This is a genomic window from Corynebacterium sp. HMSC075D04 (genome assembly GCF_001815635.1).
Taxonomy (GTDB): Bacteria; Actinomycetota; Actinomycetes; order Mycobacteriales; family Mycobacteriaceae; genus Corynebacterium; species Corynebacterium coyleae.
Genome location: NZ_KV821290.1, coordinates 55,205 through 96,206 on the forward strand (window position 1 = coordinate 55,205; position 41,002 = coordinate 96,206).

Sequence of the window (41,002 nt, forward strand, 5' to 3'; positions counted from 1 at the left end):
CGTTCACGTTCGGCCATTACGCGATCCTTCCGTTGATGGTGATGTTTGCCGTGATCATTAGAACTTCAGACCACCTTCACGAGCAGCTTCAGCCAGGGCCGCAACGCGGCCGTGGTACTTGTAGCCACCACGGTCGAAGACGATCTGCTCGATGCCTGCTGCCTTGGCACGCTCAGCGACGAGCTGGCCAACCTTTGCGGCCTTCTCCTTCTTGTCGCCCTCCAGGTTGCGCACGTCTGCCTCGATGGACGACGCAGAAACCAGGGTGTGGCCTGCGAGGTCGTCGATGACCTGGACGTGGATGTGGCGAGACGAGCGGTGCACAACGAGACGCGGGGTCTCCGGGGTGCCACGCAGGGTCTTGCGGATGCGGTAGTGGCGACGTGCGCGGGCCTCGCGGCGGCGGGACGAGATGTCCTTGCCCACCGGGGTGCGCTTGGTGTTCTCTGCAGTATTGCTCATGATTACTTACCCGTCTTTCCGACCTTGCGGCGGACCTGCTCGCCGGCGTAGCGGATGCCCTTACCCTTGTACGGGTCATCCTTACGCAGACGGCGGATGTTTGCCGCAATCTGGCCAACCTGCTGCTTGTCAGTGCCTTCGATGGCGAACTTGGTGTTGCCATCGACGGAGAACGTGACGCCTTCCGGCGCCTCAATCAGGATCGGGTGCGAGTAGCCGAGGGAGAACTCAAGGTCCTTGCCCTTCTGCTGCACGCGGTAACCGACGCCGAAGATCTCCATGTTGATCTTGTAGCCCTCAGTCACGCCGATGATCAGGTTGTTGATCAGCGAGCGGGTCAGGCCGTGCAGCGAACGGCTGTCACGGTGATCGTCCGGACGGGACACCACGACTTCGTTGTCTTCGACGGAAGCGGTGATCGGCTCCGGCATCTCGAGGTCCATGGTGGCCTTCGGGCCCTTGACCTCAACACGCTGGCCGTCGATCTTCACCTCGACGTTGTTCGGGATTGCGATGGGTGCATTACCTACACGCGACATAGTCTTTTCAACCTCCCCTTACCAGACGTAAGCGAGGACTTCCCCGCCTACACCCTTCTCTTGAGCCTGGCGGTCGGTCAGCAGGCCGTGGGACGTGGAGATGATTGCCACGCCCAGGCCACCGAGCACCTGAGGCAGGTCGTTGGACTTGGCGTACACGCGCAGGCCCGGCTTGGACACGCGGCGCAGACCAGCGATGGAAGCCTCGCGGGTCGGGCCGTACTTGAGGTTGAGCGTCAGCGATTTGCCAACCTTCTCGTCCTCAACTTTGTAATCTTCGATGTAGCCTTCCTGCTTCAAGATCTCAGCAATAGCTGCCTTGAGCTTGGAGGACGGCATAGACACGGTGTCGTGCTGCGCAGTTGTTGCGTTGCGCACGCGCGACAGCATGTCCGCAATCGGATCTGTCATGGTCATTGTGGTGACCGTTTCCTTTCTCGTTGCGGTTCCCTAAACCCACCTGACCCTTTTCAAGGTCGCGTTTTCCGCATGGTCTATCGGGGGCTACTCAACGCTGCCCACACTCAGTAGCGTGGGCCGCTCGCCGCCTCCCTTGCACGCGGTCCGCATCTTGGCGAGGGGCCTGCAACAAAGTTGGATGTTCAAATGTTTCTCTCGGCTTGGCACGCCGAAATCTCGGCGCACAAGTCCGATCGACCAAGTTACCTGCTTGTTCACTCAGAACCAAATTGCTTAACGACGACACCTAGCCCCCGACAGCATCTCCCGACACCGAATTCATCAGAACGGCAGCGCCGCCCTGGACTTCACCCGTGTTTGGCCGAGGTCTGAATTCTCTCCCGCGGCGTGTCCGCTGAGGTACGCACCTGGGTCGAACGAGCGGTTGGTTTGGTGCGCGGAGAGCACAAAGCCCTGCTCTTCGGCAAATTTGGAGCGGGCTTGCTCGGCCTTTGCGGCGTCGTCGACAAGCACAAGCGCATATTCGCTATCCACACGTGCTGCGCCCTCTTCTGCTTTCATCAGACGTTTGCCGATGCTTGTCGCGAACCCCTGCATAAACGACCGACGCATCACGACCACCGATTCACCGAAGTTTGTGGCGCGGATCTTTTGTGATTCTGCAAGCATCACCGGCAACAACAGCGCGTAGAGCATGTCCACCCGGTCGAGGTGCCGCTGTAAACCAAAAAGGTCTGCGTCCTTGACGCGCGTGGAGTTATACACCCGCTGCGTAAACCCCGTACAGTGCAACGACCTCGCGATGGAGTGCAGCAGCGTTGCCTGCATATCGGTGTAGGCGCCACGGAACGTGTAGGCGCGGTGGCCTACGTTGTCGCCAGCATCGGGACTTGCAAGATCGCGCTCGTCGTAGCCGTACTGTGCCATCAGCTCGAATGCTCGGGCATAGAACGCGTCACCCTCCGGTGTCCCTTCCCTGTCGTTGGCTTGATTGAGTAGTTTTTGTACTCGTTGTTTGATCTTTTCCTCGGTACGCATCTGACGCACCCACCCCTTCCCCATTGCTGTTTGGATGTGTGCCTGTAGTTATAACGAACTCGCACGACATGTCCGTTTCAGCTTGTGGAATTTGCAATTTCCGCCCTGTGGATAACTTCTCTTTGCGCAGGTTGTAGCGCTGCGACGACACCCCTCCGTCCCGCTTGCACCCTAAGCGCTAGCATCGTTGCAATGAGCAGGACCAAGCGCAGTTTCGCCGTCACAAAGATTTCCGCTAGCGGCACCCGCGACACGCGCGCGGGCCAAGTGGAAGTGGAAGAACCACTCGAGGTGCGCGCCGGTGGCCGAGAGGTCGCTCAGTTGTTTCGCACCCCGGGCCACGACATCGAACTCGCCCACGGTGTGCTCCTGACGCAGGGCCTCATTACCACCCCTAAAGACGTCATTACCGCTCGCTATTGCGAAGGTGCCATCGGCGGCGAAAACACCTACAACCTGCTCGATATCGAGCTTTCCTACCCTGCTGCACCGCAGTTCATCGACCCAATCCCATCCCAGTCCTGTGGTATTTCTGCCGAGCAGCGCGTACGGGAGTTGGCGGTCCGCCTGAACGTGCGCAGCGAGTTCGCCCCTATTGATCAGGATGCGATCTTCGCCTTCCCAGAACGTCTCAACCAGGCGCGTCGTCGCGACCTACCCACCGCGCTCGCTGGCGAGACCGCGCGTCAAGACATCGACGCTGTCAACGCGGTACAGAAGATCGCTGGGCGTTTGCTTCTCGACGACACCCTGCCCGCCCACAACCTCACCCTCGCAGTGGATACGCGCGTGACGTTTGAAATGATGCGTGCTGCAGCAGCGGCCGGCTTCGGCATTGTCGCCACCACACGCGACGTCACGTCGATGGCGGTGGAATTGGCCCGCGAAACAAATACAGCGCTCGTCGGCGCAATTACCGACGAGCGCTTCAGCGTGTACTCGGGCGCTTAGCCAATGAACATGCCAGCAGCCTTCGCGGCAGTGGCCCACAGACCGTAGATAAGCAGTCCAGCGATGATTGCCGCCAGAATGATTGCGACAATCTTGTGGATCTGGCCCGCGGAAGCCCCACGTGCCTGACCGGCACCAGCGCCCTCAAGCGCGGAGGCGCGATCTGCCTCGATCTTCGCCTGAACGGTGTCTTGGTCTTCGAACCACTTCGACGCCACCGGGCATACAAGGATGTTGGCGATCAGGCCAACTGCAAGCAGGCAGCACATGACGTATAGCGACAGGCGGTAAAGGTCCGGGCCTTCGCCGCCGTTGGCGGCCTGGCGCTCCACGACCATGTTGATGATCAGCGGGCCAGCTACACCTGCTGCCGACCATGCGGTAAGCAGGCGGCCGTGGATAGCGCCGACCTGGTAGACACCGAATAGGTCGCGCAGGTAGGCCGGGATACTGGCAAAGCCACCCCCGTAGAAGGACAGCAACACCAGTGCGCAGATCACAAACAGCGCGATGTTGGCGTGGCCGAACCTGGCGAAGATGAAGTAGAAAGCCAACCCGATACCCAGGTACACCATGTAGATGTTCTTGCGGCCAATGACGTCAGAAACCGACGACCAGACGAAACGGCCAGCCATGTTCGCCAGCGACAGCAAGCCAACAAAGCCTGCGGCGGCCGCCGCGGTCAGTGCCGGGAAGTAGTCCTGAATCATCGGTGCCGCATTCTCCAGCACGCCGATACCCGCGGTGATGTTGCAGAACAGGATCACCCACAGGCACCAGAACTGCGGGGTTCGAATGGCGTTGTTGGCGCTAACATTTGCACCGACGATGGCAACCTTGGAAGGTTTGCGCCCCTGCTTCGCTTCGCCCGACGGGGTCCAATCCGGGTGCGGCATGCGGATGCAGTACGCGCCCATAGCGATGACGACGAGATACACGACGCCAAGGGTGACAAAGGTGGGTTGGATGCCCGCGGCGCGGTTGGCGATGTCCGCACCGCCGCCGTAGAACTCCATGAGGCGGTTCGACGCCGGCGAGGCAATCAGTGCGCCGCCGCCGAAGCCCATGATCGCAAGGCCCGTAGCCAGACCGGGGCGATCCGGGAACCACTTCATCAGCGTGGACACCGGCGAGATGTATCCGATGCCCAAACCGATGCCGCCGATAAAGCCGTAGCCGAAGTACACCAGCCACAAGTTTCCGGTGGTGACACCCAGGGTGGCAACGAGGAAGCCTGTCACCCACAGCACGCCGGAAACTGCCATGGACGCGCGTGGGCCGACTCGCTCGACCCAGGAACCGAACAGCGCGGACGAGATGCCGAGCATGCCGATTGCCAACGAGAAGATCCAGCCCACAGCAACTTCGCCGACACCGAAGTGCTCCATCATTGGCTTCTTGAACACGGAGAACCCGTAGACCTGGCCGATAGAGAGGTGGATGGCGAGTGCCGCAGGGACAATTAGCCAGCGATTGAATTCCTTAGGCGCGATAATTGCGCTTCGGGAGAAGTAACTCATGGGGGTTCCCCTATTATGGATGCCAAACAATGTATTTAATACAGCGGACATCATAACCACCTATAGCCAGCTTCACGCAAGCTTTCTTTCATGCTTTTCCAATACGACAAAACCCCTGCGACCGCGGTATAGAAACCGGGTGCAGGGGTGTCGTCGTCAAGCGAACGCTTATGCGCGCTTCATCTTGCCGTCCTTGTCAGCGAACGGGAAGCCGAGGTGCGTCAGCAGTGCGCGACCCTCGTCGTCGCTACCAGCGGTGGTCACGAGCGTGATGTCCATGCCGCGAACGCGATCGATCTTGTCGATGTCGATTTCGTAGAACATGGTCTGCTCGGACAGGCCGAAGGTGTAGTTACCGTTGCCGTCGAACTGCTTGTCGTTCAGGCCACGGAAGTCGCGAATACGCGGGAGAGCAACCGTCAGCATACGGTCGAGGAACTCCCACATACGGTCGCCGCGCAGGGTGACCTTTGCGCCGATCGGCATGCCCTCACGGAGCTTGAAGTTAGCGATGGACTTCTTCGCGCGACGCAGCTGCGGCTTCTGGCCGGTGATCGCGGTGAGGTCCTCGAGTGCGCCGTTGATCACCTTGGAGTCGCGGGCAGCGTCGCCCACACCCATGTTCACAACAATCTTGGTCAGGCCCGGGATCTGCATGACGTTGTCGTAGTTGAACTGCTCGTTCAGCTTGGTGCGGATCTCGTCCTGGTAGCGGGACTTCAGGCGCGGGGTGTAGTTCTGAATGTTCTCAGCCATTAGATGTCCTTCCCGTTCGACTTAGCCACGCGGACCTTCTTGCCGTTCTCGTCGAAGCGGTAGCCCACGCGGGTCGGCTTGCCGTCGGAGTCCAGGATCATCACGTTGGACACGTGGATCGGAGCTTCCTGGCTGACGATGCCGCCGGACTCGGCGCCGCGCTCGTTGTAGGAGTTTGCGACGTGCTTCTTGATGCGGTTAACACCCTCGACGAGGACCTTGTCGCGCTGCGGGTACGCCTCAATGACGCGACCCTGAGCACCCTTATCCTTGCCGGCGATGACCTGCACCATATCGCCCTTCTTGATCTTCATACTTAGATCACCTCCGGTGCGAGAGACACAATCTTCATGAAGCGCTTGTCGCGGAGCTCACGAGCAACCGGGCCGAAGATGCGGGTACCGCGCGGCTCGGTGTCGTTCTTGATGACGACAGCAGCGTTCTCGTCGAACGAGATGTAGGAGCCGTCCGGACGACGGGTCTCCTTCTTCGCACGGACGATGACAGCCTTAACAACCTCGCCTTCCTTGACGTTGCCGCCCGGAGCAGCTTCCTTCACGGTGGCGACGATCGTGTCGCCGATGCCGGCGAAGCGTCGAACGGAACCGCCGAGAACGCGGATGCACAGCAGTTCGCGTGCACCCGTGTTGTCGGCGACCTTCAGACGCGATTCCTTCTGAATCACAGTTGGTCTCCTGACCTGGGTCAATGTGCGCCAGATTTCCGTCCTGAACGCACGTGGTCAATGTTCTTGCGGCCTATTGCTTATCGACGAACCTCGTGCGCTCGTCCCTCGCACACGAGGAGAGCGCAGTCTGGTCGAAGGGTCTCGGACGCTCCACTCGGAAACGCGTGTCACGCCCGACCAGCAGTAGACAACTGGAGTATTTAACCATGAGCAGCGCCGATCCCCCAAATTGCCGCTAAATCGTGTCGCCTGAAGAAACAAAAATCGCCCCACCCCGAAACTTAGGGGTGAGACGATGAGTGTGCCGCAGCGTTAGCGCAATGTTAAGCGACGCTGGCAGCAACAGCGCCGAGGCCGAGCACACCAGTGAGCGACAGGATGGTGATGATCCAGCCCACGGAAGACAGGGCAGCTGGAACCAGCAGCAGGTTCGGGGCCAGCGGGCCACCGAGAGCGCGCATCTCATTGATGACCTGGTTGAGCGGCTCCGGGTAGGTAGCAGCCTCAGCGACAGGAGCACCAGCACCGATTGCAACAGATGCCGCAAGAGCAACAGCGGCGAGACGACGGAACTTCATGTTCGTTTCCTTTCAGGAGAGGTGTGTACGTGTCGCGGCTTACTTAGCAGCAGTGACGATGGACTGAATGATCGAGATGACAACGTTCAGCGAAGAAAGCGCTGCCGGCAGCAGAATGATGTTCTGGGCTTCCCAGCCACCGACCTTGTAAATCTCGTACAGAACACGGTTCAGCGGTTCCGGAGCAGGCTGAGCGGTAGCAGCCGGAGCAGCAACAGCAACGGTGGTTGCGACGGCCGCCGCAGCAACAAGACGACGAAGCTTCATGTGAGTCTCCAATTTTCTTAATGAACGGTAGGCATCGGCCGCAGCTTGAACGACCTTGCCCACCGAACATTACCGTGACGTTTTACAGTTTTTGGCAGAATTCTCATTTTCTTTCACGATTTCCCAAAGCTTTCCAATCGCCGAATAGATATTACCACATTTCCTTTTAAGGTAGTACCTCTTGTACATTGGAGGGCGTGAGTTTCTACGAAGCTGCCCCCGAGGCAATCAAGAATAAGGTCGATCTGTTCTCGACAGAACCTGCCCGATTTGCCACGCGCTCCGTGCTCGCGGGCGTGTACCTGGGCATCATGACGGCATTCGCCGCATCCACGGCACAACTACTCGACGGCTACGCCCCCGGCTGGGGCAAATACGCCTTCGGCGCCATCTTCGCGTCAACGCTGTACATCATCATCGTCTTGCAAGGCGAACTCGCCACAGGTGACATGATGTTCATGACCTATGGCGCCATCCATAGGCTCAACACCATCACCCGCGGGTTCCTCCTCGTCTTCTTTGTCACCGTGTTCAACCTCATTGGTGCAGTGGCGATTTCATGGCTGATTTCCCGGACCACCATGGGCCAGATGGTCGAGGTGGACGGATTCCTCCACGATTTGCTCGTCGCCAAGCTGCAAAAATCCAGTTCCACCCTGTTCGTTGAAGCGATCCTGGCAAACGTCGTGGTCAACATCGCCTTCATGCTGGCCACCCAGGCCGGCAAGGACTTCAGCGCGAAGCTGTGGGGTGTCATCCTGATCATCCCGTCGTTTGCCACCATGAGCTACGAGCACTCCATCGCGAACTTCATCCTCACCAGCCTGGGCGGGTTTACGCTCGGCCCTGAAACCATCGAAGGCTTCACCAATTGGAACGTCATCCGCAACTGGGTGGTCGTCTGGCTGGGCAACTTCGTCGGCGGCGGGTTCATCATGGGCGGCCTCTACGGATGGCTGAACCTGACCAAGACCGGTTACAAGGACTAACCAACAAGGACTAACTCCCCTCACCTTGGGCGTCTCTGCCAAAATGAGACGGGTGAGTACCCAGACACCTGACGTCCTCGAAGCTGTTCGCAGTGTTCGCGAAGCCCTCGCGGACACTGCCTTACCTATTGATGCAGCCCCAGAGGCCCGCGCAATTGTCAACCAGCTCGACGACTATGTCCTGCCCCGCCTCGCCAACCTGGACGCGCCGCTGCTCGCCGTGATCGGCGGCTCCACCGGCTCTGGTAAGTCCACGCTTGTCAATGCATTGCTGCGCGAGCGGGTTTCCAACCCAGGCGTTATCCGCCCCACCACCCGGCAACCTGTGCTTGTGGCAAACCCCGCGGATGCTGATTGGTTTAACTCCCCACAGGTTCTCCCCGGCCTGACTCGTTCGCACGGTGAGGGCAACGAGCAGTCGACGACACTTCGAGTCGTGGATACGCAAAGCGTGCCCGAGGGCCTTGCGCTTCTCGACGCCCCCGATTTCGACTCCATCGACGACAAAAACCGCGCCCTGGCAAGTCAGCTCCTTGCGGCTGCGGATCTGTGGGTGTTCGTCACCACCCCGGCGCGCTACGCCGATCAACTTGTGTGGAACTTCCTCCACGACGCCGCTGGCCGCGGCATTGAGGTTGTGGTGGTCCTCAACCGCCTGGACGAAAAGGCTGCCGAAACCGTGCCGGACGATCTGCGCCGCATGATGAATGAGGCTGGCTTGCACGACGCAACAGTCTTTACTGTGCCGTTCGTCGCGGACCTTGGCGCGGAGAAGTCTGGAGAGTCCGGGGAGTTTCTCGCCGAAGACCTTGTCGCTTCACTGCGCGATTACCTGACCACGCTCGCCGAGGACACCGTCGCCCGGCGCGACGTGGCTGGCAAGACTGTGGCCGGCGCGGTTCAGACTGCGCTTGATCGAGTGGATACCTTGGTCGGCCGCCGTGAGCGTCAGGAGGCGTTTGCCAACCAGCTCGACGCATCGATCCACGAGTTTTACACCACCGCCAACCGTCAGGTCATCGACGCGACTTCCGACGGACAGTTGCTGCGCTCCGAGGTCATGGACCGCTGGCAGGACGTCATCGGTACCTCTGACGTGTTCCGTGGCTTCGAGCGCTGGTTCAGCAGCGCAATAGATAAGGTGGGCAGTTTCTTCACCGGTCAGCCCGCTCCCCTGCGTGAGGTGGAGACCGAGATCGAGTCCGGTCTGCACGCAGTCATCGTCGATGCTGCTGAATCCGCAGCATCGCGCGCCTGGGCGCATACCGGTGCGGTCGCGCCTGAGCTGCGCACCGACGCCGACCCGGCGCTCGCACGCGCCAGCGCCGACATTTCCGAACAGGCGGCGAAACTGGTGCGAGACTGGCAGCAAGAACTCGTCGGACACATCCAGGACACTGCTGGCGATAAGCGTCAGCGCGCCCGTCTCATGTCCTTTGGGCTCAACGTGGTCACCGTGGCACTCATGCTTACAGTGTTCGCCTCCACCGCAGGTTTGACTGGCGGCGAGGTGGCCATCGCGGGCGGTTCTGCGGTACTTGGCCAGAAACTTTTGGAGACCATCTTCGGCGAAGACACGGTGCGCCGCATGGTCACTCAGGCCCGCAACGACCTCAACGAGCGCCTTGGCGAACTCTTTGCTGCCGAGCGCGACCGCTACCACGTGTTCACCGACCCGTTGCTCGAAGGCGCAACGGCCGAGCAGATCCGCGATGCCTCCCAGCAGGCTCGCCGGGCGGTGGATGCGAAGCTGCTGGGGGTCGTCGACAAGCAAGTGCCCGCGCGTATCGACGACACCCCCAACGACGACCTGAACAACAGCGCCCTGCGTGGCCTGTTTGACCAGCTTCGCGGCAACTTCCGAAAGGGGTCCGACAATGGCGCTGTTTAGCAAAAAGATTGGGCTGAGCAAACGGCTGAGCGCGCTCGAGGACGCTGCCGAAATTGGTGCACCGTACCTGTCCGGCGAGCAACGCGAACGCCTAGAACGCGTGGCCAAGGCTGGCGCCGAGCGTCGCGCCCTGTCCGCTGAGCACACCGTCGTGGGCTTTTTCGGCGCGACCGGCTCCGGCAAGACGTCGCTGTTCAACGCCGTTGTCGGCGAGGACCTGGGCAAGGCAGCGGCGCGCCGCCCAACCACGTCCTCTCCCCTGGCCGCGATCTGGCAGCCGGAAGGCTCTGAGGAACTCCTGGACTGGCTCGGCGTGGAAGACCGCCGCGAGCGCCAAGGCGAGTTTGCCAAAAATGCTGGCCCGCTGATCCTGCTGGATCTTCCCGACTTCGACTCGGTAGAGGCCTCCAACCGCGTCATCGCCGAACGCCTCGCCGGCCAGGTCGACGTGCTCGTGTGGGTGTCCGACCCCGAGAAGTACGCCGACAGTGTCATCCATGACCAGTTCATCCGCCCGCACGCGAACCACTCCGCGGTCACACTGGCAGTGCTGAACAAAGCCGACCTTTTGGCGGAGCGCGACGTGGACACCGTAGCTGGCTCCTACGTGGGCCTGCTTCTCGACGACGGCCTGACCAACGTCCATGTCATCCCCACCTCCACCCTGACCGGCGCTGGTATCGAAGACCTGCGCGGCGCGATCGCGCGCGTGGCAAAGGCCCACAATGCGCAGACTGCCCGCATCGAGGCCGACATCGCCTCCGTTGCCGCCCCATACGCTGGAACGAAGGGTGCCGGTGGTGTGGACAAGCACGCCAAGCGTGACCTCGACACCGCACTGACCGAGGCCGCGGGTGCAGAACGCATCGCGGGCATCACCGCTGCCGCCTACCGCAAACGCCTGCGCCAACGCACCGGCTGGCTGCTGACCTCCTGGATCACCCGCTTCAAACCCGACCCGCTTCGTCGCTTAGGGCTGCGCGAGGATCCCGACGAACTGGGCGTGCACCGCACCTCCATGCCGGAACTCGACGCCGCCTCCAAAGCCGTAGCCAACTCGGGTCTTCGCGATTACGCCACCGCCGTTGGCGAAGGGCTGCCACACGAGTGGGCTGCGGCCGTGGCGGACCGGTCCGAGGAGATCTCCACCGGCCTTCCCGCCGAACTGGACCGCGCTGTGGCCCGTGCGAAACTGCCCGCGGAGCCGTCCAAGGGCTGGGCAGTGCTGACCATCTTCCAGTGGTTTGCGCTGCTCGCCGCCCTGATCGGCGTGCTGTGGTACCTGCTGGTCGCCTTCGTGCCGGGCGTGCTCACACCGCTGCTCGGCACCGATCTGGTACCGGATGTAGAAGGCTGGCCGATTCCTACCCTGCTGATCATGGCTGGCTTACTCACCGGTGTAATCATCGGATTGATATCCGCGGCCTTCGGCGGCGTGCTGGGCTCTGGGGTGAAGCGACGCACCCGCAACGCCATCCAAAAAGAGGTGGCCGCAGCCTCCGAAACTGCTGTGTCCCAGCCGCTGTTGGCCATCCGCGAGGACTATTCCCGTTTTGCCGAGCGCATCGCCCTCGCCGCTGGGTAGTTCCGGGTAGCGTCAGTGCCTATGGCACGCATCCCAAGAGTTCTCTCCATTGCCGGCACCGACCCCACAGGCGGTGCCGGCATTCAAGCTGATCTGAAGTCCATCGCCGCCGCAGGTGGCTACGGCATGTGCGTGGTCACCGCGCTGGTCGCCCAGAACACACAAGGTGTGCGCGAGATCCACACCCCACCCCAGTCGTTCTTGCGCGCGCAGTTGGATTCCGTGTTCGACGACGTCACAGTCGACGCCGTGAAGATCGGCATGCTTGGCGACACCGTCACCACCCGCACCGTCTCCGAATTCCTCGCCCAGCACTCCGTCCCCGTCGTTGTTGTCGATCCCGTCATGGTCGCCACCTCCGGCGATCGCCTCCTCACCGAGGATGCCGAAGACGCCCTGCGCACCCTCGTTCGTGAGCACGCCACCGTGGTCACCCCGAACATCCCCGAGCTCGCAGTGCTTTGCGACGACACCCCCGCCACCACATTCGACGAAGCGGTTTCCCAGGGTCGTCGATACGCAGCAGATGCGAACGTGTCCGTCCTGGTCAAAGGCGGGCACCTCACCGGCGACCACGCCTCCAACGCGCTGATCACCCCCGACGGCGACACCCACATCGCGGACGTACCCCGCGTGCGCACAAAAAACACCCACGGCACCGGCTGTTCCCTCTCCGCAGCCCTTGCAACCCGGCTTGTTCTCGACGACGCCCCCGCCGCCGTCGAGTGGGCTTCCGCCTGGCTCCACGAAGCCATCGCCCACGCCGACGACCTCGAGGTGGGCCAGGGTCACGGGCCGGTGCACCACTTCCACCAGCTCTACCGCCTCGCCGAACCGCTAGAATCACCTGCATGACTGACCCGCGCAACGAAGATCAGAAGGTCGCCGCCGTGAATGCCTCGATGATCATGGCGGGCCAACCCATGTCCGCAGAGGACGAGGCGCTTCTGCGACGACAGCTGCGAGGAGATATCTCGGCCGACGAGGCCGTGCTACAGGTGCTCGAAAGGGAAGGCCTGGGAAACACGCCTCGTGCACGTGAACTGCGGCAACGTATCACCGGAGCTGTCTAAACGCCATGGCACGACGAAGCAACGAGGCCCCGGAAAACCTATTCGGGCTAACAGACCCGGTTGTGCTGGACCGCATCGCTGGCAACCTCGCGCTTCAACGACTCGGCGAGCTCGAAAACGGCCCACTGCTGACCGAATTCACACGTGAATCCCTACAGTCCACACACCACTACCTCATGCAGGACATTTACCCCTGGGCGGGCCAGATCCGCACCGAGGAAGTCGGTGCGATGGGCATGGCGATGTGTCGAGCGCGATACGTTGAGGCTGAACTCGACCGAGTGATGGGTCGGATCGCGAAACTGCCGGTCTCCTGCGATGACAAGTCTGCTGCGGTAAACACCGTCGCGGACCATTGGAGCGAATTGACAATCGTGCACCCGTTCCGGGACGGTAATTCGCGGACCCAACGCTTCTTCTTCGATCAAATGCTGCGTGCTTCCGGTTGGGCAGTCGACTGGACACGCATCGACGCCGCAGAAGCCCACGCCGCCCGCTACGTCGGCGCAGCGACGGCTGACCCCTCATTTCTGGCAGAGGTCCTCACCCCGGGAGTATTCGCGCCTGATGCGTTGCCTGACAACACGGGTACGCTCAGCGCGACACAGGGGCAGCGGGCTGGTGCTGCGGAGATCTTCCACCAGATGATGGCGTACCGCAGCGCCAATCCCGGGGCGCCCTGGCGCGGTCGGTAACTTCTACTCCACCGTGACAGACTTGGCCAGATTACGCGGCTGGTCCACGTTCAGGCCACGTGCTTCTGCGACGGCGCAGGCGAAGATCTGCAACGGGATCGTCGCCAAGAGCGGCTGCAGCAGACCCGGAGACTCCGGGATGCGGATGATGTGGTTGGCAAACTGCTCCACATCCGTGTCGCCCTCTTCCGCGATCACGATGGTCACGGCACCACGGGCGCGCACCTCTTGGATGTTGGAGACGACCTTGGCGTGCAGGTTGTGGCGCGACTTCTTCGACGGCACGATGACGAACACCGGCTGGCCTTCTTCGACCAGCGCGATCGGGCCGTGCTTCAACTCGCCTGCAGCGAAGCCCTCGGAGTGCAAATAAGCAACCTCCTTGAGCTTCAGCGCGCCCTCGAGGGCGACCGGGAAGCCGACGTGGCGGCCAAGGAAGAGCACGGACTTTGCATCCGCCATATCCTGGCCCAACTGCTTGACCTGGTTTTCGTTGTCCAGCACGCGCTGGATCTTCTCCGGCATCAGCTCCAGCTCGCCGATGATCTGACGGATCTCATCGGCGTACTTGTTGCCACGCACCTGCGCCAGGTACAGCGCCAGCAGGTACGCCGCGACAATCTGGGAGATGAACGCCTTCGTCGACGCCACAGCGATCTCCGGGCCTGCGTAGGTGTACAGCGACGCATCCGCCTCACGCGGGATCGAGGAGCCCACGGTGTTGCAGATAGCGACGACCTTCGCGCCCTGCTCACGTGCGTGACGGACAGCCATCAGCGTGTCCATGGTCTCTCCGGACTGGGAAACGGCAACGACGAGAGTCTGCTCGTTGACAATCGGGTCGCGGTAGCGGAACTCGTGGGCGAGCTCCACTTCCGTCGGGATACGGCACCAGTGTTCGATGGCGTAACGCGCCACCTGGCCCGCGTACGACGCAGTACCGCAAGCGACGATGATGATTTTGTTGATGGAGCGCAGCACGGATTCGTCGATACGCAACTCGTCCAACATCAACTTGCCATCTTCGTCGAAGCGACCGTAAAGCGTGTCGCGGACGGCACCCGGCTGATCATGGATCTCCTTCTCCATGAAGGAGTTGTAGCCACCCTTCTCCGCAGCGGTGACATCCCACTCAACCTTGAACGGCTTCGCCTCGGCGGGGGTGCCGTCGAAGTCAATCACGTCGTAGCCATCAGCCGTCAACGTCACAATCTGGCCGTTGTCCATCTCCACCGCGTCACGGGTGAACTCAATGAAGCCAGCGACGTCGGAGCTCAGGAAGTTCTCGCCCTCGCCTACACCGATCACCAGCGGGGAGTTCCAACGCGCCGCAACAATGCGGTCTGGATGGTCCGGGTGGATGGCGAGCAGGGTGAACGCGCCCTCCAGACGGTTCGCTGCCAACTGCATCGCACGGGTCAGATCCCCGTCCGCTTCCGTGTTGTAGATATCCAGCAGCAGCGTGCCAGCAACCTCAGTATCGGTTTCAGACTTGAAGGTGTAGCCCTTCTCTGCGAGCTCAGCCTTCAAATGCGAAAAGTTCTCGATGATGCCGTTGTGCACCACTGCCATACGGCCATCTCCCACCACATGCGGGTGAGCATTCGCATCCGTCGGACCGCCGTGGGTCGCCCACCGGGTATGCCCGATGCCCAGGTTCGATGCTGCGATGGGGTTGTTAGCAATCTCCGCTTCGAGATCCGCTACCTTGCCGGCCTTCTTCCGGCATTCGATCGACTGGTCGTTCACCACCGCAACACCTGCGGAGTCGTACCCGCGGTATTCGAGGCGGCGAAGACCATCGATGATTACGTCTTTCGCGTCACGCGTTGTCGCGTTTGCGCCTACATATCCAACGATTCCACACATGCGGGAAATCGTACCCTTGTGTAAGGGCGCAGAAAAAGTTGAAAACGCAAAAACCGCCCCGGGTTGGTAGCCAACCCGGGGCGGTGGAGTCGTCGAGAAGCGACTAGCTTTTAGCGAGCCTTCTCGATGATGTCGACGAGACGGAAGTGCTTGTCCTTCGACAGCGGACGCGTCTCCTCGATGTGGACGAGATCGCCAACACCAGCGGTGTTGTTCTCGTCGTGAGCCTTGACGCGCTTCGTGGTACGCACGATCTTGCCGTAGAGGGCGTGGGACTTGCGGTCCTCAACCTCGACGACGATCGTCTTGTCCATCTTGTCGGACACGACGTAGCCACGGCGGCGCTTCTGCACGGCCTTGTCCTTGGTGTTCTCAGTCACGTTTGCCTCACTCATGGTTATGCCTCAGCTCCCGTGGACTCCGGGACGACGGACAGACCAAGCTCACGCTCGCGCAGCACCGTGTAGATGCGAGCGATGTCGCGCTTCACGGTGGAGATGCGGCGGTTGTTGGTCAGCTGGCCGGTTGCAAGCTGGAAGCGCAGGTTGAACAGCTCTTCCTTCGCCTCGTTGAGGCGGCCCTTCAGCTCGTCGTCGTTGAGCTCGCGGAACTCAGATGCGGGGGTACCGTTAGCCATTAGAACTGGTCCTCCTTCTTGATGACGCGGACCTTGCACGGCAGCTTCGCGCCTGCACGGCGCAGCGCCTCAATGGCAGTTTCCTCGTTGGGGTAGGACATTTCGAACAGGATGCGGCCAGGCTTGACGTTGGCCACCCACTTCTCCACCGGGCCCTTACCGGAACCCATACGCACGCCGAGCGGCTTCTGGGTCAGCGGACGATCCGGGAAGATGTTGATCCAGACCTTGCCACCACGCTTGACGTGGCGGTTGATAGCAATACGGGCAGACTCGATCTGGCGGTTCGTGATGTACGCCGGCTCGAGGGCCTGCAGGCCGTAGTCGCCGAAGTTGATCTGGTTGCCACCCTTGGACACGCCAGAACGGGTCGGGCGGTGCTGGCGGCGGTATTTCACGCGCTTAGGGATGAGCATGAATTAGCCCTCCTTCTTCTGCTCTGCCGCCCGGCGACGCTGGCCGCCGCGGCGCGGGCGACGGTCGCCACGTCCACGACGATCGTTGCTCGGTGCATTGAGCTCAGACTCGCGGACGCCACCGACGACGTCGCCCTTGTAGATCCACACCTTGACGCCAATGACGCCGAAGGTGGTGTGTGCTTCTGCAGTGCCGTAGTCGATCTCCGCGCGCAGCGTGTGCAGCGGAACGCGACCCTCGTGGTAGCGCTCGACACGGGACATTTCCGCGCCGCCGAGACGGCCGGACGTCATAACCTTGATGCCCTTGACCTGCGGGTTACGCATAGCGGACTGGATGGCCTTACGCATGGCGCGACGGAACGCGACACGGTTGACCAGCTGCTCGGCGATGGACTGAGCAACCAGGGTGGCGTCTGCATCGACGTTCTTCACCTCGAGGATGTTCAGTGCAACCATCTTGCCGGTCAGCTTCTCCAGCTCACGGCGAATACGGTCAGCCTCAGCGCCGCGACGGCCGATGACAATGCCCGGACGTGCGGTGTGGATGTCCACACGGACGCGGTCGCGGGTGCGCTCGATGACAACATCGGAGATGCCAGCGCGCTCGAGGTTCTTCTCGAGCCACTCGCGGACCTTGATGTCCTCAGCGACGTACTCGGCGTAGTTCTTGTCGGCGTACCAGTGGGACTTCCAGTCGGAAGTGATACCCAGGCGCAGGCCGTGTGGGTGAATCTTCTGGCCCATTACTTGGCCCCTTCCTTGGACTCGACAACAACGGTGATGTGAGAGGTGCGCTTCCGGATCTGGAATGCGCGACCCTGTGCACGCGGCTGGAAACGACGCATGGTCGGGCCCTCGTTTGCGTAGCACTCGGCAATGACGAGCGTGCGCGGATCCAGGCCGAAGTTGTTCTCCGCGTTGGCTGCTGCGGAAGCAACAACCTTTGCAACGTCCTTGGACGCACCCTGCGGGGCGTACTTCAGGATGGCGAGTGCCTCAGCAACCGACTTGTTGCGGATGAGAGCAAGCACGCGGCGTGCCTTCATCGGAGAGACGCGAACGAACTTGGCAGTCGCGGATGCAGTGGTGATGGTGTCAGCCATTGCTTATCGACGTCCCTTCTGTTCCTTGACGTGACCCTTAAAGGTCTTGGTCGGTGCAAACTCGCCGAGCTTGTGGCCAACCATGGACTCGTCCACGAACACCGGCACGTGCTTACGACCGTCGTGGACGGCGAAAGTGTGACCGATGAAATCGGGGAGAATGGTCGAACGGCGCGACCAGGTCTTGATGACCTGCTTGGTGCCTGCCTCGTTCTGAGCATCCACCTTGTTGAGGAGGTGCTCGTCGACGAACGGGCCCTTCTTAAGGCTACGTGGCATGTCTGTTTACCTCCTCTTAGCGCTTCTTCGAGCGACGACGTCGCACGATCATGTTGTTGGAATAGCGGTTCGGGTTGCGGGTGCGGCCTTCCTTCTGGCCCCACGGCGAGACCGGGTGACGACCACCGGAGGTCTTGCCCTCGCCACCACCGTGCGGGTGGTCGACCGGGTTCATAACCACACCACGCACGGTCGGGCGCCAGCCCTTCCAGCGCATACGACCAGCCTTGCCCCAACGGATGTTGATCTGGTCAGCGTTGCCGACCTCACCAACAGTTGCACGGCAGCGGATGTCCACGCGGCGGATTTCGGAAGACGGCATACGCAAAACTGCGTAGTTGCCTTCCTTACCCAGCAGCTGGATGGACGCGCCAGCGGAACGAGCCAGCTTTGCGCCTGCGCCCGGCTTGAGCTCCACAGCGTGGATGGTCGTACCGGTCGGGATGTTGCGCAGCGGCAGGTTGTTTCCAACCTTGATGTCCGCGTTCGGGCCAGCCTCGACGATGGTGCCCTGCTTCAGGCCCTTCGGGGCGATGATGTAGCGCTTCTCACCGTCGTAGTAGTGCAGCAGTGCGATGTTCGCGGTGCGGTTCGGGTCGTACTCGATGTGAGCAACCTTTGCCAGCACGCCGTCCTTGTCGGAGCGGCGGAAGTCGATCACACGGTAGCGACGCTTGTGGCCGCCGCCGCGGTGACGAGTGGTGATGTGGCCGTGGGTGTTACGGCCACCCTTCTTCGGGAGCGGGCGCAGCAGCGTCTTTTCCGGGGTCGAGCGAGTGATCTCGTCGAACGCGGACACGGAGCTGGCACGGCGACCCGGAGTTGTCGGCTTGTACTTACGAATAGCCATAGTGGTTCCTTTTCTATCGTCTCTTCAGCGAGCCGCGGGTTACGCGGTCGCACCGCCGAAGATGTCGATGGAGTCGCTGCCCTCGCGGAGAGTGACGTAGGCGCGCTTGGTGTCCTTACGCTTACCGAAACCGGTGCGGGAGCGCTTGCGCTTGCCCTCACGGTTGACGGTGTTCACCGAAGCGACGTCGACGCCGAAAATCTCTTCCACGGCAATCTTGATCTGGGTCTTGTTCGCGGACGGGGACACGTAGAAGGTGTACGTGTTCTGCTCCATCAGGCCGTAGCTCTTCTCAGAGAGCACCGGGGCGATGATGATGTCGCGCGGGTTAGCGATCTTTGCCATTTACTTCTCCTCCTCCGCAGCGGCGGCAACAGCTGCGCCGCGGTTGATGAAGGTGTGGAGTGCCTCGACCGAGAACACAACGTCATCAGCGTTGAGGACGTCGTAGGTGTTCAGCTGAGCCGGCTCAATGATCTGGACGCCCGGCAGGTTCCTTGCGGAGAGACGGGAATTCTGATCATCACGGCCGATCACCAGCAGGACCGACTTGCGGTCGGTGAGGCGCTCGATGAATGCACGAGCGGACTTCGTCGACGGGGTCTGGCCCGGGACGAGATCCTCCACGATGTGGATGCGCTCGTTCTGCGCACGGTTGGTCAAAGCGCCGGCGAGGGCAGCCTTGATCATCTTCTTTGGGGTGCGCTGTGCGTAGGAACGCGGCTGCGGACCATGCACAATGCCACCACCGGTGTAGTGCGGAGCACGGATCGAACCCTGACGGGCGCGACCGGTGCCCTTCTGGCGGAACGGCTTCTTGCCGCCGCCGGAAACCATGCCGCGGGTCTTCGTTGCGTGGGTGCCCTGGCGCTTAGCAGCAAGCTGTGCATTCACAACCTGGTGCATGAGTGCCACGGATACCTCGCGGTCGAAGTACTCGGCCGGCAGGTCGACGGAACCCTTGGTAGCTCCGTCTGCGGTGTGGACGTCAAGCGTCAGCTTCGTCATGCGTGAGCACCGCCCTTCACTGCGGTCTTGACGGTAACAACGGAACCCTTTGCGCCAGGGATGGCGCCCTTGATCAGGATGAGGTTGTTGTCGCCGTCGATGCGTTGAATCTTCAGGTTCTGGGTGGTAACGCGGTTACCGCCCATGCGGCCAGCCATACGGGTGCCCTTGAACACGCGACCCGGGGTCGCGCAGGCGCCGATGGAACCCACACGACGGTGGGCAGCCTGGTTACCGTGGGAAGCACCCTGGCCGGCAAAGCCGTGGCGCTTCATGGCACCGGCGTAGCCGTGGCCCTTGGTGGTGCCTGCGACGTCGACGAAGGTGTCGCCTTCGAAGATCGTTGCATTGAACTCCTGGCCGAGCTCGTAGCCCGAGGTGTCGTCCATGCGGATCTCAGCAACGTAGCGACGCGGGTTGACGCCAGCCTTCTTAAAGTGGCCAGCCTGCGGCTTCTTAGCCTTACGGGGATCGATGTCGCCGTAAGCGATCTGGATGGCGGAGTAGCCATCGGTCTCAGGGGTACGGATCTGGGTGACAACGCACGGCCCAGCCTCGACGACGGTAACCGGGATAACGCGGTTCTCCTCGTCGAAGATCTGGGTCATGCCGAGCTTCTTGCCCAGAATGCCCTTGATCTGGTTGTCAGACATGTGTTAGTTCTCCACTACTTACGTTGGGGATTGCTCTACTGGATGTTCACGTCGACGCTGGCCGGCAGATCAATGCGCATAAGCGCGTCTACCGTCTTCGGCGTCGGGTCGAGAATGTCGATGAGGCGCTTGTGAGTGCGCATCTCGAAGTGCTCGCGAGAATCCTTGTACTTGTGGGGAGAACGAATCACGGCGTACACGTTCTTCTGGGTTGGCAACGGCACCGGGCCGACGACGCGGGCACCCGTACGGGTGACCGTCTCGACGATCTTCTTCGCGGATGCGTCGATCGCCTCGTGATCGTAGGCCTTCAGCCTGATGCGGATCTTCTGTCCCGCCACGCTTACCTCTTCCTCGCATCCCCACGTTCAACTCTCGCTTCGCTCGAAGTTGAACGAAGTGAAACGAGAGAGAAGCGGTGGGGTTTGTAGCTTCTAGTTTCTCTATAACGTTGTCCGGGCTGGGCCCTTGGCTCAACGCCAGTGTCTTTTCTGACTGTCATGACACATCCGGAAGTTGAGACCTGCGCAATAAACGCGCCGACGCTCAGTGCTTCCGCCAAGGCACGTTGTTGGCCGACACGTCATCGTCGACAAGCAATATGCCCGGGTATCAGACACGGAAGGGTGCGTGACCCTCGCGTACTGCCGCTGTTTATTTGCCATGGCCCCTTCACCGGTCTTCCGACTGGAAGGTGTCATGTTTGCCGAGCCACCGGCCGACTTCCGTCAACCCATGTCAAGGCAACCTGCGTATTAAAACACAAGGTTGCCACCAACGCAAGCCCGCTTGACGACGACAACCTGTGTACCCTTGTTCCCATACCGTGCGCGTCATCTATATAGGCGCACTCGGAACATGAACATCACAGTTGAAAGGACCGTCATGGCCGACCAGAACGCAAACAACGCTGCAAACAACACTGCAAAGAACACCCCAGCAACCACCTCGACCGCAACCGAGACCGAGAAGCAGCGCCCGCGCAACGAAAACCTCGAAACCGAGCACGGCAGCACTGTTATCGACGACAACGTTGTTGGCAAGATCGCCGGCATCGCAGCACGCGAAGTCTCCGGCGTCCACAACCTCGGCGGCGGCGCAGCCCGCATGTGGGGCGCAGTCCGCGAGTCCCTGACCTCCTCCACCAACGTCCAGCAGGGCGTCAATGTGGCAGTCGAGGACGGCCACGCATCCGTCGCAGTTGCCATCATCGCCGAGTACGGTGTCGCCATCCACGAGCTTGCAAACGCCATTCGCGAAAACATCACCGTCGCCATCACCCGCATGACCGGCCTGATCGTCGACCGCGTCGATGTCACCGTCCACGACGTCAACCTGCCGGAGCAGGAGACCGCAGGTGAGAACTACGACGACGGCAACTACCAGGCAGTCAACCAGTCTGTAAACCAGCAGATCCAGTAATCATGGCCAACACCCCCGTTACCCGAGAGGTTGCGGAGGGCGTCCGCGACGCCACACTCGCCGTCAACGGAGTAGCAAAACTCTACGGCGGCCGACTCGGCGAAATCGCAACCTACTTGCCGCACCAACGCATCGAAGGCATCCGATCTGCCTCACGCAACGGCAAAGCGGGCCTCGAAGTCCACTTCACCTTCGACGTCGCCTCAGGACGCAACGTCCACGAGGTCGCCGAAGACGTACGCGCCGCAGCACTGAGCGCTTCGGACGCCGAGTTCGTGGACGTCATCGCCGGCGATGCGCAATAGCAGCAACACGGGCTACGCCCCCGCACCTCACACAACAACCCGAAACGTGGTTTAACAATGAATCTCTTTGCCAACAAGGCACTGACCGGCGTCATCATCGGCGTCATCGTTGCCTTCTTCGTCACATTCGGTGGCTGGGCCGGCCTACTCTGGCTGCTGCTGTTTACCATCCTCGGCGGCGTAGTAGGCGCCCAACTCGACGGCCGCCTCGACCTAGCCAGCATCATCGGCAACGGAACCGGCCGGAGCAATAGCTGATGGACACTTCCTTCTACCACGTCAGCGAACGCACCATCGAGCGCGTGGCGGAAGTGGCGGCCTCAACAGTGCCGGGATCCCGCAACATCGACGCGAAATTGGCGGGCCTGGCGGGCCGCAGCCTTCCGCGCATCGAGGCACACATCGACCGCACGACGGGCCTTGTCGCCATCGATGCCGAGATTGCCACGTCCTACCCCGCGCCCGTCGCGGCGATTACGGACGCTGTGCGCGCCACCATCATCGCCCACATCCGCACCCTCGCAGGGATGGATGTCTCCCGCGTCAACGTCACCGTTGCTAACGTCGAATCGATCGACGATGGTTCCCGTGTGACCTGGGACGATGTTGCGACCCACGATGCTTTCATCATCCCAGAGCCCATCCAGGTTTCTCCCACCGAGATCACGCACCCCGTGACCAACGAGCGCGAGGAACTGGCGCCGATCGAAGCGCGATCGCTTGTCGACGACATGCGTGCCGTCACCACACCAACTCCCCCAAGCGTGCGAACCCCGAAACCGCCCAAACCGGTCATCGTTTCTGGCGTTGACGTGCCCGAGCCACTCGAGCCGTTCGCCCCAGAGACGCCCATCCCCGTGGCTCTGCGCGCCCCGTCGCTGCCAGCGTTGCAGCCCCTCACCCCGATCGCTGTCAAGGCGTTCGGGCACATGCGGCCGGTTGAGGTGCCGTGGCAGCGACCGTTGCGCGATATCACCGTAGATAGGCAGCCGCTCAAGCCGGTGACAATTCAGCCCAGTGCGCGCCCAACAAGCCCGCGCGGCCCGGCTCCGAAGCCCGTGGTCATCCCACAGGCCCCACAGCCGAAGCCACTTCAGCAGATCACGATAGAACCGGTGGTGAAGTACTATGACCGAACCAACTAGCGCCCGCCCAGTCGGGCCACACCCCGGCGACGAACCGCTAGGCACCCCTGCATCGCGCTGGATCGCAGTCCTCATCAGCCTGCTCCTCATCGCTTTAGCGGGTGTCGGCGCGCGTGACCTCTGGTACTACACCTACGAGTCGGAATCACCCGAGCAGTCCTGGTTTGGTCGCGCGTTTGAGTTCCTCGGCTCGTTCACCACAGAGATCCCCGCCGTCATCATTGCGTGCCTGCTGGCCTTGGTCGGCCTTGTGCTCATCGTGGTTGCGCTCAAACCCCGCCCGCACCGGTTTGTCCGAGTGAACTCCCCAGTGTCTATCTGGACCCGTCCCGTCGATGTGGCACGAAAGTCCACCAACACGGTTCACAGCGACCTCGGTGGCGAGCAAGTACGCTCCAAGGCGACCCGCAAGTCGGTCAAGGTACAGGTTGTCGACGACGGCTCCGGCCCCGCAATGCAAGAACGCATCACGCGATCGCTCAACAGCGAGCTCAAGAGCCTCGCCGCGCCTCCTGCGGTGTCCGTGAAGGTGTTGCCTAAGGAAACGCCTCAGGCACAAGTCACCACCACGGCGCAGTCGGCACCCGAGGTATCCGACGTCCGTCCCCCGGAGGTGCACCGATGACCAAAACATTGAGCTTCTTCAACCGTCTGGTCACGTTCCTGCTCGGCCTGTTGATGGTCGTTGTGGCCCTATTCCCCATTGCGGAGTACTGGGAAATCCCGTACTTGAGCGATTTCCTCCGCGACATCGACCGCAGCCGCGTGACGTACCTCGCCTACGAGGACTGGTATACCAAGGCGCTTATCGCCGCCGCTATTGTCCTGGCCGTGTTGGGATTGTGGATCTTGCTTGCAAATCTACGCTCCCGCGCGTTCTCCAACGGCAACATCGTGCCAGCCGATGCCGCGCACGGTGACACGGTAATCAACGTTCAGCGCGTCGCCGAGGCAGCCTGCAACACCATCCAGCGTCTCGACGAAGTCCAACGCGCCGACAGCCGCGTCGCTATGGTCGGCCAACGCCCGACCGTCACGTTCACCGTCACCGCGAACCCGAACTACCCGTTGGAAAGCGCCATCCGCGCTATCGAGGCCGCAGACGACGATTTCCGGCTCGCAAGCCACACCATGGACATCGATACCGTATGGAAGCTGCAATTCGATAGGATCTCCGCCTAAACGCGGCTTCGCGGCTGTCTAGGCTTCCTCCTGAACTTCCAGCGGCAACACCGCGGTAACTCGCCCCAGCACCACCGGCTCCCCGCCGGAGGCTGGGGCGATTGTCATGTCCGCCCCCGCCTCGCATTGAAGAATGCGTGCCCAGGCGAAGGTATCCACGTCAACATCACGACGCGCCTGTACCCAACGACGGATCCGGCTGCCGACCACAGCCCTTGCTCCATCTTCCAGCGCGACCAACCATCGGTTCCCTCCGACGCTATCTTGCAGCAATCCCGCCAGCGAACGACTCTCTCCCGGTGTAAAAAGCTTCAAATGACGGACAATCCCCAGCCGATGTTCCACCCCCTCCACATCAGTTACCACGAGCGGTAACCCCGGACCGGTACGTCGCATCGACGCATACCGCCACACCGACGGCATTCGCCCTGGGTGCGCCGCGCTTCGCACCACCACATTTCCGTCCACCAAGGTAACCTGAAGGTGCGGTTCGACGGTGGTGAGGGTAATGGGGGCGGAGGTGTCGTCGACAAGCGAAGGATGCTCCTGAGAGACCTGCTGAAGAACTGCGAGCGCCTCTGCGTCAGTTGAGTCCCACCCCAGCCCACGATTGCCCAATACCCCAAATAATTGGCCGAGGCTCAAATCTGGTTGCCCCTCCCAAACCTCTTGAAGCGCGGCCAGAATCTTCGGGATACGTGTTGGGTCCTGCACACCTCAGACCATAAACCCCCCTCAGGGCATGCAAAAGGCCGCCCCTCCCAAACGGGAGAGGCGGCCTTGGCGTTTATCCGACGGTTACGTCAGATCGACTCGAATTAGTCGAGGATCTTGGTAACGCGGCCAGCGCCGACGGTGCGGGAGCCCTCGCGGATAGCGAAGCGCAGACCCTCGTCCATAGCGACCGGCTGGATGAGCTCGACGGTCATGTCGACGTTGTCGCCCGGCATAACCATCTCGGTGCCCTCCGGCAGCTTCACAACACCGGTCACGTCGGTGGTGCGGAAGTAGAACTGCGGACGGTAGTTGTCGAAGAACGGGGTGTGACGGCCGCCCTCGTCCTTGGACAGCACGTAGACGGAGCCCTCGAACTTGGTGTGCGGGGTGTAAGCGCCCGGCTTGATGATGACCTGGCCGCGCTCGACGTCCTCGCGCTTCAGACCACGCAGCAGCAGTGCAGCGTTGTCGCCAGCCTCAGCGGTGTCGAGAAGCTTGTTGAACATCTCGATGGAGGTGACGGTGGTCTTCTGGGACTTCTCGCGGATACCGATGATCTCGACCTCGTCGTTGAGGTTGAGGACGCCACGCTCCACACGACCGGTAACCACGGTGCCGCGGCCGGAAATGGTGAAGATGTCCTCGATCGGCATCAGGAACGGCTTGTCGGTCTCGCGCTCCGGATCCGGGATGGAGTCATCGCAAGCCTGCATGAGGTCGACGATGGACTGAACCCACTTCTCATCGCCCTCGAGAGCCTTGAGAGCGGAGATGTGGACGATCGGTGCTTCCTCGTCGTAGTCCTGCTCAGCCAGCAGCTCGCGAACCTCCATCTCGACGAGCTCGATGATCTCTTCGTCGTCGACCATGTCGCACTTGTTCAGTGCAACGAGGATGTACGGAACGCCAACCTGGCGAGCGAGCAGAACGTGCTCACGGGTCTGCGGCATCGGGCCGTCGGTAGCAGCAACCACGAGGATTGCGCCGTCCATCTGAGCAGCGCCGGTAATCATGTTCTTGATGTAGTCGGCGTGGCCCGGGGCGTCGACGTGTGCGTAGTGACGCTTCGGGGTGTTGTACTCCACGTGGGAGATGTTGATGGTAATGCCGCGCTCGCGCTCCTCCGGAGCCTTATCGATCATCGCGTAGTCGAAGGCCTTGTTCTCCTCCGGGTACTGGTCTGCCAGTACCTTGGTGATCGCAGCGGTGGTGGTGGTCTTGCCGTGGTCGACGTGACCAATGGTGCCGATGTTCACGTGCGGCTTAGTGCGCTCGAACTTTTCCTTTGCCACTGATTGTCCTCCTGGACTTCATGGTGGCTACGACCTTCGCAGCCACGTGGTTTGCTTACGCCCAACCGCTACAGCCCAAAACGGATATAGCGACGGGAGCCATTTCACAATGTGCCAGTTACAAGATCCTAGGTTCAAAAAGGCCGTTTTTCAAACTGGCCGATCCGATTCCCCGGACCAACCTAGAGGGTAACGGCCGGCTCAGACAACGCCCGTTGTTGCGTTGCCTCAGCGCGACCGCTACCCCGCTAGGGGTTCTCCCTTATACGCCAGCTGCTGGCACGCAGCTGGCGGGAGAGGGCGGCTTAGTTGCCGTTGCGCTTCTCGATGATCTCCTGCGCGACGCTCTGCGGAACCTCAGCGTAGGAGTCGAACACCATGGTGAAGTTCGCACGGCCAGCGGTCGAGGAACGCAGGTCGCCGATGTAGCCGAACATCTCGGACAGCGGCACCTTCGCACGGACGACCTTTGCGCCGGAGCGATCTTCCATGGCGTAGACCTGGCCACGGCGGGAGCTGATGTCACCGTTAACGGTGCCCATGTACTCCTCCGGGGTCACGACCTCAACAGCCATGACCGGCTCAAGCAGAACCGGCTTCGCCTTAGCAACAGCTTCCTTGAGGACCTGGGAGCCAGCGATCTTAAACGCCATTTCCGAAGAGTCGACGTCGTGGTAAGCGCCGTCCTCGAGGGTGGCCTTGATGTTCACCAGCGGGTAGCCAGCGAGGTAGCCGTACTGCATTGCGTCCTGGATACCAGCGTCGACGGACGGGATGTATTCCTTCGGCACGCGACCACCGGTGACGGCGTTCTCGAACTTGTAGGTTGCGGACTCGCCCTCTTCCAGGGTCTCCGGATCCGGGTTGTACGGCTCGATGGTGACGATGACCTTTGCGAACTGGCCCGAACCACCGGTCTGCTTCTTGTGGGTGAAGTCGAGGGACTCGACCTTCTTGCGAATGGTCTCGCGGTAAGCAACCTGCGGGGAACCGATGTTTGCCTCAACCTTGAACTCGCGCTTCATGCGGTCCACCAGCACGTCGAGGTGGAGCTCGCCCATGCCGCCGATGACGGTCTGGCCGGTCTCTTCGTCGAGCTGGACGGTGAAGGTCGGGTCCTCTTCAGCAAGCTTCTGAATAGCGGTACCGAGCTTCTCCTGGTCAGCTTTGGTCTTCGGCTCGATGGCCACCTGGATAACCGGGTCCGGGAAGTCCATGGACTCGAGGATGATCGGGTGATCCGGGTTGCACAGGGTGTCGCCGGTCGTAGTTTCCTTCAGGCCGATGAACGCGTAGATGTTGCCGGCGTCTGCGTGCTCGACCGGGTTCTCCTTGTTCGCGTGCATCTGGAAGAGCTTGCCCACGCGCTCCTTCTTGGACTTCGTGGAGTTGAGCATCTGCTCGCCCGGAATAGCCTGGCCGGAGTAGACGCGCACGTAGGTGAGCTTGCCGAAGAACGGGTGCACGGCGATCTTGAAGGCCAGTGCGGAGAACGGCTCTTCGACGGACGGCTTACGGAAGAGTTCCTCGGAGCCGTCGACGGAGGTGCCACGCACCTCGCCGATGTCCAGCGGGCTCGGCAGGTAGTCAACAACAGCGTCGAGGATCGGCTCGATGCCCTTGTTGCGGTATGCGGTACCGCAGAACACCGGGTAGATCTCGGAGTTCACGGTGAGCTTGCGGATGGCGCCCTTGATTTCCTCGATGGTGAGTTCTTCGCCACCGAAGTACTTCTCCATGAGCTCTTCGTCGGACTCGGCAACGGTCTCGAGAAGCTTCTCGCGGTACTCTTCTGCGAGCTCCTTGAGGTCCTCCGGGATCTCGGTGATCTGAGGCGGCGTGCCGGTCTCGACCTTGCCCGGCCACTGCAGAGCCTTCATCTCGAGCAGATCGACGACGCCGTCGAAGTCGTCCTCAGCGCCGATCGGAATCTGCATTACCAACGGCTTAGCGCCGAGGCGGTCGACAATGGTGCCGACGGTGTAGAAGAAGTCTGCACCCAGCTTGTCCATCTTGTTGACGAAGCAGATACGCGGTACGTCGTACTTCGCAGCCTGACGCCACACCTGCTCGGACTGCGGCTCAACGCCTTCCTTGCCGTCGAACACGGCGACAGCACCATCGAGCACGCGCAGGGAGCGCTCCACCTCAACGGTGAAGTCCACGTGACCCGGGGTGTCAATGATGTTGATCTGGTTGTTGTTCCAGAAACAGGTCACAGCTGCGGACGTAATGGTGATGCCGCGCTCTTTCTCCTGATCCATCCAGTCGGTGGTTGCGCCACCGTCGTGGGTTTCGCCGACCTTGCGGTTGATGCCCGTGTAGAACAGGATGCGCTCGGTGGTGGTGGTCTTACCGGCGTCAATGTGGGCCATGATGCCGATGTTGCGGACCTTGTGCAGGTCCTTAAGCACTTCTTGTGCCACGTTTGTTACCCCAACTTAATGTCGTCGACGCGGTGAAGCGTCTTTGTCGGTTAGTTGTCGTTAGTCAATTCTGCCACTTTGTTGCCCAAATGGCAGCGCGAGCTTGTGCTTATCGACGAAAACCCCGAAAACGCGGGCCCCACGAGGGGACACATATGCAGTTTCGGGGTCTGCCGACGATCATCTCGCTTCCAGCTCTTACCAGCGGTAGTGGGCGAAGGCGCGGTTGGCCTCTGCCATCTTGTGGACATCCTCGCGACGCTTCACGGATGCGCCGAGACCGTTGGAAGCATCCAGGATCTCGTTGGCGAGACGCTCGATCATCGAGTTCTCACGACGCTGGCGGGTAAAGGTGACCAGCCAACGCAGGGCGAGAGTGGTGGAGCGCTCCGGCTTGACGTCAACCGGGACCTGGTAGGTTGCGCCACCAACACGGCGGGAGCGAACCTCGAGGTCCGGGCGAACGTTGCCGATAGCCTTTTCCAGGGTGCCCACCGGATCGGTGCCGGTCTTCTCGCGGCAGATCTCGAGTGCGCCGTAGACGATGCGCTCGGCGGTGGACTTCTTGCCGTCCTGCAGGATCTTGTTCACAAGCTGGGTGACCAGCTCGGACTCGTATACCGGATCCTTAACGATGGGACGCTTCGGTGCTTGCTGCTTACGCATTGATTACTGTCCCTTCTTCGCGCCGTAGCGGGAACGTGCCTGCTTACGGTCCTTCACTGCCTGGGTATCGAGGGCGCCACGAACGATCTTGTAGCGCACACCCGGGAGGTCCTTCACACGGCCGCCGCGCACGAGCACCATGGAGTGCTCCTGCAGGTTGTGGCCCTCGCCCGGAATGTAAGCGGAAACCTCGACACCGGAGGTCAGGCGCACACGGGCGACCTTACGCAGTGCAGAGTTCGGCTTCTTCGGGGTGGTGGTGTACACGCGGGTGCACACGCCGCGGCGCTGCGGGGAGCCCTTCAGCGCAGCAGTAGCCACCTTCGCGCTCTTGGTGTGGCGGCCCTTGCGGACCAGCTGCTGAATAGTAGGCATTCAAGCCCTTTCTGTTCGCGCGTCCCGCTCACACATGGCCATACATGCAAAAATAGGGGCTCTTCTTCCGGGGCCCTGCCGCTTGCATGAACTACCTAGTGAACGAGTCGCATGGAGTTCGTTTAACTTCGCACCGATTCACACGGGCGAAACCTCAGATAATTTACAACACGCCAAGGCATGACGGCAAATCCGTGCTAGCTTTCGTGGCATGAGCGATGCGAACCTCCCCCGTAAGCGACTGAGCAGCGCGGAACGCGACCGTGCCGCCGCCTTCCTTCACGATGCATTCGTCGATGGACAGCTCTCCGTCAACGAGTTCGACGAGCGCTCTCGCATGCTCTACGAGGCAACCTTTGTCGATGAGCTTCCTGCGCTTATCGACGATCTCTCCCCCGTCACCGCCCAACCCCATCCTCCGGCCCAGCGCCCTTCAGGAGTGAGGAACTACGTCACCGGCGAATCCGGCGGCTCCGGCTTCAGCCTTGCAGTCATGGGAGGCAGCGAGCGTGGCGGCGACTGGTTGGTAGCTCCGACGCACACCTCCTTCACCGTGATGGGCGGAAGCTCAATCGATCTGCGCGAGGCGAGGTTGAGTTCTCACGAGACTGAGATCAACGCATTCGCCATCATGGGTGGCATCGAGATCATTGTGCCAGACGATGTCCGAGTCGTCGATGCAGGAATTGGAATCATGGGTGGTTTCGGGGTGGAAACCCACTCGTCGTGCAGGTTTTCTCTCGCTGAGATTCCCGCCGATGCTCCGGTCATCCATGTTCGCGGGCTCGCACTCATGGGTGGCGTAGGAATCGTGCGCGCAGCCCGTGGTGCTCACGTTTAGTATCAGCACAACAAAAAGCCCGGCCTCCCCTCAGCGGGGAGGCCGGGCTTTGAAGCAGACCTAGCTAAGCCAGAATGCTGGGGCTGCCTTTAGAGCTCCTCGTAGCCGAACTCTTCCATCGGCACGGAAGCGCCGGTGAATTCGCCGTAGCCTTCGTCGCCGTAGATGGAATCGCCGAAGGTCGGGATGGCGTACGCCGCGGAGCGTGCCGCCTCGGTCGGCTTGACCTGGATGTTGCGGTAGCGGGAGATACCGGTACCAGCCGGGATCAACTTACCGATGATCACGTTCTCCTTCAGGCCGATGAGCTTGTCGGAACGCTTGTTAATCGCAGCGTCCGTGAGCACACGGGTGGTCTCCTGGAAGGAAGCAGCCGACAGCCAGGACTCGGTAGCCAGCGACGCCTTGGTGATGCCCATGATCTCGGAGCGCATCTCGGCCGGCTCGCCACCGTCTGCCACAGCAGCGGCGTTGACCTGGCGTGCCTCCGACAGGTCCACGAGCGTGCCCGGGAGGAACTCGGTGGTACCCGAGTCGATCACGGTGCCGCGACGCAGCATCTGGCGGATGATGATCTCGATGTGCTTGTCGTGGATGGACACACCCTGGGTGCGGTACACGGCCTGGACCTCGTCGATAAGGTGCTTCTCCACACCGCGACGGCCGAGAACCTCGAGCACGTCGTGCGGGTCAGCAGCACCGCGAAGCAGGCGCTCGCCCACCTCGACGTGGTCACCCTCGCGCAGGCCACGCTCGATCATGGCGTCCGGGTTGGACTCCATCGGGCGGCGAACCTGGGCCAGGCCCTGGCGCTTGGACAGCTTCTCGTAGACCACCACGTCGGAACCGTCATCCGGGTGGATGGTCAGGGTCCAAAAGTTGCCCTCGTCCTCGAGCGAGATCGTGCCGGCCACGGAAGCGATCGGGGCACGGTTCTTCGGAACGCGGGCCTCGAAGAGCTCCTGGACACGCGGCAGACCACCGGTAATGTCGCCACCGACACCACCCTGGTGGAAGGTACGCATGGTCAGCTGGGTACCCGGCTCACCAATGGACTGTGCAGCCACGATGCCGACGGCTTCGCCGATGTCGACGAGGTGACCGGAGGCCATGGACTTGCCGTAGCACTTCGCGCAGACACCGGTCGGGGTCTGGCAGGTCAGCACGGAGCGAACCTTGACCTCGGTGATGCCGGCGGCCACGAGGTCGTCGATACGCTGCTCGGTGAGCTCGGTGCCAGCCTCAGCGATGACCTTGCCATCGGCATCGGTGACATCCGCTGCCAGCACGCGGCCGGAAACAGAGGTCTCCACAAGGTCGTGGCGGTGGAAAACGCCAGCGTTTTCCACGGCAACAGGAACCTTGACGCCCTGACGGGTGCCACAGTCCTCCTCGCGGACGATGACGTCCTGCGCCACGTCCACCAGACGACGGGTGAGGTAGCCCGAGTCAGCGGTACGCAGAGCGGTATCGGCAAGACCCTTACGGGAACCGTGGGAGTTGTTGAAGTACTCCATCACGGACAGGCCTTCGCGGAAAGAGGTCTTGATCGGGCGCGTGATGTACTCACCACGCGAGTTCACGACCATGCCCTTCATGCCGGCCAGGGTCCAGATCTGACGCATGTTACCTGCAGCACCGGACTTCACGATCATCGGAATCGGGTTGTCGTCCGGGTACAGGTCCTCGACGGCCTGACCAACCTTGTTGGTGGCATCCTGCCACAGCTCGACCAGACGGTCGTAACGGTTCTCCTCCGTAAGCGCGCCCTTCTCCCAGAACTTGCGCTCGATGGCCTCGGCTTCCTTCTCGTACTGCTCGAGGACTTCGTTCTTGTTCGGGAGAATCAGCACGTCGGACATGGAGATGGTGACGCCGGAACGGGTGGACCAGTAGAAGCCAGCGTCCTTCATCTTGTCCAGCACCTGAGCGACGGTGATCATCGGGTACTGCTCAACCATGGACTGGATGATGTCGCCGAGCAGCACCTTGCCGCCGCCACCGCCCTTACGGACCATGGCGCCTTCCTGGTACGGGAAGTTAAACGGCATGAGCTCGTTGAACATGATGCGACCAAGGGTGGTCTCCATCATCCACGGCTGACCCTTCGTCCAACCATCCGGGAACTGCTCTGCCTCGATCTCCTCCGTCGGACGCAGGTGATCGATGCGCACCTTGATCGGTGCCTGCAGGCCAAGCACGCCCAGGTCGTAAGCCATGATGGCCTCACGGTAGGACGAGTAGACGCCGCGCTCCGGGCCGTTTTCGTCGGCAGGTGCATATGCGCCCTCGCCGCCGATCTCCTGCGGGCCCTTGAGCATGGTCAGGAAGTACAGGCCGGTCACCATGTCCAGGCGCGGCATTGCCAGCGGCTTGCCGGATGCCGGGGACAGGATGTTGTTGGAGGACAGCATCAGGATGCGGGCCTCAGCCTGCGCCTCTGCGGACAGCGGCAGGTGGACTGCCATCTGGTCACCGTCGAAGTCGGCGTTGAATGCTTCACAGGCCAGCGGGTGCAGCTGAATTGCCTTACCCTCGACCAGCTTCGGCTCGAACGCCTGGATACCCAGACGGTGCAGGGTCGGTGCACGGTTCAGCAGCACTGGGTGTTCGGAAATCGCCTCTTCGAGCACGTCCCACACCTCAGGGCGCTGACGCTCCACCATGCGCTTGGCGGACTTGATGTTCTGCGCGTAGTCATTATCGACGAGGCGCTTCATCACGAACGGCTTAAACAGCTCAAGCGCCATACGCTTCGGCAGACCACACTCGTGCAGCTTCAGCTGCGGGCCGACGATAATCACGGAACGGCCGGAGTAGTCCACACGCTTACCCAGCAGGTTCTGGCGGAAGCGGCCCTGCTTGCCCTTGAGCAGATCAGACAGGGACTTCAGCGGACGGGTGCCCGGGCCGGTGACCGGACGGCCACGACGACCGTTGTCGAACAGGGCGTCAACGGACTCCTGCAGCATGCGCTTCTCGTTGTTCACGATGATCTCTGGTGCACCCAGGTCGATCATGCGCTTCAAACGGTTGTTGCGGTTGATCACGCGGCGGTACAGGTCGTTCAGGTCAGAGGTGGCAAAACGGCCACCGTCGAGCTGGACCATCGGACGCAGCTCCGGCGGGATCACCGGAATGGCGTCGAGGATCATGCCTGCAGGGTCGTTGCCCGAGCGCTGGAACGCAGCGACAACGCGCAGACGCTTCAGGGCGCGGACCTTCTTCTGGCCCTTGCCCTCGGCGATGATGCCACGCAGCTCCTCAGCCTCGGCGTCGAGGTCGAAGTTGCGGATCAGGGTCTGGATTGCCTCGGCGCCCATGCCGCCGGTGAAGTAATCCTCGTAACGGTCGACGAGTTCCTCGTAGAGGTTTTCGTCGATAATCATCTGCTTCGGAGCGAGCTTCTGGAAGGTGGTCCAGATCTCGTCGAGGCGCTCAACCTCGCGCTCGCCAGCCTCGCGCAGGTGCTGCATCTCCTTATCGGCAGCGTTCTGCACCTTCTTGCGGGCAGCAGCAGTCGCACCGGAAGCCTCGAGCTCAGCGAGGTCCTCCTCCAACTTCTGCGCACGGTCGGCGATCTCGGAGTTGGTGTCGTCCTCGACATCCTTCTTCTCCATCAACATCTCCGCCTCGAGGGTGGACATGTCGTTGTGGCGAGCCTCGTCGTCAACCGAGGTGACGATGTTCGCCGCGAAGTAAATAATGCGCTCAAGGTCCTTCGGCGCCAGGTCAAGCAGGTAGCCCAGACGCGACGGCACACCCTTGAAGTACCAGATGTGCGTCACCGGAGCAGCCAGCTCAATGTGGCCCATGCGCTCACGGCGCACCTTGGACTTGGTCACCTCGACGCCACAGCGCTCGCAGATGATGCCCTTGTAGCGGACACGCTTGTACTTACCGCAGGCACACTCCCAGTCGCGGGTCGGACCGAAGATGCGCTCGCAGAACAGGCCGTCCTTTTCCGGCTTGAGCGTGCGGTAGTTAATGGTTTCAGGCTTCTTCACCTCGCCGTGGGACCAACGGCGAATGTCGTCGGCGGTGGCCAGGCCGATGCGAAGCTCATCGAAGAGGTTTACGTCAAACACGTAAAAATTCCTTTTCTTTTAAGTGGTTGGCTATTGCGTTCGTTTGATCGTCGACAAGCAATTGCTTTACGACGACCACCTGGCGCCTAAGCGGTATCCGCCGCTGCACCCTCATCGCGGGACAGGTTAATGCCGAGCGAGGAGCCAGCCTGATCAAACTCGTCGTCATCGCCGTCGAGCTCCATCGGCGTGCCATCAGTAGAGAGAACCTCCACGTTCAAGCACAGGGACTGCAACTCCTTGAGCAACACCTTGAAAGACTCCGGAATACCCGGATCCGGGATGTTGTCGCCCTTGACAATCGCCTCGTAAACCTTCACACGGCCGACCACGTCATCCGACTTAATGGTCAGCAGCTCCTGCAGCGTGTAGGCAGCGCCGTAAGCCTGCATTGCCCACACCTCCATCTCGCCGAAACGCTGGCCACCGAACTGAGCCTTACCGCCCAGCGGCTGCTGCGTAATCATCGAGTACGGACCAGTGGAACGAGCGTGAATCTTCTCGTCCACCAGGTGGTGCAGCTTCAGCATGTACATGTAACCGACCGAAATCGGGTACTTGTACGGCTCACCGGAACGGCCGTCGAACAGGACGGTCTTACCGTCGCCGTCCACCATGACGTCGCCGTCGCGGTTCGGCTTGGAGTTAGCAAGCAGGCCTGCGATCTCGTCGTTGGTCGCACCGTCGAACACCGGGGTTGCGGTCAGCGACTCCGGCGGAACGTCATACAGGTGCTCCGGCAGGGTCTCCAGCAACTTGGCGTTCGCCGGATCGTCCGGGTTCACCGTCCAACCGGCCTTCGCCAGCCAGCCCAAGTGAACCTCAAGCACCTGACCAATGTTCATACGACGCGGCACACCGTGGGTGTTCAGGATGATGTCCACCGGGGTGCCGTCAGCCATGAACGGCATGTCTTCCTGAGGCAGGATCTTGCCCACGACACCCTTGTTGCCGTGGCGGCCAGCCATCTTGTCGCCGTCCTGGATCTTGCGCTTCTGAGCCACGTACACGCGGATCATCTCGTTCACGCCCGGGGACAGATCGTCGTCGTCCTCACGGGAGAAGCGACGCACAGCAATGACCTTGCCCTGCTCACCGTGCGGCACCTTCAGGGAGGTGTCGCGGACCTCGCGGGCCTTCTCGCCGAAGATGGCGCGCAGCAGGCGCTCCTCCGGGGTCAGCTCGGTCTCGCCCTTCGGGGTGACTTTACCGACAAGGATGTCGCCGTCACGCACGTCCGCACCGATACGGATAATGCCGCGCTCGTCCAGATCCTTCAGCACGTCCTCGGACACGTTCGGGATCTCACGAGTGATCTCCTCGGCACCGAGCTTGGTGTCGCGGGCATCAATCTCGTGCTCCTCGATGTGCACGGAGGTGAGGATGTCCTCCTCGACCACGCGCTGGTTAAGGATGATGGCGTCCTCGTAGTTGTGGCCTTCCCACGGCATGAACGCAACCAGCAGGTTACGGCCGAGAGCCATCTCGCCGTCCTTGGTGCCCGGGCCGTCAGCGATAACCTGACCGGCCTCAACGCGGTCGCCCGCGCTCACGATCGGGGTCTGGTTGTAGCAGGTGCCCTGGTTCGTACGCTCGAAGGTGCGCAGCATGTAGGTGTCGCGGCCACCCTCATCATCCATGACGGTGATGTAGTCGCCCGTGACGTTCTCAATCACGCCGGCCTTCTTGGAAATGACGGTATCGCCAGCGTCGTACGCAGCACGCTGCTCCATACCGGTAGCCACGTATGCGGACTCGGCGCGCAGCAGCGGCACAGCCTGCTTCTGCATGTTCGCACCCATGAGGGCACGGTTCGCATCGTCGTGCTCGAGGAACGGAATCATCGCCGTAGCCACGGACACCATCTGACGCGGGGAAATATCCAGGTAGTCAACGCCCTTCGGGCCGACGACGCCAATGTCGCCGTCCTTGAGGCGGACCTCGATACGCTCACCGGTGAGGTTGCCGTCCTTATCCATCGGGGTGGCCGCCTGCGCAATGGCGTAGCGGTCCTCCTCGTCGGCGGTGAGGTAATCAATCTGATCGGTCAGCTTGCCGTCTTCGACCTTCTGGTACGGCGTCTCAATGAAACCGAACGGGTTGACGCGCGCGTACGAGGACAGCGCACCAATCAGACCAATGTTCGGGCCTTCCGGGGTCTCAATCGGGCACATACGGCCGTAGTGCGACGGGTGCACGTCTCGCACCTCGATGCCGGCGCGCTCACGCGACAAACCACCCGGACCAAGCGCAGACAGACGACGCTTGTGGGTCAGGCCAGACAGAGAGTTGTTCTGGTCCATGAACTGCGACAGCTGCGAGGTACCGAAGAACTCGCGGATCGCAGCGGAGACCGGACGCACGTTAATCAGCGACGTCGGGGTAATCGACTCCGCATCCTGGGTGGTCATGCGTTCGCGCACGACGCGCTCCATACGGGACAGGCCAACGCGGACCTGGTTCTGGATCAGCTCACCCACGGTGCGCAGACGACGATTACCGAAGTGGTCGATGTCGTCGGTGTTGATCGGGATGATCTCACCGGACGGGGAGGTCATCTCCGACTCACCTGCGTGCAGACGCACCAAGTACTCGAGGGTGGTAGCAATGTCCTCTTCGGTCAGCGTCATCAAACCGTCGTGATCGCCGCCGAGACCAAGCTTGCGGTTGACCTTGTAACGGCCCACGCGAGCCAGGTCGTAACGCTTCGCCTTGAAGAACGAGTTCTCCAGCAGGGACTGCGCAAGGTCACGCGTCGGCTGCTCGCCCGGACGCTGCTTGCGGTAAATCTCCAGCAGAGCCTCGTCGGTGTTGTTCACACCGTCGTTTTCCAGGGTGGACATCATGATCTCGGAGAAGCCGAAGCGCTCCGTGATCTGTTCCGTGGTCCAACCCAGAGCCTTCAGCAGGACGGTAACCGGCTGGCGACGCTTACGGTCAATACGCACACCAACGGTGTCACGCTTGTCCACGTCGAACTCGAGCCAAGCGCCGCGAGACGGGATAACCTTCACGGAGTGCAGCGGGCGCTCCGTGGACTTATCAATCGACTCGTCGAAGTACACGCCCGGGGAGCGCACCAGCTGGGAGACAACGACACGCTCGGTGCCGTTGACAATGAAGGTGCCCTTGTCGGTCATCAGCGGAAAATCGCCAATGAACACGGTCTGGGACTTAATCTCCTGCGTGTCGTTGTTAATGAACTCCGCGGTCACATAGAGCGGCGCGGAGTAGTTGATGTCCTTGTCCTTGCACTCGTCGATCGTGTACTTCACGTCTTCGAAGCGCGGCTCGGACAACGTCAGGCTCATGTTGCCCGAGTAGTCCTCGATCGGGGAGATCTCCTCAAGAATGTCCTCAAGGCCCGAGGTGACGCGTGCATCGTCGCCACGGCTCGCCTGCTCATTCTCACGCCACTCCGACGTACCGACGAGCCACGCGAACGATTCGAGCTGCACATCGAGCAAGCCCGGGACGGTAATGGGCTCGTTAATCTTCGCGAACGAATAACGTTCCGGAGCCCCCGGGATTTCAGCCATATTCATGGTCTGGTCTGAGACTGCCAAGTTGGGTCCTTCCAGCACCTCTGGCGGATGCTCACCGGCCCGCGTCTGGCTTCGCGGTCCAGCGGCATTTCCGCAGGATAAGTTAGCATTTGGTCTGCTTCGGAAGACCCGCCCCCAGAGACAACAAAATCACCTTGTCAAATAGGAAATTCTCATCCGTATGCACAAGGCTTCAATGACGTACTGGAGACGGCTTCCAGCGCAACGAGCAAGCTTATACAAAAGCTAACAAATTGTAAAGGGCCCTATCGGGCACTCAACCCCCCGCGTTACAACCCTCACGCACCCGTGCCGTCTGGTGCCGTTGTCCAAGTTGCTGGAGGGCAGCCTACCACCCCACCCGCGCGACTCGTCAATTGCGACGCGCCGAAACAACCGAACCAATCAGCCCCACCAGGGCCAACACCGCACCGACACCGGTGACAATCCACCACAACAACGGATTGGCCGCCTTCGGCTGCGCCTGACCAACCCGCTGCACAAGTTCCGTGACCTGCGCCTCGTCCATACGTCCGTCATAGGTCAGCACGTTCTGCACGCCGTTACCCTCGGCGTCGGCATAGTAGTCGTCGACACGCTCGTTGATGCCCACAACAACGCCCGTTTGCTCGTCGACAAGCAACTCGCGCTCCGCCGCATGAGTAAAGAACGTACGTTCACCGTCGATCGTGAGCGTGTTACGCGGATCGGCGTAGCGCTGCGCGATATTCGTCGGCGCGACCGTCTGCTGGTAGCGGTTGACGGTGCGTCCGCCGATCTCTTGCGTATCGACGAACCGCGCCACCGCCGAACCACGCAACACCGGATCAAACACGTCCACGTCCGACGCAGGCGCGGGCGACGGGAATTTCAGCCACACACCATTCACCGCCACCTGAGCAGCAGGCATCGCAAAAATTACCTGCGCCTGCGCCGGCGACAACGCCTCACCCGACACCCGATCCAACTCATACGACCACGTCGTCGCAGACACCAAATTCTCAAAATCCCCCGGAGCCTCACCCGCTCGCACCGAATCCCCCACACGAATAGCCGCCCGCTCATCCCCCGAAGGCTCCATCACCTCCAAATGCAACTGACGCGTCACCGGCGCCGACTTCCCCGCACGCATGCCATCCGGATCCGTAATCGTCCACGTCGCATCCCCCAACGCCAACGGCAACCGCTCCCCTGACAACAACACCCGCGGCGCCAACATCCCAGCAACCACCAGCGCAATACCCACACCAGCAACCAACGCGGCCAAGGAACGGGAAAAACGCAGCATGGTCCGAAATCTTAGCGCAGGACAAGCGAAACCCCCGCCAGCCGGTAAACGTACCGGTGGGCGGGGGTGTCGTCGAAAAGCGAAAGGCTCTTACTTGAGGGTGACCTTTGCGCCAGCCTCCTCGAGCTTAGCCTTAGCAGCCTCAGCGTCGTCCTTGGAAGCGCCTTCCAGGATGGCCTTCGGGGTGCCCTCAACCATTTCCTTAGCGTCCTTCAGGCCCAGGCCCGGAACGAGCTCGCGGACAGCCTTAATGACACCGATCTTCTTGTCGCCAGCGTCCTCGAGAACAACGTCGAACTCGTCCTTCTCCTCAGCAGCCGGAGCATCGCCAGCAGCGCCCGGAGCAGCAGCAACTGCAACCGGAGCAGCAGCGGTCACGTCGAAGACCTCCTCGAATTCCTTCAGGAACTCGGAAAGTTCGATAAGAGTCATTTCCTTGAACTGCTCAATGAGCTCGTCCTTGGTGAGCTTAGCCATGATGGCTTCCTTTCTTTAGGTGGGCGTCTGCAGCCCAGATGTAAAAGTTTGCTTACGCGGCTTCCTGCTTGTCCTGCAGCGCAGCGACAAGACGAGCCGTCTTGGAGGCCGGAGCCTGGAACAGGCCGGCAGCCTTTGCCAGAGAACCCTCGAACGCACCAGCGAGCTTCGCAAGGGTGGTCTCGCGGTTGTCCATCTCAGCCAGAGCGTCGATCTGGGAAGCGTCCAGGACGTTACCGTCCATGAAGCCGCCCTTGATCACGAACGCGTCGTGGTCCTTGTTGAACTTCTTCATCACCTTCGCAGCATCAACAGCCGCGTCGCCCTTGATGAACGCAACAGCGGTCGGGCCGGTGAGAAGATCGTCGAGACCCTCAATGCCCTGCTCATTAGCAGCGATCTTGATGAGAGTGTTCTTGGCGACGTGGTACTCGACATCAAAGCCCATATCGCCGCGCAGCTGCTGGAGCTGGCCGACGGTCAGGCCACGGTACTCAGTCAGCACGATGGAGTCCGCCTCAGCGAACTTCTCCTTCAGAGCTGCAAGTTCCGCAACATTCTTCGGGTTTGCCATGACACACGCCTCCTTCCGATACTTCATGTCCTTCAATCCGCCCGGAGCACCAATGAAAAATGCCCCGTGCAGAAGGCACGGGGCAGACGCAAGTCCAGCCTCGTTTCTCCTGCGTGGGTCGATCCCTGGAATGGGATACCTTCGACTCCCTTACGGAAGTGACCGACGGTCTTCGGTGAAACTTGAGCGCGACCCTTACGGATCGCTCAAACTTCGGTTGGGTATTTTAGCGGGTTTCGCCGCGAGGTCAAATTGCCTGTGGATAAGCCATTACTTTTCCACTACTTTTCGACGACCCCACGCCCAGTTATCCACAGGCCAGGTGCACTTTCTCTGTTGACGGTTTAGCGTCTTAGGCATGAATTCGTTCGAGGTGTTAGTGCAGGCGA

At 61.3% G+C, this 41,002-nt stretch carries 46 protein-coding genes and 1 pseudogene (1 of these 47 only partly in view); 14 read left to right on the forward strand and 33 right to left on the reverse strand.

Annotation, left to right across the window (positions count from 1 at the left end; translation table 11 throughout):
- The 5 genes from rpsE to HMPREF3048_RS02130 form a co-directional block, all read right to left on the reverse strand.
- Positions 1-17, reverse strand: partial view of a 30S ribosomal protein S5 gene (gene rpsE / locus HMPREF3048_RS02110; protein ID WP_070422736.1) — the 5' portion only. The gene continues 616 nt to the left of window position 1, outside the view; 17 of the gene's 633 nt are visible here — the first part of the coding sequence; its start codon is at positions 15-17; its stop codon lies off the left edge, out of view.
- Between the two features lie 40 nt (positions 18-57).
- Positions 58-462, reverse strand: a complete 405-nt coding sequence (gene rplR / locus HMPREF3048_RS02115) for a 50S ribosomal protein L18 (protein ID WP_070422735.1) — start codon at positions 460-462, stop codon at positions 58-60.
- A gap of 2 nt (positions 463-464) precedes the next feature.
- Positions 465-1,001 carry a 50S ribosomal protein L6 gene (gene rplF, locus HMPREF3048_RS02120; protein ID WP_070422734.1) on the reverse strand — a complete coding sequence of 179 codons (537 nt, stop codon included), beginning with the start codon at positions 999-1,001 and terminating at the stop codon, positions 465-467.
- An 18-nt stretch (positions 1,002-1,019) separates the two neighbouring features.
- Positions 1,020-1,418 carry a 30S ribosomal protein S8 gene (rpsH, locus tag HMPREF3048_RS02125; protein ID WP_070422733.1) on the reverse strand — a complete coding sequence of 133 codons (399 nt, stop codon included), beginning with the start codon at positions 1,416-1,418 and terminating at the stop codon, positions 1,020-1,022.
- A 324-nt stretch (positions 1,419-1,742) separates the two neighbouring features.
- On the reverse strand, positions 1,743-2,459 hold the full coding sequence (locus HMPREF3048_RS02130) for a DUF2786 domain-containing protein (protein WP_101732443.1): 717 nt from the start codon (positions 2,457-2,459) through the stop codon (positions 1,743-1,745).
- Positions 2,460-2,651: 192 nt separating this feature from the next.
- On the opposite strand from HMPREF3048_RS02130, the gene HMPREF3048_RS02135 reads away from it, so the two are divergent.
- Positions 2,652-3,410, forward strand: coding sequence for a formate dehydrogenase accessory sulfurtransferase FdhD (locus HMPREF3048_RS02135; protein ID WP_070771073.1), 759 nt, complete (start codon positions 2,652-2,654; stop codon positions 3,408-3,410).
- On the opposite strand, the gene HMPREF3048_RS02140 is transcribed toward HMPREF3048_RS02135, so the two are convergent.
- The 6 genes from HMPREF3048_RS02140 to HMPREF3048_RS02165 form a co-directional block, all read right to left on the reverse strand.
- On the reverse strand, positions 3,407-4,930 hold the full coding sequence (locus HMPREF3048_RS02140; RefSeq protein ID WP_070771074.1) for an L-lactate MFS transporter: 1,524 nt from the start codon (positions 4,928-4,930) through the stop codon (positions 3,407-3,409). The two genes, HMPREF3048_RS02135 and HMPREF3048_RS02140, sit on opposite strands and share 4 nt — an antisense overlap.
- A 168-nt stretch (positions 4,931-5,098) precedes the next feature.
- On the reverse strand, positions 5,099-5,686 hold the full coding sequence (rplE, locus tag HMPREF3048_RS02145) for a 50S ribosomal protein L5 (RefSeq protein ID WP_070422729.1): 588 nt from the start codon (positions 5,684-5,686) through the stop codon (positions 5,099-5,101).
- Positions 5,686-6,000 carry a 50S ribosomal protein L24 gene (gene rplX / locus HMPREF3048_RS02150; protein WP_070422728.1) on the reverse strand — a complete coding sequence of 105 codons (315 nt, stop codon included), beginning with the start codon at positions 5,998-6,000 and terminating at the stop codon, positions 5,686-5,688. Before rplX ends, rplE begins: the two co-directional genes overlap by 1 nt.
- 2 nt (positions 6,001-6,002) lie before the next feature.
- Positions 6,003-6,371 (reverse strand): 50S ribosomal protein L14, encoded by a 369-nt coding sequence (gene rplN, locus HMPREF3048_RS02155; protein ID WP_070422727.1) that lies wholly within the window; start codon positions 6,369-6,371, stop codon positions 6,003-6,005.
- Positions 6,372-6,697: 326 nt separating this feature from the next.
- A complete protein-coding gene (locus HMPREF3048_RS02160) occupies positions 6,698-6,952 on the reverse strand; it encodes a hypothetical protein (RefSeq protein ID WP_070482513.1) in 255 nt (84 codons plus the stop codon).
- A 39-nt stretch (positions 6,953-6,991) separates the two neighbouring features.
- Entirely contained in the window at positions 6,992-7,219 is a 228-nt protein-coding gene (locus HMPREF3048_RS02165; RefSeq protein WP_070482515.1) for a hypothetical protein, read from the reverse strand.
- A 197-nt stretch (positions 7,220-7,416) separates the two neighbouring features.
- Here HMPREF3048_RS02165 and HMPREF3048_RS02170 point away from each other — a divergent pair, with 197 nt between their 5' ends.
- From HMPREF3048_RS02170 to HMPREF3048_RS02195, 6 genes and pseudogenes are all read left to right on the forward strand, one after another.
- Entirely contained in the window at positions 7,417-8,208 is a 792-nt protein-coding gene (locus tag HMPREF3048_RS02170; protein WP_070422867.1) for a formate/nitrite transporter family protein, read from the forward strand.
- Between the two features lie 43 nt (positions 8,209-8,251).
- Entirely contained in the window at positions 8,252-10,099 is a 1,848-nt protein-coding gene (locus HMPREF3048_RS02175) for a GTPase (protein ID WP_070771075.1), read from the forward strand.
- Entirely contained in the window at positions 10,086-11,684 is a 1,599-nt protein-coding gene (locus HMPREF3048_RS02180; protein WP_210398410.1) for a GTPase, read from the forward strand. Before HMPREF3048_RS02175 ends, HMPREF3048_RS02180 begins: the two co-directional genes overlap by 14 nt.
- Before the next feature lie 21 nt (positions 11,685-11,705).
- Positions 11,706-12,530, forward strand: a pseudogene (gene thiD, locus HMPREF3048_RS02185) (bifunctional hydroxymethylpyrimidine kinase/phosphomethylpyrimidine kinase); the annotation flags it as partial.
- Positions 12,531-12,535: 5 nt separating this feature from the next.
- Positions 12,536-12,757, forward strand: coding sequence for an antitoxin VbhA family protein (locus HMPREF3048_RS02190; RefSeq protein ID WP_070771076.1), 222 nt, complete (start codon positions 12,536-12,538; stop codon positions 12,755-12,757).
- Between the two features lie 5 nt (positions 12,758-12,762).
- A complete protein-coding gene (locus tag HMPREF3048_RS02195) occupies positions 12,763-13,452 on the forward strand; it encodes a Fic/DOC family protein (protein ID WP_070771077.1) in 690 nt (229 codons plus the stop codon).
- Positions 13,453-13,455: 3 nt separating this feature from the next.
- Here HMPREF3048_RS02195 and glmS read toward each other — a convergent pair whose 3' ends face one another.
- From glmS to rpsJ, 12 genes are all read right to left on the reverse strand, one after another.
- The gene (glmS, locus tag HMPREF3048_RS02200) at positions 13,456-15,321 is read right to left on the reverse strand and encodes a glutamine--fructose-6-phosphate transaminase (isomerizing) (protein ID WP_070570620.1); all 1,866 of its coding nucleotides are present in this window, start codon (positions 15,319-15,321) and stop codon (positions 13,456-13,458) included.
- Between the two features lie 110 nt (positions 15,322-15,431).
- Entirely contained in the window at positions 15,432-15,716 is a 285-nt protein-coding gene (gene rpsQ, locus HMPREF3048_RS02205; protein ID WP_070422720.1) for a 30S ribosomal protein S17, read from the reverse strand.
- Between the two features lie 2 nt (positions 15,717-15,718).
- Positions 15,719-15,958: a 50S ribosomal protein L29 gene (rpmC, locus tag HMPREF3048_RS02210; protein WP_070422719.1), complete on the reverse strand. Its 240-nt coding sequence runs from the start codon at positions 15,956-15,958 to the stop codon at positions 15,719-15,721.
- Entirely contained in the window at positions 15,958-16,374 is a 417-nt protein-coding gene (rplP, locus tag HMPREF3048_RS02215; RefSeq protein ID WP_070422718.1) for a 50S ribosomal protein L16, read from the reverse strand. The genes rpmC and rplP overlap by 1 nt, the downstream gene beginning before the upstream one ends.
- 3 nt (positions 16,375-16,377) lie before the next feature.
- Positions 16,378-17,121 carry a 30S ribosomal protein S3 gene (rpsC, locus tag HMPREF3048_RS02220; RefSeq protein WP_070422717.1) on the reverse strand — a complete coding sequence of 248 codons (744 nt, stop codon included), beginning with the start codon at positions 17,119-17,121 and terminating at the stop codon, positions 16,378-16,380.
- A complete protein-coding gene (rplV, locus tag HMPREF3048_RS02225) occupies positions 17,121-17,480 on the reverse strand; it encodes a 50S ribosomal protein L22 (protein WP_070422716.1) in 360 nt (119 codons plus the stop codon). Before rplV ends, rpsC begins: the two co-directional genes overlap by 1 nt.
- A 3-nt stretch (positions 17,481-17,483) precedes the next feature.
- Positions 17,484-17,759 (reverse strand): 30S ribosomal protein S19, encoded by a 276-nt coding sequence (gene rpsS / locus HMPREF3048_RS02230; RefSeq protein ID WP_018017481.1) that lies wholly within the window; start codon positions 17,757-17,759, stop codon positions 17,484-17,486.
- A gap of 16 nt (positions 17,760-17,775) precedes the next feature.
- On the reverse strand, positions 17,776-18,609 hold the full coding sequence (gene rplB / locus HMPREF3048_RS02235; RefSeq protein WP_070422715.1) for a 50S ribosomal protein L2: 834 nt from the start codon (positions 18,607-18,609) through the stop codon (positions 17,776-17,778).
- 39 nt (positions 18,610-18,648) lie between these two features.
- Complete coding sequence (gene rplW, locus HMPREF3048_RS02240; protein ID WP_070422714.1) at positions 18,649-18,954, reverse strand: 50S ribosomal protein L23; 306 nt, start codon at positions 18,952-18,954, stop codon at positions 18,649-18,651.
- On the reverse strand, positions 18,955-19,617 hold the full coding sequence (gene rplD / locus HMPREF3048_RS02245; protein WP_070450615.1) for a 50S ribosomal protein L4: 663 nt from the start codon (positions 19,615-19,617) through the stop codon (positions 18,955-18,957).
- Positions 19,614-20,270, reverse strand: coding sequence for a 50S ribosomal protein L3 (gene rplC, locus HMPREF3048_RS02250; RefSeq protein WP_070422712.1), 657 nt, complete (start codon positions 20,268-20,270; stop codon positions 19,614-19,616). Before rplC ends, rplD begins: the two co-directional genes overlap by 4 nt.
- A gap of 35 nt (positions 20,271-20,305) precedes the next feature.
- Positions 20,306-20,611: a 30S ribosomal protein S10 gene (rpsJ, locus tag HMPREF3048_RS02255; RefSeq protein ID WP_034997227.1), complete on the reverse strand. Its 306-nt coding sequence runs from the start codon at positions 20,609-20,611 to the stop codon at positions 20,306-20,308.
- A gap of 517 nt (positions 20,612-21,128) precedes the next feature.
- On the opposite strand from rpsJ, the gene HMPREF3048_RS02260 reads away from it, so the two are divergent.
- From HMPREF3048_RS02260 to HMPREF3048_RS02285, 6 genes are read left to right on the forward strand one after another with little or no spacing between them, the layout of a single operon-like run.
- Complete coding sequence (locus tag HMPREF3048_RS02260) at positions 21,129-21,692, forward strand: Asp23/Gls24 family envelope stress response protein (RefSeq protein WP_224213080.1); 564 nt, start codon at positions 21,129-21,131, stop codon at positions 21,690-21,692.
- Between the two features lie 2 nt (positions 21,693-21,694).
- Positions 21,695-21,997, forward strand: a complete 303-nt coding sequence (locus HMPREF3048_RS02265) for a hypothetical protein (RefSeq protein WP_070570621.1) — start codon at positions 21,695-21,697, stop codon at positions 21,995-21,997.
- A gap of 57 nt (positions 21,998-22,054) precedes the next feature.
- Positions 22,055-22,255 carry a hypothetical protein gene (locus HMPREF3048_RS02270; protein ID WP_070422710.1) on the forward strand — a complete coding sequence of 67 codons (201 nt, stop codon included), beginning with the start codon at positions 22,055-22,057 and terminating at the stop codon, positions 22,253-22,255.
- Positions 22,255-23,142, forward strand: a complete 888-nt coding sequence (locus tag HMPREF3048_RS02275; RefSeq protein WP_070771078.1) for an Asp23/Gls24 family envelope stress response protein — start codon at positions 22,255-22,257, stop codon at positions 23,140-23,142. The genes HMPREF3048_RS02270 and HMPREF3048_RS02275 overlap by 1 nt, the downstream gene beginning before the upstream one ends.
- Complete coding sequence (locus HMPREF3048_RS02280; RefSeq protein ID WP_070771079.1) at positions 23,126-23,767, forward strand: Asp23/Gls24 family envelope stress response protein; 642 nt, start codon at positions 23,126-23,128, stop codon at positions 23,765-23,767. Before HMPREF3048_RS02275 ends, HMPREF3048_RS02280 begins: the two co-directional genes overlap by 17 nt.
- Positions 23,764-24,324 (forward strand): hypothetical protein, encoded by a 561-nt coding sequence (locus HMPREF3048_RS02285; RefSeq protein WP_070422707.1) that lies wholly within the window; start codon positions 23,764-23,766, stop codon positions 24,322-24,324. Before HMPREF3048_RS02280 ends, HMPREF3048_RS02285 begins: the two co-directional genes overlap by 4 nt.
- Before the next feature lie 18 nt (positions 24,325-24,342).
- Here the strand turns inward: HMPREF3048_RS02285 and HMPREF3048_RS02290 are convergent, their stop codons facing one another.
- The 5 genes from HMPREF3048_RS02290 to rpsL form a co-directional block, all read right to left on the reverse strand.
- Positions 24,343-25,038: a hypothetical protein gene (locus tag HMPREF3048_RS02290; RefSeq protein WP_070771080.1), complete on the reverse strand. Its 696-nt coding sequence runs from the start codon at positions 25,036-25,038 to the stop codon at positions 24,343-24,345.
- A 104-nt stretch (positions 25,039-25,142) separates the two neighbouring features.
- On the reverse strand, positions 25,143-26,333 hold the full coding sequence (gene tuf, locus HMPREF3048_RS02295) for an elongation factor Tu (RefSeq protein WP_070422705.1): 1,191 nt from the start codon (positions 26,331-26,333) through the stop codon (positions 25,143-25,145).
- Positions 26,334-26,638: 305 nt separating this feature from the next.
- Positions 26,639-28,759, reverse strand: a complete 2,121-nt coding sequence (gene fusA / locus HMPREF3048_RS02300) for an elongation factor G (protein WP_070422704.1) — start codon at positions 28,757-28,759, stop codon at positions 26,639-26,641.
- A gap of 198 nt (positions 28,760-28,957) precedes the next feature.
- Positions 28,958-29,425: a 30S ribosomal protein S7 gene (gene rpsG / locus HMPREF3048_RS02305; RefSeq protein ID WP_070422703.1), complete on the reverse strand. Its 468-nt coding sequence runs from the start codon at positions 29,423-29,425 to the stop codon at positions 28,958-28,960.
- A 3-nt stretch (positions 29,426-29,428) separates the two neighbouring features.
- On the reverse strand, positions 29,429-29,800 hold the full coding sequence (gene rpsL / locus HMPREF3048_RS02310; protein WP_070771081.1) for a 30S ribosomal protein S12: 372 nt from the start codon (positions 29,798-29,800) through the stop codon (positions 29,429-29,431).
- 211 nt (positions 29,801-30,011) lie between these two features.
- Between rpsL and HMPREF3048_RS02315 the strand changes: the two genes are divergently transcribed.
- Positions 30,012-30,641: a DUF1707 SHOCT-like domain-containing protein gene (locus HMPREF3048_RS02315; protein ID WP_070771082.1), complete on the forward strand. Its 630-nt coding sequence runs from the start codon at positions 30,012-30,014 to the stop codon at positions 30,639-30,641.
- Positions 30,642-30,730: 89 nt separating this feature from the next.
- On the opposite strand, the gene HMPREF3048_RS02320 is transcribed toward HMPREF3048_RS02315, so the two are convergent.
- The 5 genes from HMPREF3048_RS02320 to rplJ all read right to left on the reverse strand — a co-directional run bounded on the left by HMPREF3048_RS02320 (position 30,731) and on the right by rplJ (position 40,613).
- Complete coding sequence (locus tag HMPREF3048_RS02320) at positions 30,731-34,729, reverse strand: DNA-directed RNA polymerase subunit beta' (protein ID WP_070771083.1); 3,999 nt, start codon at positions 34,727-34,729, stop codon at positions 30,731-30,733.
- An 86-nt stretch (positions 34,730-34,815) separates the two neighbouring features.
- Positions 34,816-38,313: a DNA-directed RNA polymerase subunit beta gene (locus HMPREF3048_RS02325; protein WP_070614260.1), complete on the reverse strand. Its 3,498-nt coding sequence runs from the start codon at positions 38,311-38,313 to the stop codon at positions 34,816-34,818.
- A gap of 334 nt (positions 38,314-38,647) precedes the next feature.
- Positions 38,648-39,562: a cell envelope lipid trafficking protein PgfA gene (locus HMPREF3048_RS02330; RefSeq protein WP_070771084.1), complete on the reverse strand. Its 915-nt coding sequence runs from the start codon at positions 39,560-39,562 to the stop codon at positions 38,648-38,650.
- Between the two features lie 90 nt (positions 39,563-39,652).
- The gene (rplL, locus tag HMPREF3048_RS02335) at positions 39,653-40,039 is read right to left on the reverse strand and encodes a 50S ribosomal protein L7/L12 (RefSeq protein ID WP_070422697.1); all 387 of its coding nucleotides are present in this window, start codon (positions 40,037-40,039) and stop codon (positions 39,653-39,655) included.
- A gap of 52 nt (positions 40,040-40,091) precedes the next feature.
- Entirely contained in the window at positions 40,092-40,613 is a 522-nt protein-coding gene (gene rplJ, locus HMPREF3048_RS02340; protein ID WP_070422696.1) for a 50S ribosomal protein L10, read from the reverse strand.
- Positions 40,614-41,002 lie beyond the last annotated feature (389 nt).

Coding starts and splice junctions, on each gene's coding strand:
- rpsC (WP_070422717.1), bottom strand. CDS start 17,121: ATGGGCCAGAAGATTCACCCACACGGCCTGCGCCTGGGTATCACTTCC.
- rplB (WP_070422715.1), bottom strand. CDS start 18,609: ATGGCTATTCGTAAGTACAAGCCGACAACTCCGGGTCGCCGTGCCAGC.
- rplJ (WP_070422696.1), bottom strand. CDS start 40,613: ATGGCAAACCCGAAGAATGTTGCGGAACTTGCAGCTCTGAAGGAGAAG.
- HMPREF3048_RS02165 (WP_070482515.1), bottom strand. CDS start 7,219: ATGAAGCTTCGTCGTCTTGTTGCTGCGGCGGCCGTCGCAACCACCGTT.
- rplC (WP_070422712.1), bottom strand. CDS start 20,270: ATGTCTGACAACCAGATCAAGGGCATTCTGGGCAAGAAGCTCGGCATG.
- rplE (WP_070422729.1), bottom strand. CDS start 5,686: ATGGCTGAGAACATTCAGAACTACACCCCGCGCCTGAAGTCCCGCTAC.
- HMPREF3048_RS02265 (WP_070570621.1), top strand. CDS start 21,695: ATGGCCAACACCCCCGTTACCCGAGAGGTTGCGGAGGGCGTCCGCGAC.
- HMPREF3048_RS02180 (WP_210398410.1), top strand. CDS start 10,086: ATGGCGCTGTTTAGCAAAAAGATTGGGCTGAGCAAACGGCTGAGCGCG.
- glmS (WP_070570620.1), bottom strand. CDS start 15,321: ATGTGTGGAATCGTTGGATATGTAGGCGCAAACGCGACAACGCGTGAC.
- rpmC (WP_070422719.1), bottom strand. CDS start 15,958: ATGGCTAACGGTACCCCCGCATCTGAGTTCCGCGAGCTCAACGACGAC.
- HMPREF3048_RS02140 (WP_070771074.1), bottom strand. CDS start 4,930: ATGAGTTACTTCTCCCGAAGCGCAATTATCGCGCCTAAGGAATTCAAT.
- rplR (WP_070422735.1), bottom strand. CDS start 462: ATGAGCAATACTGCAGAGAACACCAAGCGCACCCCGGTGGGCAAGGAC.
- HMPREF3048_RS02260 (WP_224213080.1), top strand. CDS start 21,129: ATGAACATCACAGTTGAAAGGACCGTCATGGCCGACCAGAACGCAAAC.
- HMPREF3048_RS02190 (WP_070771076.1), top strand. CDS start 12,536: ATGACTGACCCGCGCAACGAAGATCAGAAGGTCGCCGCCGTGAATGCC.
- rpsS (WP_018017481.1), bottom strand. CDS start 17,759: ATGCCACGTAGCCTTAAGAAGGGCCCGTTCGTCGACGAGCACCTCCTC.
- HMPREF3048_RS02330 (WP_070771084.1), bottom strand. CDS start 39,562: ATGCTGCGTTTTTCCCGTTCCTTGGCCGCGTTGGTTGCTGGTGTGGGT.
- HMPREF3048_RS02285 (WP_070422707.1), top strand. CDS start 23,764: ATGACCAAAACATTGAGCTTCTTCAACCGTCTGGTCACGTTCCTGCTC.
- rplL (WP_070422697.1), bottom strand. CDS start 40,039: ATGGCTAAGCTCACCAAGGACGAGCTCATTGAGCAGTTCAAGGAAATG.
- rplV (WP_070422716.1), bottom strand. CDS start 17,480: ATGGCTGACACCATCACCACTGCATCCGCGACTGCCAAGTTCGTTCGC.
- rplD (WP_070450615.1), bottom strand. CDS start 19,617: ATGACGAAGCTGACGCTTGACGTCCACACCGCAGACGGAGCTACCAAG.
- rpsQ (WP_070422720.1), bottom strand. CDS start 15,716: ATGAGTGAGGCAAACGTGACTGAGAACACCAAGGACAAGGCCGTGCAG.
- rplX (WP_070422728.1), bottom strand. CDS start 6,000: ATGAAGATCAAGAAGGGCGATATGGTGCAGGTCATCGCCGGCAAGGAT.
- rplW (WP_070422714.1), bottom strand. CDS start 18,954: ATGGCAAAGATCGCTAACCCGCGCGACATCATCATCGCCCCGGTGCTC.
- rpsG (WP_070422703.1), bottom strand. CDS start 29,425: ATGCGTAAGCAGCAAGCACCGAAGCGTCCCATCGTTAAGGATCCGGTA.
- HMPREF3048_RS02175 (WP_070771075.1), top strand. CDS start 8,252: ATGAGACGGGTGAGTACCCAGACACCTGACGTCCTCGAAGCTGTTCGC.
- rplP (WP_070422718.1), bottom strand. CDS start 16,374: ATGCTCATCCCTAAGCGCGTGAAATACCGCCGCCAGCACCGCCCGACC.
- HMPREF3048_RS02135 (WP_070771073.1), top strand. CDS start 2,652: ATGAGCAGGACCAAGCGCAGTTTCGCCGTCACAAAGATTTCCGCTAGC.
- HMPREF3048_RS02270 (WP_070422710.1), top strand. CDS start 22,055: ATGAATCTCTTTGCCAACAAGGCACTGACCGGCGTCATCATCGGCGTC.
- HMPREF3048_RS02275 (WP_070771078.1), top strand. CDS start 22,255: ATGGACACTTCCTTCTACCACGTCAGCGAACGCACCATCGAGCGCGTG.
- HMPREF3048_RS02130 (WP_101732443.1), bottom strand. CDS start 2,459: ATGCGTACCGAGGAAAAGATCAAACAACGAGTACAAAAACTACTCAAT.
- HMPREF3048_RS02315 (WP_070771082.1), top strand. CDS start 30,012: ATGAGCGATGCGAACCTCCCCCGTAAGCGACTGAGCAGCGCGGAACGC.
- rplF (WP_070422734.1), bottom strand. CDS start 1,001: ATGTCGCGTGTAGGTAATGCACCCATCGCAATCCCGAACAACGTCGAG.
- HMPREF3048_RS02280 (WP_070771079.1), top strand. CDS start 23,126: ATGACCGAACCAACTAGCGCCCGCCCAGTCGGGCCACACCCCGGCGAC.
- HMPREF3048_RS02160 (WP_070482513.1), bottom strand. CDS start 6,952: ATGAAGTTCCGTCGTCTCGCCGCTGTTGCTCTTGCGGCATCTGTTGCA.
- rpsL (WP_070771081.1), bottom strand. CDS start 29,800: ATGCCTACTATTCAGCAGCTGGTCCGCAAGGGCCGCCACACCAAGAGC.
- rpsH (WP_070422733.1), bottom strand. CDS start 1,418: ATGACCATGACAGATCCGATTGCGGACATGCTGTCGCGCGTGCGCAAC.
- HMPREF3048_RS02195 (WP_070771077.1), top strand. CDS start 12,763: ATGGCACGACGAAGCAACGAGGCCCCGGAAAACCTATTCGGGCTAACA.